This window comes from Pseudomonas sp. GW821-FHT09A09 (assembly GCF_059418405.1).
The window spans coordinates 2,349-58,955 of record NZ_JBWKPU010000021.1 but is presented as its reverse complement, the minus strand read 5'-3'; the positions used below and the strand labels follow the sequence as shown (position 1 = coordinate 58,955).

The 56,607-nt window shown below is 61.9% G+C and carries 54 protein-coding genes (1 of these 54 cut by a window edge); 31 read left to right on the top strand and 23 right to left on the bottom strand.

All coding sequences use genetic code 11. The features are described 5' to 3' along the window. A protein-coding gene (locus AC07OV_RS18795) for an IclR family transcriptional regulator (RefSeq protein ID WP_494997257.1) crosses the window boundary here: on the bottom strand, nt 1-257 show its beginning. It extends 523 nt beyond the left edge of the window; 257 of the gene's 780 nt are visible here — the first part of the coding sequence; its start codon is at nt 255-257; the stop codon falls past the left edge of the window. 120 nt (nt 258-377) lie between these two features. Here AC07OV_RS18795 and hmgA point away from each other — a divergent pair, with 120 nt between their 5' ends. From hmgA to AC07OV_RS18775, 4 genes are all read left to right on the top strand, one after another. After that, entirely contained in the window at nt 378-1,661 is a 1,284-nt protein-coding gene (gene hmgA, locus AC07OV_RS18790) for a homogentisate 1,2-dioxygenase (RefSeq protein ID WP_494997258.1), read from the top strand. A 3-nt stretch (nt 1,662-1,664) separates the two neighbouring features. Beyond that, nucleotides 1,665-2,951 carry a fumarylacetoacetase gene (fahA, locus tag AC07OV_RS18785; RefSeq protein WP_494997259.1) on the top strand — a complete coding sequence of 429 codons (1,287 nt, stop codon included), beginning with the start codon at nt 1,665-1,667 and terminating at the stop codon, nt 2,949-2,951. A gap of 12 nt (nt 2,952-2,963) precedes the next feature. After that, nucleotides 2,964-3,599, top strand: a complete 636-nt coding sequence (gene maiA, locus AC07OV_RS18780; RefSeq protein WP_176994960.1) for a maleylacetoacetate isomerase — start codon at nt 2,964-2,966, stop codon at nt 3,597-3,599. Between the two features lie 117 nt (nt 3,600-3,716). Then, on the top strand, nt 3,717-5,087 hold the full coding sequence (locus tag AC07OV_RS18775; RefSeq protein ID WP_495092754.1) for an MFS transporter: 1,371 nt from the start codon (nt 3,717-3,719) through the stop codon (nt 5,085-5,087). A 113-nt stretch (nt 5,088-5,200) separates the two neighbouring features. On the opposite strand, the gene AC07OV_RS18770 is transcribed toward AC07OV_RS18775, so the two are convergent. Beyond that, nucleotides 5,201-6,004, bottom strand: coding sequence for a SirB1 family protein (locus AC07OV_RS18770; protein WP_494997261.1), 804 nt, complete (start codon nt 6,002-6,004; stop codon nt 5,201-5,203). Nucleotides 6,005-6,192: 188 nt separating this feature from the next. On the opposite strand from AC07OV_RS18770, the gene AC07OV_RS18765 reads away from it, so the two are divergent. Continuing rightward, on the top strand, nt 6,193-7,212 hold the full coding sequence (locus tag AC07OV_RS18765) for a Glu/Leu/Phe/Val dehydrogenase family protein (RefSeq protein WP_494997262.1): 1,020 nt from the start codon (nt 6,193-6,195) through the stop codon (nt 7,210-7,212). A 55-nt stretch (nt 7,213-7,267) separates the two neighbouring features. Here AC07OV_RS18765 and AC07OV_RS18760 read toward each other — a convergent pair whose 3' ends face one another. Next, nucleotides 7,268-7,528, bottom strand: coding sequence for a YebG family protein (locus tag AC07OV_RS18760; protein WP_012722374.1), 261 nt, complete (start codon nt 7,526-7,528; stop codon nt 7,268-7,270). 248 nt (nt 7,529-7,776) lie between these two features. Here AC07OV_RS18760 and AC07OV_RS18755 point away from each other — a divergent pair, with 248 nt between their 5' ends. After that, the gene (locus tag AC07OV_RS18755; protein WP_176994956.1) at nt 7,777-8,265 is read left to right on the top strand and encodes a phosphate-starvation-inducible protein PsiE; all 489 of its coding nucleotides are present in this window, start codon (nt 7,777-7,779) and stop codon (nt 8,263-8,265) included. Here the strand turns inward: AC07OV_RS18755 and AC07OV_RS18750 are convergent. The 3 genes from AC07OV_RS18750 to AC07OV_RS18740 all read right to left on the bottom strand — a co-directional run bounded on the left by AC07OV_RS18750 (nt 8,262) and on the right by AC07OV_RS18740 (nt 11,602). Beyond that, a complete protein-coding gene (locus AC07OV_RS18750; protein WP_176994955.1) occupies nt 8,262-8,576 on the bottom strand; it encodes a DUF3509 domain-containing protein in 315 nt (104 codons plus the stop codon). The two genes, AC07OV_RS18755 and AC07OV_RS18750, sit on opposite strands and share 4 nt — an antisense overlap. Before the next feature lie 287 nt (nt 8,577-8,863). After that, nucleotides 8,864-10,165 (bottom strand): serine/threonine transporter, encoded by a 1,302-nt coding sequence (locus AC07OV_RS18745; protein WP_494997263.1) that lies wholly within the window; start codon nt 10,163-10,165, stop codon nt 8,864-8,866. 60 nt (nt 10,166-10,225) lie between these two features. After that, the gene (locus tag AC07OV_RS18740; RefSeq protein WP_494997264.1) at nt 10,226-11,602 is read right to left on the bottom strand and encodes an L-serine ammonia-lyase; all 1,377 of its coding nucleotides are present in this window, start codon (nt 11,600-11,602) and stop codon (nt 10,226-10,228) included. A gap of 137 nt (nt 11,603-11,739) precedes the next feature. On the opposite strand from AC07OV_RS18740, the gene AC07OV_RS18735 reads away from it, so the two are divergent. Both AC07OV_RS18735 and AC07OV_RS18730 read left to right on the top strand, forming a co-directional pair. Continuing rightward, entirely contained in the window at nt 11,740-12,687 is a 948-nt protein-coding gene (locus AC07OV_RS18735; protein ID WP_176994952.1) for a LysR substrate-binding domain-containing protein, read from the top strand. Nucleotides 12,688-12,899: 212 nt separating this feature from the next. After that, a complete protein-coding gene (locus tag AC07OV_RS18730; RefSeq protein WP_176994951.1) occupies nt 12,900-13,310 on the top strand; it encodes an HPF/RaiA family ribosome-associated protein in 411 nt (136 codons plus the stop codon). Nucleotides 13,311-13,544: 234 nt separating this feature from the next. On the opposite strand, the gene AC07OV_RS18725 is transcribed toward AC07OV_RS18730, so the two are convergent. Continuing rightward, the gene (locus AC07OV_RS18725) at nt 13,545-15,065 is read right to left on the bottom strand and encodes an MFS transporter (RefSeq protein WP_495092753.1); all 1,521 of its coding nucleotides are present in this window, start codon (nt 15,063-15,065) and stop codon (nt 13,545-13,547) included. 106 nt (nt 15,066-15,171) lie between these two features. On the opposite strand from AC07OV_RS18725, the gene AC07OV_RS18720 reads away from it, so the two are divergent. Continuing rightward, nucleotides 15,172-16,044, top strand: coding sequence for a LysR family transcriptional regulator (locus AC07OV_RS18720; RefSeq protein ID WP_494997266.1), 873 nt, complete (start codon nt 15,172-15,174; stop codon nt 16,042-16,044). A 246-nt stretch (nt 16,045-16,290) separates the two neighbouring features. On the opposite strand, the gene fecA is transcribed toward AC07OV_RS18720, so the two are convergent. The 3 genes from fecA to AC07OV_RS18705 all read right to left on the bottom strand — a co-directional run bounded on the left by fecA (nt 16,291) and on the right by AC07OV_RS18705 (nt 20,145). Next, a complete protein-coding gene (fecA, locus tag AC07OV_RS18715; RefSeq protein ID WP_494997267.1) occupies nt 16,291-18,627 on the bottom strand; it encodes a TonB-dependent Fe(3+) dicitrate receptor FecA in 2,337 nt (778 codons plus the stop codon). Between the two features lie 91 nt (nt 18,628-18,718). Next, nucleotides 18,719-19,660: a FecR domain-containing protein gene (locus AC07OV_RS18710; RefSeq protein ID WP_495092752.1), complete on the bottom strand. Its 942-nt coding sequence runs from the start codon at nt 19,658-19,660 to the stop codon at nt 18,719-18,721. Further along, nucleotides 19,657-20,145, bottom strand: a complete 489-nt coding sequence (locus tag AC07OV_RS18705; protein ID WP_176994946.1) for a sigma-70 family RNA polymerase sigma factor — start codon at nt 20,143-20,145, stop codon at nt 19,657-19,659. The genes AC07OV_RS18710 and AC07OV_RS18705 overlap by 4 nt, the downstream gene beginning before the upstream one ends. Nucleotides 20,146-20,315: 170 nt before the next feature. On the opposite strand from AC07OV_RS18705, the gene AC07OV_RS18700 reads away from it, so the two are divergent. Genes AC07OV_RS18700 through AC07OV_RS18680 form a run of 5 tightly spaced genes read left to right on the top strand, consistent with a single transcriptional unit; the run spans nt 20,316 to nt 24,076 of the window. Further along, nucleotides 20,316-20,618 carry a DUF3649 domain-containing protein gene (locus AC07OV_RS18700; RefSeq protein WP_176994945.1) on the top strand — a complete coding sequence of 101 codons (303 nt, stop codon included), beginning with the start codon at nt 20,316-20,318 and terminating at the stop codon, nt 20,616-20,618. Next, entirely contained in the window at nt 20,615-22,189 is a 1,575-nt protein-coding gene (locus AC07OV_RS18695) for a PepSY-associated TM helix domain-containing protein (protein WP_495092751.1), read from the top strand. The genes AC07OV_RS18700 and AC07OV_RS18695 overlap by 4 nt, the downstream gene beginning before the upstream one ends. Next, nucleotides 22,190-22,516 (top strand): DUF3325 domain-containing protein, encoded by a 327-nt coding sequence (locus tag AC07OV_RS18690; RefSeq protein WP_494997270.1) that lies wholly within the window; start codon nt 22,190-22,192, stop codon nt 22,514-22,516. Between the two features lie 7 nt (nt 22,517-22,523). After that, nucleotides 22,524-23,102 (top strand): RNA polymerase sigma factor, encoded by a 579-nt coding sequence (locus AC07OV_RS18685; RefSeq protein WP_494997271.1) that lies wholly within the window; start codon nt 22,524-22,526, stop codon nt 23,100-23,102. Then, nucleotides 23,099-24,076: a FecR family protein gene (locus tag AC07OV_RS18680; protein ID WP_494997272.1), complete on the top strand. Its 978-nt coding sequence runs from the start codon at nt 23,099-23,101 to the stop codon at nt 24,074-24,076. The genes AC07OV_RS18685 and AC07OV_RS18680 overlap by 4 nt, the downstream gene beginning before the upstream one ends. Nucleotides 24,077-24,241: 165 nt before the next feature. On the opposite strand, the gene AC07OV_RS18675 is transcribed toward AC07OV_RS18680, so the two are convergent. Together AC07OV_RS18675 and yejK are read right to left on the bottom strand one after the other, a co-directional pair. Next, a complete protein-coding gene (locus AC07OV_RS18675; RefSeq protein ID WP_495092750.1) occupies nt 24,242-24,592 on the bottom strand; it encodes a glutaredoxin family protein in 351 nt (116 codons plus the stop codon). Continuing rightward, nucleotides 24,592-25,596 (bottom strand): nucleoid-associated protein YejK, encoded by a 1,005-nt coding sequence (gene yejK / locus AC07OV_RS18670; protein WP_003171997.1) that lies wholly within the window; start codon nt 25,594-25,596, stop codon nt 24,592-24,594. The genes AC07OV_RS18675 and yejK overlap by 1 nt, the downstream gene beginning before the upstream one ends. 396 nt (nt 25,597-25,992) lie before the next feature. Between yejK and AC07OV_RS18665 the strand changes: the two genes are divergently transcribed. Further along, nucleotides 25,993-26,274: an HU family DNA-binding protein gene (locus tag AC07OV_RS18665; RefSeq protein ID WP_003188840.1), complete on the top strand. Its 282-nt coding sequence runs from the start codon at nt 25,993-25,995 to the stop codon at nt 26,272-26,274. A 66-nt stretch (nt 26,275-26,340) separates the two neighbouring features. On the opposite strand, the gene rlmF is transcribed toward AC07OV_RS18665, so the two are convergent. From rlmF to AC07OV_RS18640, 5 genes are all read right to left on the bottom strand, one after another. After that, entirely contained in the window at nt 26,341-27,357 is a 1,017-nt protein-coding gene (rlmF, locus tag AC07OV_RS18660; RefSeq protein WP_176994938.1) for a 23S rRNA (adenine(1618)-N(6))-methyltransferase RlmF, read from the bottom strand. Between the two features lie 239 nt (nt 27,358-27,596). Next, nucleotides 27,597-30,443, bottom strand: a complete 2,847-nt coding sequence (locus AC07OV_RS18655) for a valine--tRNA ligase (RefSeq protein WP_495092749.1) — start codon at nt 30,441-30,443, stop codon at nt 27,597-27,599. Nucleotides 30,444-30,654: 211 nt separating this feature from the next. Next, the gene (locus AC07OV_RS18650; protein WP_176994936.1) at nt 30,655-31,044 is read right to left on the bottom strand and encodes a DNA polymerase III subunit chi; all 390 of its coding nucleotides are present in this window, start codon (nt 31,042-31,044) and stop codon (nt 30,655-30,657) included. A 7-nt stretch (nt 31,045-31,051) separates the two neighbouring features. Beyond that, nucleotides 31,052-31,480, bottom strand: a complete 429-nt coding sequence (locus AC07OV_RS18645; protein WP_176994935.1) for a DNA polymerase III subunit chi — start codon at nt 31,478-31,480, stop codon at nt 31,052-31,054. Nucleotides 31,481-31,604: 124 nt separating this feature from the next. Continuing rightward, entirely contained in the window at nt 31,605-33,095 is a 1,491-nt protein-coding gene (locus tag AC07OV_RS18640) for a leucyl aminopeptidase (protein ID WP_495092748.1), read from the bottom strand. 282 nt (nt 33,096-33,377) lie between these two features. Between AC07OV_RS18640 and lptF the strand changes: the two genes are divergently transcribed. From lptF to tadA, 10 genes are all read left to right on the top strand, one after another. Continuing rightward, complete coding sequence (lptF, locus tag AC07OV_RS18635) at nt 33,378-34,496, top strand: LPS export ABC transporter permease LptF (protein WP_176994933.1); 1,119 nt, start codon at nt 33,378-33,380, stop codon at nt 34,494-34,496. Next, entirely contained in the window at nt 34,489-35,568 is a 1,080-nt protein-coding gene (gene lptG, locus AC07OV_RS18630) for an LPS export ABC transporter permease LptG (RefSeq protein ID WP_494997274.1), read from the top strand. Before lptF ends, lptG begins: the two co-directional genes overlap by 8 nt. A 151-nt stretch (nt 35,569-35,719) precedes the next feature. Next, entirely contained in the window at nt 35,720-37,519 is a 1,800-nt protein-coding gene (gene lepA, locus AC07OV_RS18625; RefSeq protein WP_176994931.1) for a translation elongation factor 4, read from the top strand. Nucleotides 37,520-37,524: 5 nt separating this feature from the next. Then, nucleotides 37,525-38,379, top strand: a complete 855-nt coding sequence (gene lepB / locus AC07OV_RS18620) for a signal peptidase I (protein ID WP_495092747.1) — start codon at nt 37,525-37,527, stop codon at nt 38,377-38,379. A 152-nt stretch (nt 38,380-38,531) separates the two neighbouring features. Further along, nucleotides 38,532-39,221 (top strand): ribonuclease III, encoded by a 690-nt coding sequence (rnc, locus tag AC07OV_RS18615; protein ID WP_033902449.1) that lies wholly within the window; start codon nt 38,532-38,534, stop codon nt 39,219-39,221. Continuing rightward, entirely contained in the window at nt 39,214-40,116 is a 903-nt protein-coding gene (era, locus tag AC07OV_RS18610) for a GTPase Era (protein ID WP_411985512.1), read from the top strand. Before rnc ends, era begins: the two co-directional genes overlap by 8 nt. A gap of 157 nt (nt 40,117-40,273) precedes the next feature. Next, nucleotides 40,274-40,963 (top strand): DNA repair protein RecO, encoded by a 690-nt coding sequence (recO, locus tag AC07OV_RS18605; protein ID WP_176994929.1) that lies wholly within the window; start codon nt 40,274-40,276, stop codon nt 40,961-40,963. Between the two features lie 51 nt (nt 40,964-41,014). Further along, a complete protein-coding gene (gene pdxJ / locus AC07OV_RS18600; RefSeq protein ID WP_176994928.1) occupies nt 41,015-41,761 on the top strand; it encodes a pyridoxine 5'-phosphate synthase in 747 nt (248 codons plus the stop codon). 223 nt (nt 41,762-41,984) lie between these two features. Further along, on the top strand, nt 41,985-43,367 hold the full coding sequence (locus tag AC07OV_RS18595; RefSeq protein WP_495092746.1) for a multicopper oxidase family protein: 1,383 nt from the start codon (nt 41,985-41,987) through the stop codon (nt 43,365-43,367). Then, complete coding sequence (gene tadA, locus AC07OV_RS18590) at nt 43,367-43,858, top strand: tRNA adenosine(34) deaminase TadA (protein ID WP_494997277.1); 492 nt, start codon at nt 43,367-43,369, stop codon at nt 43,856-43,858. The genes AC07OV_RS18595 and tadA overlap by 1 nt, the downstream gene beginning before the upstream one ends. Before the next feature lie 128 nt (nt 43,859-43,986). Here the strand turns inward: tadA and cmoB are convergent, their stop codons facing one another. The 6 genes from cmoB to AC07OV_RS18560 all read right to left on the bottom strand — a co-directional run bounded on the left by cmoB (nt 43,987) and on the right by AC07OV_RS18560 (nt 50,597). Next, nucleotides 43,987-44,943, bottom strand: coding sequence for a tRNA 5-methoxyuridine(34)/uridine 5-oxyacetic acid(34) synthase CmoB (gene cmoB / locus AC07OV_RS18585; protein WP_176994925.1), 957 nt, complete (start codon nt 44,941-44,943; stop codon nt 43,987-43,989). After that, nucleotides 44,940-45,683 carry a carboxy-S-adenosyl-L-methionine synthase CmoA gene (gene cmoA, locus AC07OV_RS18580; RefSeq protein ID WP_176994924.1) on the bottom strand — a complete coding sequence of 248 codons (744 nt, stop codon included), beginning with the start codon at nt 45,681-45,683 and terminating at the stop codon, nt 44,940-44,942. Before cmoA ends, cmoB begins: the two co-directional genes overlap by 4 nt. A gap of 35 nt (nt 45,684-45,718) precedes the next feature. After that, nucleotides 45,719-46,375 carry a lysoplasmalogenase gene (locus AC07OV_RS18575; protein WP_494997278.1) on the bottom strand — a complete coding sequence of 219 codons (657 nt, stop codon included), beginning with the start codon at nt 46,373-46,375 and terminating at the stop codon, nt 45,719-45,721. A 1-nt stretch (nt 46,376) separates the two neighbouring features. Continuing rightward, on the bottom strand, nt 46,377-46,766 hold the full coding sequence (locus AC07OV_RS18570) for a protease inhibitor I42 family protein (RefSeq protein ID WP_494997279.1): 390 nt from the start codon (nt 46,764-46,766) through the stop codon (nt 46,377-46,379). 200 nt (nt 46,767-46,966) lie between these two features. After that, complete coding sequence (lon, locus tag AC07OV_RS18565; RefSeq protein ID WP_178922947.1) at nt 46,967-49,387, bottom strand: endopeptidase La; 2,421 nt, start codon at nt 49,385-49,387, stop codon at nt 46,967-46,969. Between the two features lie 220 nt (nt 49,388-49,607). After that, the gene (locus AC07OV_RS18560; RefSeq protein ID WP_495092745.1) at nt 49,608-50,597 is read right to left on the bottom strand and encodes a GntR family transcriptional regulator; all 990 of its coding nucleotides are present in this window, start codon (nt 50,595-50,597) and stop codon (nt 49,608-49,610) included. Nucleotides 50,598-50,934: 337 nt separating this feature from the next. Between AC07OV_RS18560 and AC07OV_RS18555 the strand changes: the two genes are divergently transcribed. From AC07OV_RS18555 to AC07OV_RS18530, 6 genes are all read left to right on the top strand, one after another. Next, nucleotides 50,935-52,266 carry an amidase gene (locus AC07OV_RS18555; RefSeq protein ID WP_495092744.1) on the top strand — a complete coding sequence of 444 codons (1,332 nt, stop codon included), beginning with the start codon at nt 50,935-50,937 and terminating at the stop codon, nt 52,264-52,266. A gap of 11 nt (nt 52,267-52,277) precedes the next feature. Further along, the gene (locus AC07OV_RS18550) at nt 52,278-53,156 is read left to right on the top strand and encodes a polysaccharide deacetylase family protein (protein WP_010212857.1); all 879 of its coding nucleotides are present in this window, start codon (nt 52,278-52,280) and stop codon (nt 53,154-53,156) included. A gap of 146 nt (nt 53,157-53,302) precedes the next feature. Beyond that, nucleotides 53,303-54,643: an MFS transporter gene (locus AC07OV_RS18545; RefSeq protein ID WP_495092743.1), complete on the top strand. Its 1,341-nt coding sequence runs from the start codon at nt 53,303-53,305 to the stop codon at nt 54,641-54,643. 10 nt (nt 54,644-54,653) lie between these two features. Beyond that, the gene (locus AC07OV_RS18540) at nt 54,654-55,415 is read left to right on the top strand and encodes an SDR family NAD(P)-dependent oxidoreductase (protein ID WP_495092742.1); all 762 of its coding nucleotides are present in this window, start codon (nt 54,654-54,656) and stop codon (nt 55,413-55,415) included. A gap of 81 nt (nt 55,416-55,496) precedes the next feature. Then, nucleotides 55,497-56,246: an SDR family NAD(P)-dependent oxidoreductase gene (locus AC07OV_RS18535; protein WP_494997283.1), complete on the top strand. Its 750-nt coding sequence runs from the start codon at nt 55,497-55,499 to the stop codon at nt 56,244-56,246. Nucleotides 56,247-56,259: 13 nt separating this feature from the next. Further along, entirely contained in the window at nt 56,260-56,568 is a 309-nt protein-coding gene (locus tag AC07OV_RS18530) for a hypothetical protein (protein WP_494997284.1), read from the top strand. Nucleotides 56,569-56,607 lie beyond the last annotated feature (39 nt).

The window sequence follows — 56,607 nt, the reverse complement described above, 5'->3', positions numbered from 1 at the left end:
CTGCCCAGCGCGGCCAGGCCCACGCGCAACGCTTCGCGGCCCAGGCCGTAATGGTTGGTGGCGGTGTTCTGTTCGGCAAACCCCGAGGCGATCAGCGCCTGTAAATAGCGATGCACCTTGCTGGCGGGCATCTGCACGTGCTCGGCCAGGCGTGACAATGACGTGGCGGGGGACAGTTCGGCCAGGGCCTTGAGGATGTCGGTGCCCACTTCGGCCGAGCGGACTTTCTGTTTACCGGTGTCGCGGGGCTTTTCCATGGGGCAGCGGGAATCCGAGAGATGAATGGGCGTCTTTATAGCTTGACGGTCGATAGTGATCAAATTACGTTATGCGTAACTGGATTACGATAAAAACAACTTCCGCTCAGAGGACGATCCATGACCCTCGAATACCTGTCGGGCTTCGGCAATGAATTCGCCAGCGAAGCCCTGCCCGGCGCACTGCCCGTCGGCCAGAACTCCCCACAAAAAGCGCCCTACGGGCTGTACACCGAACTGTTCTCCGGCACCGCGTTCACCATGGCGCGCAGCGAAGCCCGTCGCACCTGGCTGTATCGCATCCAGCCGTCGGCCAATCACCCAGCGTTTATCAAGTTGGAACGGCAGTTGGCCGGTGGCCCGCTCGGCGCGGTGACGCCTAATCGCTTGCGTTGGAACCCACTGGATATTCCGGGCGAGCCGACGGACTTCATCGATGGGCTTGTCGGCATGGTTGCCAACGCCGGGTCGGAAAAACCGTCTGGCATCAGCATCTATCACTACCGCGCCAACCGCTCCATGGAGCGTGTGTTCTTCAACGCTGATGGCGAACTGTTGATCGTGCCCGAGCAGGGCCGCCTGCGCATCGCCACCGAACTGGGCATGCTGGAGGTGGAGCCGCTGGAAATCGTCGTGCTGCCGCGTGGCCTTAAATTCCGCATCGAGCTGCTGGACGCCCAGGCGCGTGGCTATGTCGCCGAGAACCATGGCGCACCGCTGCGTCTGCCAGACCTGGGGCCTATCGGCAGCAACGGCCTGGCCAACCCACGCGACTTCCTGACGCCGGTGGCCCATTACGAAGACCTCAAGCAACCGACCACCCTGGTGCAGAAATTCCTCGGTGAGCTGTGGGCCTGCGAGCTGGATCATTCGCCGCTCAACGTCGTCGCCTGGCACGGCAATAACGTGCCGTACAAATACGACCTGCGCCGCTTCAACACGATTGGCACGGTGAGTTTCGATCACCCGGACCCGTCGATCTTCACCGTGTTGACCTCGCCCACCAGCGTGCACGGCCTGGCCAACCTCGACTTCGTGATCTTCCCTCCGCGCTGGATGGTGGCCGAGAACACCTTCCGTCCGCCGTGGTTCCACCGCAACCTGATGAACGAATACATGGGCCTGATCCAGGGCGCCTACGACGCCAAGGCCGAAGGTTTCCTGCCGGGCGGTGCGTCGCTGCACAGCTGCATGAGCGCCCACGGCCCGGACGGCGAAACCTGCACCAAGGCCATCAACGTCGAGTTGGCGCCGCACAAGATCGATAACACCATGGCCTTCATGTTCGAGACCAGCCAAGTGCTGCGCCCTACACAGTTCGCCCTGGAATGCCTGCAACTACAAAACTCTTACGACGCGTGCTGGGCTTCGCTGCCCGCCACCTTCAACCCGAACCGGAGATAACCCATGACTCAGCCCACACTTACCCGCAGCTGGGTGGCCTCCGCCAACGGTCACACCGACTTCCCCCTGCAAAACCTGCCGTTGGGGGTGTTCAGCATCAACGGTTCGGCACCGCGCGCTGGCGTGGCGATTGGCGATTCGATCCTCGACTTGCAGGCAGCCATCGACGAATTCGAGGGTGATGCCCGTCGTGCCGTCGAGGCAACGGCCAGCGGCCAATTGAATGCGTTTTTCGAACTGGGCCGTGGCCCGCGCGTGGCCTTGCGCGAACGTCTACTGGAACTGCTCGCCGAAGGCAGCAAGCTGCAAACCCGCGAGGCCCAGGTGCTGCACCGCGCCGCCGACTGCCAGATGCACGTTCCGGCGCGCATCAACGACTACACCGACTTTTACGTCGGCATCGAACACGCGCAGAACGTCGGCAAACTGTTCCGTCCCGACAACCCCCTGCTGCCCAACTACAAATACGTTCCGATTGGCTACCACGGCCGTGCCTCGACCATCCGCCCCTCGGGTGTCGACGTGCGCCGTCCAAAAGGCCAGACCTTGCCGGCCGGTCAGGCCGAGCCGACCTTTGGCCCGTGCGCACGCCTGGACTACGAGTTGGAACTGGGCATCTGGATCGGCCAGGGCAACGACATGGGCGATTCGATTGCCATTGGCGACGCCGCCGAGCACATCGCCGGTTTCTGCCTGCTCAATGACTGGTCGGCGCGGGACATCCAGGCCTGGGAATACCAGCCGCTGGGGCCGTTCCTGTCGAAGAGCTTTATCACCACGATTTCCCCATGGGTCGTCACCGCCGAAGCCCTGGAACCGTTCCGCAAAGCACAACCGGCGCGCCCTGAAGGCGACCCACAACCACTGTCGTACTTGCTGGACAAACGTGACCAGGCCGCGGGTGCACTGGACATTGAACTTGAGGTGCTGCTGACCACCGCCGCGATGCGTGAGCAGAACCTGCCGGCGCATCGCCTGGCCCTGAGCAACAGCCTGCATATGTACTGGACCGTCGCGCAGTTGGTGGCCCACCACAGCGTCAACGGTTGCCAGTTGCAGGCCGGCGACCTGTTTGGTTCGGGTACTTTGTCCGGGCCGGAAGCGGGCCAGTTCGGCAGCTTGTTGGAGATGACCGAAGGCGGCAAGAAAGCCGTCGAGCTGCCGTCCGGCGAAGTGCGCAAGTTCCTTGAGGACGGCGACGAAATCATCCTGCGCGCCCGTTGCCGCCGCGAAGGGTTTGCCTCCATCGGCTTCGGCGAATGCCGGGGCACCGTGATCGCAGCGCGCTAAGAGGGCAGGGCGATGGAACTCTACACCTACTACCGTTCCACCTCGTCGTACCGGGTGCGCATCGCGCTGGCCCTCAAGGGCCTGGATTTCACCGCGATACCGGTCAACCTGCTGGTGCCACCGGGTGGCGCCAACCGCCAGCCGGAGTACCTGGCGATCAACCCCCAAGGCCGTGTGCCGGCCTTGCGCACCGATGAGGGCGAGTTGTTGATTCAGTCGCCCGCGATCATCGAATACCTGGACGAACGTTATCCACAGGCGCCGCTGCTGTCAGAGGACCTGGCGACCCGCGCCCATGAGCGTGCGGTGGCGTCGATCATCGGCTGTGATATCCACCCGCTGCACAACTCCAGCACCCAGAACCTGCTACGCCAGTGGGGGCATGACGAAGCGCAGTTGCTGGAATGGATCGGCCATTGGATCAGCCAGGGGCTGGGCGCGGTGGAGCAATTGATTGGCGACCGAGGCTTTTGCTTCGGGGAACAGCCGGGGATGGCTGACGCGTTTCTGATTCCCCAGCTGTACGCGGCTGAACGCTTCAAGGTGCCGTTGACGGCGTACCCACGCATCGGTCGCGTGGCGGCGTTGGCGGCGCAGCATCCGGCCTTTATCCAGGCGCACCCCGCCAACCAGCCTGATACCCCCTGACCCTGTGGGACTCGGTTGGCTGGCGATGGCGGTGTGTCAGGTCGACCGCTATCGCCGGCGAGCCGGCTCCTACAAGGTTGCGCGTGGCCATAAAAATAAAATAATAGGTACCTTGCGATGCACTCTCAGATTGCCAGCTTTCGTGCGGCACTCGACGCCCGTCCGGTGTCGCGCTACCAGTGGTTGATTCTCTTGTTGCTGGCCTTGCTGCTGGTGACCGATGGCTACGATGCCCAGGTGCTGGGTTACGTGGTGCCGGCCCTGGCCAAGGATTGGGGCCTGGAAAAGGCCGCGTTCGGCCCGGTGTTCAGCGCCAACCTGTTGGGGCTCACCTTGGGCTCATTGCTGGTGACGCCCCTGGCCGATCGGTTTGGCGTGCGGCGCATCCTGCTGGGCTGCGTGCTGATCTACGCGACCCTCACGGTGTTGATGGTGTTCGCCAACTCACTGACCACCCTGATGGTGGCGCGGTTTATCTGCGGCATTGGCATGGGCGGCGCGATGCCCAGTGCCATGGCCTTGATGTCGGAGTATTCGCCACCGCGCCTGCGCACCCTGATGGTGACGTTGGCGGCGTGCGGCTTTTCGTTTGGTGGCGCGGCGGGTGGGTTCGTGGCGGCCGGGTTTATCGAAGGCTACGGGTGGCAGGCGGTGTTCCTGGCGGGTGGCGTGACGCCGTTGTTGCTGTTCCCTTTCCTGGTGTGGCTGTTGCCCGAGTCCTTGCCACGTTTGCTGCGTGACGCGCCGCCTTATGCGCGCCTGCAAAAGGTCACGGCGCGCCTGTTGCCGGGCTGGCAGCCGCCGTTGGCGAGTGCTGCAGACAACCTGCGAGAACAAGGCAGCACGCTGACGGTCGTGGAGCTGTTTCGCCACGGTTATGCGCGCCCGACCGTGCTGATCTGGGCGACGTTTTTTGTCAGCCTGATCCTGCTGTATTTCATGATCAGTTGGCTGCCGTCGCTGTTGCTGGAAAGCGGTTTGGCGTTGAAGGAAGCCAATTTGGTGACGTCGATGTTCCTGTTTGCCGGCACCTTGGGCGCCATCGGCATGGCCTGGTTCGCCGACCGCTTGAAAAGCAAGGTGCGCCTGCTGTCCGGTGTTTTGGCGGCAGCCGCGGTGTGCACGGTTTTGCTGGGCCTTAACCACGATAACCCACGCTACCTGGTGGCCTGCGTGTTCGCCGCCGGGTTCTGCATCATCGGCGGTCAGCTGACCCTCAACGCCTTTGCCAGTAACTTCTACCCCGCACACGTACGCGCAACGGGCACGGGCTGGGCGCTGGGGGTAGGGCGATTTGGCTCGATCCTCGGGCCGCTGTTTGGCAGCTTGTTGTTGGCGATGCACATTCCGGTGGAGCAGATATTTTTCTTCTGCGCTATTCCTGCGGTCATTGCGGCGCTGTTGATCATCCAGGTGCGTTCGCCTGGCATGGATGTGCCGAAAAGCCCATTGCCCGGCGATATTCTAAAAGCGCCGGGCAATCACTGATTCACCCAGCCCAAATGTAGGAACCGGCTTGCCGGCGATAGCGGAGTGTCATTGACGGTTTTTCCGACTGTCCCACCGCCATCGCCGGCAAGGCAGCTCCTACAGGCCGGGTGCTAATGCACTATGGCATTAGGTGGCAAATGCCCCAGCCGTTCGGTCAGGCGCAGGCGCTGGATCGGGTCTTCGCTGAGCAGCAACGCATGCTCCAGGTCAAAGCGCTCGGCACTCGGGCAATCCAGGCGCTGGTACAGGCTGGCGCGTGCCAGGTAGTCGGCGGCGCTGGCGTTGCCCAGTTCCAGCACGCGTTCGGCGTCGATCAGGGCGTCCAGCGGCGCATCATTGGAAAGGTGCAACTGGCGCAGGTTACGTGACAGCCGTTGCAGGATCGAACGGGGTTCGGCGGTGTGCAGGTGCTCGGACTGCAACTTGAGGTTCGGCCCGTACTGGCGGTGCAGCAGCTCGCGGCAATCGTTGGGGTACAAGCGCCGGCCGCCACACGGGTCCAGCAAGTGGTCGGCGCCCGGCACCCGCAGCAGGAAGTGGCCGGGAAAATTCACCCCGACCATCGGAATGTTCAGGCGTCGCGCCAATTCCATCGCGATCAACCCCATGGCCAGCGGCTGCCCGCGTTTGCGCTGCAGCACCTTGTCCAGTAAGGCGGCGGCGGGGCGCAGGGGGGTAAAGTCGTCCTGGGCAAACCCCAGGTCATTCAAGCGCCGCAGCAGGGGCTGGCCCAGTTCGTCGGCGGGCAACATGGGCATGCCGATGCTGACCTGTTGTTGCAGCAGGGTGAGTTCTTGCAGGATCACTTGCGGCTGCACCGCCGGATCGTGCTCGGCCGCAATCCACAGCGCAGCTTCGAACAGCGCAGGGGGTGAACGTTCCAGACAGGCAAAAAAGGCTGTGCGGGGATTCATTGCGTTCTCCGGCAGATGCCCCCGTTTTAGCCTTGCTGAGAATTTTCGTCCAGCACATTGGGGAAATATCCCACGGTCTTATGTCGCAAGGCCTGCAAAACCGGGCGGCTTATTCCAGCGCGCTTCGGCAGTTTTTTACCGTAAGCCTATACTTGGGCCTCTACCAGAAGTGATTCGGGAGCTCATTGATGTTTGCGCTCATGCACAGCACCCGCCTTGAATCGCTGCACCTGAGTGTCGACCCGGCCACCGGGCTGAAGGCGGTCATAGCCATCCACAACAGCCGCCTGGGCCCTGCTTTGGGCGGTTGTCGCTACCTCGCTTACCCCGACGATCAAAGTGCCGTGGCCGATGCTGCGCGCCTGGCCCAAGGCATGAGCTACAAAGCCGCCCTGGCCGGTTTGCCGGTGGGCGGTGGCACGGCGGTGATCATCCGCCCCGTGCATGTGGAGAGCCGCGCTGCCTTGTTCGAAGCCTTCGGCCGCTGCATCGAAAAACTCGACGGCCGCTTCATCACGGCCATCGACAGCGGCACCTCGGTGGCCGACATGGACTGCATCGCCCAGCACACCCGCTTCGTCACCAGCACCACCGCCGCCGGCGACCCGTCGCCCCATGCCGCCATGGGCGTTTTCACCGGCATCCGCACCACGGCCATGGCCCGCCTGGGCAGCGACAACCTGGAAGGCTTGCGCGTGGCGGTCCAGGGCCTGGGCAATGTCGGGTTTGCCCTGGCCGAACAGCTGCACGCGGCCGGCGCTGAACTGCTGGTGAGTGACATCGACCACGGCAAGGTGCAACTGGCCATGGAACAGCTCGGCGCCCACCCCATCGCCAACGATGCCTTGCTGAGTACGCCCTGCGACATCCTTGCGCCCTGCGGCGTTGGTGCGGTGTTCAATCGCCACAGCGTCGGCCAGTTGCGTTGCGCCGCCGTGGCCGGTTCCGCCAGCGCCCAGCTGACCAACCTCGACATCGCCGACCAGTTGGAAGGGCGCGGCATCCTCTACGCCCCCGACTATGTGATCAACTCGGGTGGGCTGATCTACGTCGCGCTCAAGCACGGTGGCGCAGAGCTGGCGGACATCACCGCACACCTCTCGAACATCGGCGCACGCCTGACCGAGATCTTTGCCCACGCCCAAGCCGAAAAACGCTCCCCCGCACGGGTGGCGGACGAATTGGCCGAGCGCCTGCTGTACAAATAAGCCAGGCATTAAAAAGGCCCTGAGTCAGTGACTCAGGGCCTGTTCAATTCTGGCTTTATTCTGCCGGTGCGTTCAGCAACTCGGACAACGCGTCCGGCTGGCTCTTGAACGCCTTGGCAAATACATCGCGGTTCTTCGCCATGTAGATCCCGGCTTCTTCCACCTGCTGCTCGCTCAGGGACGGCACGGCTTTTTGCAACACTTCTGCCAGCAACTCGGCGAGTTCAAGCATCTTGTCATGACGGTCAGCTTCGGCTTTATCCATGAACAAACGCTCCAGATCTCGGCTGCTGCGGTATACCACTTCGACGGCCATTCACCACCTCACATGCCTTCACGATAGTTGTCTTTTGCGACTACTGTATTCATATACAGTGAAAAGGGTAAGCCAAACCGTGGGGTTTGGGTAGCAGTTTTTTAATGTAGCCCGTAAATACAGGTTTGCCGTGCCTCATGTCACCCCGCCATCATCTTATATCGGCCTCTGGCCTTTTTTCTGCATGCAGAACAACCGTCACGTCCAACCCGCATTATCCGGTCGAGTCGACCTAAGGAAGCATCATCGTGAAAATCAACTGGGCCGAAAAGCTGCGCCAGAACGTGCATGAACTGGCCGAGTCCCTGGGCAACCTGTTTGTCGAGTCGTTCCACTACCTGGCGCTGTTCGCCATTGGTGCGGTGACGGCCTGGGCGGCGGTGATGGAGTTTTTGGGGATGCTGGAGAACGGGCACATCAAGATCGATGACATCTTGTTGCTGTTCATCTACCTGGAACTGGGCGCAATGGTCGGGATTTACTTCAAGACCAACCACATGCCGGTGCGCTTCCTGATCTACGTGGCGATCACCGCGCTGACGCGCCTGCTGATCTCCAACGTGTCCCACCACAACCCGCCAGACATTGGCATCATCTACCTGTGCGGCGGGATTCTGCTGTTGGCGTTTTCGATCCTGGTGGTGCGCTACGCTTCGTCGGCGTTCCCGTCGGTGAAGGTCGAAGGCCCGCGCCGCAAGGGCGAGGCGAGCCTGGAAACCGAGAAGGGCGAGCTTTAAAGCCCGACGCTGAAGGGCAGGGTGTTCGTAGGCGGTCGCTGCAAGCGCTGGTGATCGCCGTCAGTCATCACCGCCAGGATCTCCATGGCGCTGTGACCCTGCTCGATGGCGATGCCGAACTGGATGCTTTGCACCAGGCGTTTGAGCCGTTGCGGGTCGTTGCGTTGTTCGGCGCTGATCATGCGCTTGGCCACCACGCCCGACTCGTTCGAGAGGGTGAGCATGATGCTGCCATCCAGCCGTTGGATACTCAGGTTGACACGGTAGTTGGGGGTGAAGGTGTCTGTGATGATCTGAAAAGGATTGTCCATGGTGCGTTACCGCCTGATAAGAACATGCAGTCATTGACGACCGGTGTCGGGATTAGTTCGCGTTTCCTGACCACTGGCCACTCCGTCGCTGAGGTTTCCACAAGGTCCGTTGTCCTCAAGAGCTGTACAGCAAAGGCCGTGCCGTACAGCACCCTGTCAGGCAATGAATACCCCTTGTGGGAGCGGGCTTGCCCGCGATGGCGGCGAATCAGTCAACAATTGTTTCGATGAACGATCGCTATCGCTGGCAAGCCAGCTCCTACATGGGAGCTGCGTTGTGGGCTATTTCAGGGCAGTACCGAGAAAACGATCGCAGACAGCGCAATCAAGCCGATCACCACCACAAACACATTCGACACCTGGCCCGAGTACTGGCGCAGAGATGGCACGCGACGGATCGCGTACATCGGCATCAGGAACAGCAGGCACGCAATGATCGGCCCACCCATGGTTTCGATCATGCCCAGGATGCTCGGGTTGAAAGTCGCCACAGCCCAGCAGGTCAGCACCATGAACAGGGCGGTGCTGCGTTCCAGCCATTTGGCCGACAGCGAACGGTTACGGCTGCGCAGGGATTTGACGATCAAGCCCTGGAAGCCTTCGCTGGCGCCGATGTAGTGGCCGAGGAAGGATTTGGTAATTGCCACCAGCGCGATCAGCGGCGCGGCGTAGGCGATCACCGGGGTCTGGAAGTGGTTGGCCAGGTACGACAGGATCGAAATGTTCTGGGCCTTGGCCGCTGCCAGGTCGGCGGGCGACAGCGCCAGCACGCAGCTGAAGCAGAAGAACATCACCGTCAGCACCATCATGCCGTGGGCCGTGGCCAGGATGCCGCTGCTCTTGCGTTCGGCCTGCGCGCCGTACACGCGTTTTTGATCGACGGCGAACGCCGAAATGATCGGCGAGTGGTTGAAGGAAAACACCATCACCGGGATCGCCAGCCACAGGGTCTTGAGGAACAGCGGCATCGGCATGCCGTCACCGGCGGAGGCGAAGAACGCGCCGTTCCAGTTGGGGATCAGGCTGAATGCCAACAACAGCAGGGCGGCGACGAACGGGTACACCAGCACGCTCATGGCCTTGACGATCACGCCCTGGCCGCAACGCACGATGGCCATCAGGCCGAGGATCAGCACCAGCGACAGGATCGCCCGTGGCGGCGGAGCCATGTGCAGTTGGTGTTCCATGAAGCTGCCGAGGGTGTTGGTCAGCGCGACGCTGTACACCAGCAGGATCGGGAAAATCGCGAAGAAATACAGCAGGGTGATCAACTTGCCTGCGCCCACGCCGAAATGTTCCTCGACCACTTCGGTGATGTCGCCGGATTTGCCCGACAACACAAAGCGCGTCAGCCCACGGTGGGCGAAGAAGGTCATCGGGAAGGCCAGCAGTGCCAGCACGATCAGCGGCCAGAAGCCACCGACGCCGGCATTGATCGGCAGGAACAAGGTGCCCGCGCCGATGGCGGTGCCATACAGGCCGAGCATCCAGGTGGTGTCGTGTTTGGTCCAGCCGGTGGTCACGGTGTTTTCTAGAGCGGGACTTGCTTCTGAAGGTGTAGCGCCAGCAGGTGTACGTACATCGGTCATCGTTATTGCCTCGTTATTATTTTTGCGCGGGCTCACGTTGGGGCGGTCAGGAAATGCTCCTCAGCATTCCACCCAGTTCACAGCCAGGCCGCCCCGTGAAGTTTCTTTGTATTTGTCGTGCATATCGGCGCCGGTATCGCGCATGGTGCGGATCACCCGGTCGAGGGAAATGAAGTGTTTGCCATCACCGCGCAGGGCCATTTGCGTGGCGTTGATCGCCTTGACGGCGGCGATGGCATTGCGCTCGATGCACGGCACTTGCACCAGGCCACCGACCGGGTCGCAGGTCAGGCCGAGGTTGTGTTCCAGGCCGATTTCGGCGGCGTTTTCCAGTTGCTCGGGTGTCGCACCGAGCACATCGGCCAGGCCAGCAGCGGCCATGGCGCAGGCGGAACCGACTTCACCCTGACAGCCAACTTCGGCGCCGGAGATCGAGGCGTTTTTCTTGCAAAGAATGCCGACGGCGGCAGCGGCCAGGAAGAAATTGACCACGTCGTCGTCGCAGGCTTCGGGGTTGAACTTCATGTAGTAATGCAGCACTGCGGGAATGATGCCCGCCGCGCCGTTGGTCGGTGCCGTGACCATGCGCCCACCCGCCGCGTTTTCTTCGTTGACGGCCAGGGCAAACAGGTTGACCCACTCCATCGCCGACAAGGTCGACGTGATGACATTCGGCTTGCCGATTTCCAACAGGTTGCGATGCAATTTTGCGGCGCGACGGGGCACATCCAGGCCGCCCGGCAAGATGCCTTCATCGCGCAACCCCTGTTCCACGCATTCGCGCATCACCGACCAGATATGCAGCAGGCCACTGCGGATTTCCTCGTCGCTGCGCCAGGCACGTTCGTTGGCCATCATCAGCTCGGAAACCCGCAGGCCGTGCGTGTTGCACAAGGCCAGCAGTTCGACGGCGCTGGAGAAGTCGTAGGGCAATTCCACTTCGCTGGTCGGCGCAATACCCGACTCTGCCTCAGCGGCTTCGATGATGAAACCACCGCCCACCGAGTAGTAGGTTTGTTCGCTCAACACGCCGTTGTCGCCATAGGCGTGCAGGGACATGGCGTTGGGGTGGTAAGGCAGGCTTTCGTCGAGCAACAGGAGGTCGTGTTGCCAGTTGAAGGCAATGTCCTGGGTGCCGGCGAGTCGCAGGCGACCGGACTCGCGCAGTTGCTGGATGCGCGCGTTGATGGAAGTTGGGTCAACCGTGTCTGGCCATTCGCCCATCAGCCCCATCACGCAGGCGCGGTCGGTAGCGTGGCCGACACCGGTGGCCGACAACGAGCCGTACAGGCGTACTTCGACACGCCGCGTGTCGCTCAGCAAGTGTTGGTCTTTCAGGGCTTGAGCAAAGGTCGCGGCCGCCCGCATGGGGCCGACGGTATGGGAGCTGGACGGGCCGATGCCCACCTTGAATAGATCGAAAACACTGATAGCCATGCTAAAGCCTTACAAGCAATGGAGTAGAAATCGCTGCCATGTTTTGTAGGACGAGCGGAATTGGCGCGATACTGAGCCTCTGGATCGGCACTGACCAACGAATTATCCTAAGACACCCTTTAGCAGGACTAAACCCTATGACTCGCCCCCTACATGGCCAGACCTACGTCTGGTTGCACGTGTTTTCCTGCGCTGCGCGGCATTTGTCGTTCACCCGTTGCGCCGAAGAACTGCACATCACGCCGGGGGCGGTGAGCCAACAAATTCGCCAGTTGGAGGAGCGCCTGGGGTTTCGTCTGTTTCATCGGCGGGCGCGTGGTGTGGAGCTGAGCGCCGAGGGGCAGCGGCTCGCGACGACGGTGGGGGAGGCTTACGGCAGCATCGATGCAGAGTTGCAGCGGCTGGACGCGGGGATGATCAGCGGTACCTTGCGCTTGCGCTCGATTCCGTCGTTTCTCGGTAAATGGCTGACCCCGCGTCTGCCACGGCTTCAGCAGCGTTTCCCGGACATCCAACTGCGCATGGTCGCGGAAGACAGCAGCATCGCCCTGCACGAAGGTGACTTCGATTTGGCGATTGACTTGAACGACGGCAGCTACCCCGGCCTGTTATCCACAGCCCTGTTGGACGAGCAGATTTTTCCGGTGTGCGCCCCGAGCCTGTTGCGTGGACGTCCGCCGTTGCACGGCCCGGCTGATCTGGTGCATTTCCCGTTGTTGCACGACATCACCGCTTGGCGTGGGAGTTATGAGTACGCGGAGTGGGAGTTTTACCTGAATGCCATCGGCTATCACGAAGCCGATGTTCGACGCGGGCATACCTTCAACCGCAACCACCTGACGATCGAGGCTGCCATCGCCGGCATGGGCGTCGCCATTGCGCGGCGTACCTTGCTCAATGATGAGCTGGAGCGTGGCACCTTGATCGTGCCCTTCGGATTGGCGGTGCCCAATCACAAACGTTATGTACTGCTGTATGCGCCAGGCGCACTAAGCCACCCGGGCGTACGGGCGGTGCATGATTGGCTGGTGGAAGAAGCGGGGATTTTTCGCGGATTGCACCCCTTGGGTGAGGGGCAATTGTGAGGTTGTTCAGGCGTAAGAAGATGTAACCAACTCCCCACCCTAACAGCGTTTTTGCTCGTCGTCAGACTTAATTTGTAATGTGGGATTTATCTTTGCAAAGGGGTTGAATTAGTTCTCTGACTGCTCAATTGTGTAATCAAGAGGTCATGGTTACACCACACCGGTGTTGCAGTTGTGACCTCCCGCGAGCTAGCTGAAATAAGGGAAGAACTATGCAAATCCAAGTCAATAGCGATAACCATATTGAAAGCAGCATCCGACTGGAGGAGTGGGTACGTACTACCATTGAGAGCACGCTCGAACGTTATGAAGAACACCTGACCCGCGTTGAGGTTTACCTGCGCGATGAGAACGGCGACAAGCCAGGCCCCCATGATTTGAGTTGCCGACTGGAAGCACGGCCAAAGGGCCATCAACCGGTCTCGGTCTGCGACAAGGCCGACACGCTGGAACAGGCCATCGACGGTGCCGCCATCAAACTGGAGCATGCGTTGGAACATCTGTTCGGCAAACTGCAAGGCAAGCCACGCGCTGCCGGGAAAAGCCAGCCGACCACCAAAGTGAATGAAGACGAGCTTGAACAGGAGTTTCTGGAAAAAGAACGTGCCGTGTTCAACGGCTGATCACTGACAGTTCCTTCATCGCCACTAAAGACGGGCCTGCATTTGCAGGCCCGTTTTCGTTTTGAGAGCCTAGCGAAGCTGCGAAAGCGGCGGCACAGGCGACATATCAATCGACTGTGCCGCCGCCATCGCTGGCAAGCCAGCTCCTACAGGGGATCTTCGTCGCTGCACGCATCCCCTGTGGGAGTTGTCGAGCTTTAGCGAGGCTGCGAAGGCGGCGGCACGGGCGACATCTCAATAAGGCTGTGCGCGGCTACGGAAAAAATAGCGGCTCAACAGCGCCAGCACGCCCGCGCCAATGCCCGCAAAGAGCATGGCCCAACCGGTGCCGTGGCGCAGGGCGGCCTGCGCATCCGCCGTCGTCAGCCCCGGCACGTCCAGTTTGCCAGCGGCGATGTGCTGGCTGATGGCGGGCCAGTCCAGGGCCGTGGTTGCGGGCAGCAAACTGGCCAGTTGATGGCTGATCCCGAGCAGCAACACCAGGCCCATCAATGCGATGTTCAGTGCCAGCGTGATCAGCCGCGCACTGAGGTCGATGCCCGACGCCATGCCCGCACGGTCAGCCGAAACCGAGCCGGTGGTGGTGTTGGTGGTCGGTGAGTTGGTCAGCGCCAAACCGATGCCGGCGAGTACGCAACTGCACAGCACCCCTGCGGTACTCGGCTGCTCTGCACGGTTGATCACGGCCATGGCGATAAACCCCGCGCCCATCAGGCCAAGGCCCAGCGGGATGATACGTTCGGCGCCATGGCGCAAGGCCAGGCGTTCGGCCAGCGGCGGCACCAACAAGGTCGGCAGGGTGTAGGCGAGCAGGGCGCCGCCAGTGGTCATGGTGTCGTAGCCCAGGCCGGCCTGGAAGTAGAGCGGCAGGTAGATCATGAACGGCCAGAAACTGAAGTTCATGCCGATCGAGCCCATCAGTGCGCCGTTGAAACGCTGGATACGAAACACCGAAAAATCGAACATCGGGTGCGCGCTGCGTCGTTCAATGATGATGAACAGCAACAGTCCGACCAACGACAGGCTGGCCCAGCCGAGCATGGTCGGGGTGGCAAAGCCGTGTTCGGTGCCTTGGGTGATGAAGTACACCAGCGCGAACACCGACAACGTCAAGGTGAGCATGCCGGCGATGTCGAGGCGATGGCCGGCCGGGTCGCGGGATTCCTGCACGCTGATGCGCAGCAGCACCAGGGTGAGCAAGGTCAGTGGCACATGCACCAGGAACACCCAGCGCCAGTCGGCCACGGCCAGGATCAACGCCCCCACCATCGGCCCGAAACCCAGGCCGATGCCTGCGATCACGCCCCATATCGCGAAGGCCCGGGCTCGCGCCGCAGGCTCGCGGAACAGGTGCGAAAGAATCGCGAACTGGCAGATCATCATCGCGCCAGCCCCTACGCCCTGCACGAAACGCGCAGTAATCAACGTGGGGGCGCTGTCGGCCAGGCCACAGGCCAACGAGGCCAGACCAAACACCCACAAGCACAGCACCAGCATGCGCCGGCGGCCAAAGCGGTCGGCCAGGGTGCCGGCGGCCATCAGTACGCTGGTACAGGCCAACGTGTAGGCGTTCATGATCCATTGGGCGTCCTGAAAACCTGTGCCCAGTTGCTGTTCCAGGGTGGGCAGGATGACGGGCACGCTGGAAATTTCCAGGCCGAACATCAGGGCGACAAGGCAAACGGCGGTGAGGGCGAGCGCGTTCCTGGCCGCATGGGGTGTGCTGACGGCCGATAACGTGGCGGCGGGTGGCATGGGGATTCTCCTGAAGATGGGGGACCCGGTTATTTTCAGGGGAATCTGGTTCTTTATTCGTGATAAGTTTTCTGTTGATAAGGGATCTTAAGGCGACAATTGCACCATGACCACTCCGCGTTTCGACGGCGTCGAACTCTTTTTGCAGATCGTGGAAAGCGGCAACCTGACGCAAGCCGCCGAACGCCTGAACCTCACGCGCTCTGCGGTGGGCAAGGGCCTGGCGCGGCTGGAGGCACGCTTGGGCACCTGTCTGTTGCAACGCTCGACACGGCGCCAACGTCTGACAGAAGACGGGCAGGCGTACTACGAACATTGTTTGCGCGCACTGGCTGAGCTGGAGGCGGCCGAGTCGGTGTTGGAGAGTGGTCGGCAGCAGCCACGCGGGCGCTTGCGGGCGAGTGTGCCGCTGGCCTTCGGTCATCACTATGCGGCGCCGGCGCTGTGGGGGTTGATGGATCGATACCCGGAGCTGGAGGTCGAGATTTGCTTCTCGGACCGCATGATCGATCTGGCGCAGGAAGGCTTCGACATCGCCGTGCGCATCGGCCCATTGCCGGATACGGATCGGCTGAGCGCTCGCCGCCTGGGCGAACAGGCTGTGGGCCTGGCGGCGTCACCGGCGTATCTGCAGCGCAAGGGACGTATTGAAGGGATTGATGACCTCGCAGGCCATCGGGGTATCGCTTACCGCAGCAATACGGCGTATCGCTCGCGTGTGGCGTCCCCCTTGGTGTTGGACGACCTCCAGGCCGTGGCCGATGCCGCGATTGCGGGCGTTGGTCTGGCCTGGTTGCCGAGTTGGCTGATTGCGCATTACGTCTTGCGCGGGCAGTTGGAGCCGGTCTTGCCGGGCTACCGGGAGCAGCCTTCACCGATCCATGTGATCTGGCCGACGGCACCGCACATGCCGGCCAAGACGCGCTGCGCAATCGATGCGCTGGTGACGGGCACGCCAAGCTGCCTGGCGGGCAGTTAAACCCTTTCCGACAACAGGAGCTGGCTTGTCGAATCGTCGCACCGCAGCGATGTCGGTGAGCCAGTTGATACAGCGGCTGCTGATACACCGCTATCGCAGGCAAGCCAGCTCCTACAGTGGATTTTCGTCGCTGCACGAGCCCCTGTGGGAGCTGGCTTGCCTGCGATAGCGGTATGTCAGCCAACAAATCTATCGATTGATGCGCCGCCATCGCTGGCAAGCCAGCTCCTACAGGGGGTGTCGTGGTTAAAACGCGATGGAGGTTTGCACGTACACCGTGCGCGGTTCGCCCACGTATTTGCCTTTGTTGTTATCGTCGAACGAGCGGGTGTAGTACTGCTTGTTGAAGATGTTTTTCACGCCGACCGCCACGTTCAAATCCGACAGCTGCGGGCCAAAGTCATAGGCTGCGCGGCTGCTGAACAGCATGTAGCCCGGGATGCGTCCGGTACTGCCGTCAGCACTTTCGGCCACGGTGTTGGCGTTGTCGGCGAACTGGCTGCTCTGGTAACTGCTGTCCAGGTTGAGCTTCCAGCGGCCTTCGGTGTAGCCCACGCCGAGGGTGCCTTTGTGCTTGGACGAGAAGGGCACGCGGTTGCCTTTGTTCGGGCCGTCTTCGCGGATGGTCGCATCGACATAGGCGTAGGTGGCATACACATCAAAACCTGCCAGCGCCGGGCTCAACCCGTCGAGGGCGTAGTTGACGCTCGACTCGATGCCCTGGTGGCGGGTTTCGCCGCGGGCAATCACCGAATCGTTGGTCTGATTGCTGTCGTACTGGTTGTCGAAGTTGATCAGGAACGCGCCGATTTCTGCACGCAGGGTGCCGTTGTCATAGCGCGTGCCGAGTTCCCAGGTGCGGGCTTTTTCCGGCTTCACTTCGCCGCTGGTCACGCGGTTGGGCATCTGGCTGTACTGCACGCTGCCGAACGAGCCTTCGGTGTTGGCGTAGAGGTTCCAGTCGTCGGTGAGGTGGTAGAGCACGTTCAGCGCCGGCAGTGCGGTGTTGTAGTCGCCCTTGTATTTGACGTTTGTCAGGTTGTTGGTCTGCTGGGACTCGATCATCTCGTAGCGTACGCCCGGGGTGATGGTCCACTTGCCGATGTCGATGCGGTCATCGACGAAGAACGCGTTGGCTTCGGTGGCGCCACGGGTGTCGCGGTCGTTGCGGCTGTTGGTGTTGGGCAGTTGCTGGTTGGCGCTGATCGGCGTGCGGTAGCGCAATTCATGGCCGGCTTCGTTGATGTAGCGGTAGCCCACGCCCACTTCATGGCTGCTGGGGCCTAGGTCGAAGCCTTGGGCAAAGCGGGTTTCAAGGCCGCGTACCCAGTACTCGCGAGGCGAAAGCGACAGGAAGGTGCCCTGGTCCAGGTAGCCATTGCGCAGTGTGGTGGTGAAGAAGGTGTTGGCGGTGAATTCGCGACGGTCTTCCTGGTAGCGGTAGCCGGCGTTGAACATGGTGCGACGGCCCCAGAATTTGTCGTAGGGGCGGGTGGACTGATACGGATCGGCCTTGTAGTCCTTGACGTTCAAACCGCCGGGCATATCGGCCTGGCCTTCGTAGTACTGTGCCATGGCGTTGAAGCTGTTGGCGTCGTCGAGCTGGTATTTGCCCTTGAGGATCAGGTCATCGATGCGCGTGTTGCTGTTTTCACGCCAGTCGCCGCCACGGGTGCCCGAGTACAGGATCGCGCCACCCAGGCCGTTATCAGCAGTGCCGCCGGCGAGCAGGTTGCCAGTGGTCTTGAAGCCGTCGTGGCTGGACGACGGGCTGGTCTCAGTCTGCAAACCACCTTTGACGGTCGGCGCATCGGGAATGGCGCGGGTCACGAAGTTGACGATGCCCCCAACGTTCTGCGGGCCGTAGCGCACGGCACCGCCGCCGCGTACGACGTCGACCGCGTCCATGTTGCCCATGCTGATCGGCGCGAACGACAGCTGCGGCTGACCGTACGGCGCGAAAGGCACCGGGATACCGTCCATCAATACCGTGGAACGCGACGCCAGGCGTGGGTTGAGGCCGCGAATGCCGAAGTTCAGCGCCATGTCGTGGCTGCCAGTGCCGTTGTTTTCCGGGGCATTGACGCCGGGAATACGGTTGAGTACATCGCGGGCCTGGGTGGCGCCCTGGCGTTCGAACTCTTCGCGGCGGATCACGTCACGGGCACCGGGGTGTTCAAATACGTTGGTCTGCTGCGCGTCGCCGAGCCAGTCGCCCACCACGTTGGAGGTTTGCAGTTCCAGCGTGGCGGGGGCACTGGCCGGTTGCAGGCTGTAGGCGTTGTCGCCCTCGGCGCGGGCTTGCAGGCCGGTGCCTTCCAGCAGTTTCTGCAGGCCTTCGGCGGCGCTGTAATTGCCGGACAGCCCGCGGCTTTGCAGGCCGGCCGTCACGTCGGAGCCGAACGAAATCAGCACGCCCGCCTCACGCCCGAATTGATTGAGTGCCGCTTCCAACGACGCCGGCGCAATGTGATAGGGCTTGGCCTCTGCCGCCATCAGCTGAGGAATCACTGTGAGACTGAGGCTGGCGCCCAGTAGGAGTTGGCGCAAGGTGCGGGCGAGAAGCGTCGGCTGCTGGGGCATGAAGTGCGGTCCTGAGAAGGAAGAATCAAGGTGGCTTTCCTTCTCTGTCACGCGAGGTGTGGAAAACGGCTCACGGTGCTGCACAATAATTTCAGGCCCGTGCCTGCACCGTCACCCAGTAGCGGGTGAAGCGCCGCACTTTGACGGGCAGGCTGACTTCCAGCAGGTCGAGGATGCGTTCACTGTCGTCCAGCGGGTAGCTGCCGGACAGCAGCAAGTTGGCCACCTGCGGGTCACAGTTGAGCTGGCCACGGCGATAGCGACCCAGTTCGGTGAGGAAGTCTTCAAGGCGCATATGGGCGGCCATCAACATGCCGTCGGCCCAGGCGCCGCTGTTGGCGTCGGTGGGGCGTGGGGTGTCCCAACCCTTGCGGGTGAAGTTGACCTGGCGCGACGCCTCGACCGTCAGCGGCAGGCCGCTGTAGCTATTGGGCATCACGTCGACATGACCGTCGAGCACGGCCAGTTGGGTGTGGTCGTTGAACTGGCGTACGTTCCAGCGTGCGGCCTGGCTGCTGAGCAAACCCTGGCCGGTCAACACGCGCAGCGGCGTATTGCCGGCGTTGGCGGTCAACAGGATTTCGCCTTCCAGCAGGCGGATCAAGCGTTGCTGGCCATCGAAATGCACATCCACGGCGCTGCCGGTATTGAGTTGCAATTGGCTGCCATCCGCCAGTTGCACTTTGCGCCGCTGGCCGACGGGGCTGCGGTAGTCGGCGGTGAGCGGCGGCAGGATATGTTGCTGGCGCAGGCTCCAGGCCGCAGCCGAACCGGCGCCGAGGATCAACAGCAACTTCAGGGCCTGGCGTCGGCTGCTGGATTTCGGTGCGTTCAAGGCGGCGTGGGCTAGGGGCGAGGGCATGCCGCGCAGGCGTTGGTTGACGCGCTGGATGTGGTCCCAGGCGCGCTGGTGTTCGCTGTGGGCGTCCAGCCATTGTTGCCAGGCGGCCTGCTGGCGCGGGTTGAGCGTGCCCTGCTGCATTTCCATCAGCCAGTGCACGGCTTGCTCGGCGACTTGGGTCGAGAAATTCATAGGGCAAAGTAGCAGCGCATGGCCGCTTTATTCAGGTGGCGTTTGACCGTGGCAATGGAAATACCCAGTTCCGCGCCGATTTGTGCGTAGGTCAGGCCGTCGAGCTGGGCCAGCAGGAACGCGCGTTTGACCTGCACGGGCAGGCCATCGAGCAGTTGGTCCAGTTCCAGCAATGTTTGCAGGATGATCGCGCGGTCTTCTTCTGAAGGGGCGACCTGTTCGGGCATCTGCGCCAGGGCGTCGAGGTAGGCGCGCTCCAGGTCCTGGCGGCGATAGAAGTTGAACAGCACGCGCTTGGCGACGGTGGTGAGGAAGGCACGCGGTTCGATCAGTGTCGGCGTTTCCCGTGCGGTGAGCACGCGGATGAAGGTGTCCTGGGCCAGGTCGGCCGCGCTTTCCGGGCAGCCGAGCTTGCGTCGCAACCAGCCGGTGAGCCAGTGGTGATGGTCGTGGTACAGGACTTCGACGGTGTTGGACGGCTGCAACGCAATCACTCCACAAGCATCGGCATGCTTTAGAGAACAAGAATTGTTCGCATTGTAGGGCGCGCGATACGGTTCGGCAATCCGTGGCGACGGGTGATTCATCCGTTCTGTTTTGCTTATGAGAATATTTATCATTAATATTGCGCGCTGATGAATCTGGCGCTTCCCGCATGAAAAGCAAAACCTCATTGCCCGCTACCTATCGCCTCGCCGTCACCTCGCGCGTGTTGGCGGCTGTGGTGGGCGGCTACCTGATGGCATCCCTGGCCAGCATCTGCCTGGCGCTCTGGCTGCCAACGTCCCGCGCCGACGCGGTGATCACCGGGATGATGAGTTCATTTGTGTTCTACCTGCTGGCCGTGCTCTGGTGTTTCGCCTGCCGTACCGCGTGGCGTGCATGGGCGGGGGTGATGGTGCCGAGTGCGTTGTTCGCGACCCTGGCCGGCGTGGGGTTCTGGATGGCACGCACATGAAAGAGGGCTTTCGCCAGGCAATGGCCTGGTTGCACACCTGGGCCGGCTTGATCTTCGGCTGGCTGCTGTTCGCGATTTTCCTGACCGGCACCCTGTCCTATTTCAAGGACGAGATCAGCCACTGGATGCAGCCCGAAGTGCAGGCCCACCCGCTGGACGATGCGCGCAGCCTCGCCGCCGCCCAAGCCTACCTGCAACAACAGGCACCGAATGCCGCACGCTGGTTCATCACCTTGCCAGACAGCCGTGACCCCGGCCTGTCGGTGATGTGGCAAGACAAGATCGACCCAGGCAAACGCGGCAACTTCATCCAGAAAACCCTCGACCCCGTCACCGGCCAGGCAGTCCAGGCCCGCGAAAGCATGGGCGGCGAGTTCTTCTACCGTTTCCACTTCCAACTGCAGATGCCCCACCCCTGGGGCCGCTGGCTGTCGACCATCGCGGCGATGGTGATGTTTGTCGCACTGATCACCGGGATCATCACCCACAAGAAAATCTTCAAGGACTTCTTCACCTTCCGCCCCCGCAAAGGCCAGCGTTCCTGGCTCGACGGGCATAACGCGGTGGGCGTGCTGGTGCTGCCTTTTCATTTGATGATCACCTACAGCAGCCTGGTGATTTTCATGAGCCTGGTGATGCCGGCGCCCATCGCCGCCTCCTATGGCAACGACACCCGCGCTTTTTTCAATGATGTATTCCCGGCCACCAACAACGCACCGGCACTCGGCCAGCCGGGCAAATTGCTGCCCTTGGGGCCGATGTACGAACAGGCCCGGACGCAGTGGGCGGGCGGGCATGTGGGCCGTTTGACGATCAACAACCCGAGCGACGTAAACGCCTCGGTGAATGTGTTCCGCGCTGGCTCCGACCGTGTGGTGCATGACTTCGGCAGCACCGTGTCGTTCAACGGCACCACCGGCGAGCTGTTGCGGGTCAGTGGCGAGCAGTCGCTGCCGGCCGCGATCAGCGGCAGTTTCTACGGCCTGCACATGGGCCATTTCGCCGGTCCGGTGTTGCGCTGGTTGTACTTTATCTGTGGCCTGGCGGGCACGGCGATGATCGGCACCGGGCTGGTAATCTGGCTCGGAAAACGTCAGCTCAAGCACGTCAAGACCGGTGTGATGCCATTCGAGTTGCGGTTGGTGGAAATCCTGAACATCGCCAGCATGTCGGGGCTGATGATCGCCATCGCGGCGTTTTTCTGGGCCAATCGATTGCTGCCGGTCGGCCTCTCCGAACGCTCCGATTGGGAAGTGCAGGCCTTTTTCATCGCGTGGGGTTTGAGCCTGCTGCACGCCGTGTTGCGCCGAGGTCGCCAGGGTTGGGTTGAGCAATTGAGCGTCGGTGCGTTGTTGTTCGTGTCGATTCCGCTGCTCAACGCACTGACCACCTCGCAACACCTGGGCGTGTCATTGGCCAAGGGCGACTGGGCCATGGCCGGGTTCGACCTGACGTGCCTGGCCAGCGGGCTTTTCCTTACCTGGGCGGCCTGGAAGATGCAGCACCGCACGGCGCCGCAGCTCAAGGCGGTGCGTGCAGCGTCTTTGACGCTCAAGCAGGAGGCGAACTGAATGCTGCTCGCCCTCCTGCTGTGCTACGCCGGGTTTACCGCGCTATGCCTGGCCACCGACCGCCACCATGGCGAACTGCTGCACAGCAAACCGTCCCCTCGCCGACGCTTGGTTTTGCGTGGGGCGGGGTGGTTGTTGTTAATCGTGGCCATCTGGCCGGCCGTTGCCGCCACCGGCTGGAGCCAGGGCCTGGTGGAGTGGTGCGCGGTGTTGATGCTCAGCGCACTGTTGTTGGTGTTGCTGTTGCCGTATCGGCCAAGGCTGGCCTTGATCCTGGCGGGTGTTGGCTTGTTGGCCAGCCCGGTCGCGGCCTTCGCCATACTCTGAGCCTTCCATGATGATCAGCACACCACCGGAACCCAAAGACAGCTCGCACACGGATGCGGCCGGTGGACGTGCGCATTTTTTGCAGGTGTTTTTGTCCCAGCGTTCACAGATGGAAGCGCTGGTGAGCCGACGTGTGGGTTGCCGCGCCACCGCGGCTGACTTGGTGCAGGACTTGTTCCTGCGCTTCTGGCGCCGGCCGCTGGTGCAGGTCGAAGAACTCAGCACTTATTTGCTGCGCTGCGCGGGCAACATCGCCATCGACCACTTGCGTAGCGAAGGCGCCCGCGTACGCAGCAGCGAAGGTTGGCTCCCGGAACAACAGGACAACCAAGGCTCGGAGCCCCAGGCCGCCCTCGAAGCCGGCAATGACTTGCGCCATGTCGAGGCCGCCCTGCGCAGCTTGCCCGAGCGCACCCGGCAGATCTTCCTGCTCAACCGTATTCACGGGCGCAAATACGCCGAAATCGCCAAGGCCATGGGGGTGTCCCAAAGTGCCGTGGAAAAACATATGATGCGTGCCCTCGAAGCCTGCAAAGCCAGCCTTCGCGAACCATCGCCCCCACGCACGCCAGGGAAAGCACCGTGAACGTCACCCCCACGCCCGCCCAGGAACAAGCCGCACTGGCTTGGCTGAGCCTGCTGCATGACCAGCCCAGCAGCGGCGACCAGGCCACGTTCAGTCGCTGGCTGCGTGCCGACCCTGCGCATGTGCAGGCGTATTCCCAGGCGCAGGTGTTGTGGGAGTTGAGTGAAGTGCCGGCGCGTGCGCTTGCCGATGAGGATGCGCTGGCGTTGCAGGGTTACCTCAATGCGATGAACACCTCGAAGCGCTCGCGGGCGATACGTTGGTCCGGCGCTTTGGCGATGGCCGCCTGCCTCCTGTTGATGGTGTCCATGGGCGCCGGCTGGCAGCCGTCGCGCTGGGTCGATGGCTTCGGCGCGGACTACGTAACGGCGCCGGGCGAAATCAAAACCGTCACCCTGGCCGACCAATCCCAGGTGACCCTTGATGCTGACAGTGCCATTGCCGTGGATTTCAGCCATGGCGAGCGGCATATCCAGCTGCGTCGCGGCGCGGGCTTTTTCAGTGTGACCCATACCGGCCAGTCATTTGTGGTGGGGGCGGACAGTGGCGAAGCGCGGGTGTTGGGCACACAGTTCGAAGTGCGCCTGCAGCCGGCAGGGGCCGAGGTGACGGTATTGTCCGGACGGGTGGGAGTGACGCCATCCAAGACGGGTCAGCAGCAAATCCTCACGGCCGGCCAGCAAGTGACCTACGCCGATGGCATTGCCGAACCCCTGCACGGGGTCGACAGCGAATCACGCCTGGCCTGGCGCGACGGTTGGCTCAACTACTACAAGGCGCCGCTGGCGGATGTGGTCAAGGACTTGGGCCGTTATTACCCGGGCCGCATCCTGTTGCTGAACGACGACATGGGCGCCAAGCGCGTCAGCGGCAGCTTCCCCAGCAAAGACCCACAGGCGGTGTTGAATGCCTTGCAGGCAGTGCTCGGTTTTGAACAACACCATGTGTTGGGGCGGATGATCGTGTTGCGTTAGAGGCATGTAGGAGCTGGCTTGCCGGCGATAGCGTCACCGTGGTGTGCCTGACAGACCGTGGTGTCTGCATCGCAGGCAAGCCAGCTCCCACAAAAGCCAGCTCCCACACAAGCCAGATTCCAGGCAAACCAGCATTCACACAAGCCAGCTCCCATAAGGTGTGGGTTACTTCAGGGCTGCCATGATCGCGTCAGGGTTGTAGTCGCGAATCAGCGTGCCATTCACATTCACAAACGGAATCCCGCCGCCGCCCAGCGCCTCATACGCCTGGCGCGCCTGGGCGTCTTTCTCGATATCGAACGCTTGGTAAGGGATGCCTTTCTGGTCCAGAAAGCGGCGGATCTGCTTGCAGTAGCCACACCACTCGGTGGCATAGAGTGTCACGCGCGCCGAAGCGCGCACCTGCTCTGAAACCACCTGCGACGGGTTGAACACCCGCTGGATCTTGCCCCAGTTTTCGAACACCACCACTACCAGCAATATCAGCAGGACTTTCTTGAAGACCCCGCCCAGCATCAGTTACGGCGCTTGAGCTGGTCGGTCAGCTGGGTCGGCAGGCCCTTGATGATCAAGGTGCCAGCGGCTTCGTCGTACTCGATCTTGTCGCCCAGCAGGTGTGCTTCAAAACTGATGGACAGCCCCTCGGCGCGGCCGGTAAAGCGGCGGAACTGGTTGAGGGTGCGCTTATCGGCCGGGATTTCCGGCGACAGGCCGTAGTCCTTGTTACGGATATGGTCATAGAACGCCTTAGGTCGATCTTCATCGATCAAGCCCGAAAGTTCTTCAAGACCCATGGGTTCGCCGAGCTTGGCCTGGCTGCTGGCGTAGTCCACCAGGGTCTTGGTTTTTTCGCGGGCGGATTCGTCCGGCAGGTCCTCGCTTTCAACGAAGTCGCTGAAGGCCTTGAGCAAGGTACGGGTCTCGCCCGGACCGTCGACGCCTTCCTGGCAGCCGATGAAATCGCGGAAGTACTCCGAGACTTTCTTGCCGTTCTTGCCCTTGATGAACGAGATGTACTGCTTGGACTGCTTGTTGTTCTGCCACTCGGACACGTTGATGCGTGCCGCCAGGTGCAGTTGGCCCAGGTCCAGGTGGCGCGACGGGGTCACGTCCAGTTCATCGGTCACCGCCACGCCTTCGCTGTGGTGCAGCAGGGCGATGGCCAGGTAGTCGGTCATGCCTTGCTGGTAGTGGGCGAACAATACGTGGCCGCCGGTGGAGAGGTTGGACTCCTCCATCAGCTTTTGCAGGTGCTCGACGGCCGTGCGGCTGAAGGTGGTGAAATCCTGGCCGCCGTCGAAATACTCCTTCAACCAGCCGCTGAACGGGTGCGCGCCGGACTCGGCATGGAAAAAGCCCCAGGCCTTGCCTTGTTTGGCGTTGTAGCTCTCGTTGAGGTCGGCAAGCATGTTCTCGATGGCGGCAGACTCAGACAGCTCTGAGTCGCGGGCATGGAGAACTGCGGGTGTGCCGTCGGGTTTTTTGTCGATCAGGTGGACGATGCAATGACGGATCGGCATAGGCTTCTCGGCTGGTTGAAGGGGAGCGGGTGGCCTCCCCGAAAAGTCGCCCAGTGTACCGCACCCATTGGTCAAGACACGCGTTGAAGGACGTTTTGGCCGCTCTCCGACGGGGCATATTCCTTTTTTTCACGGTTTAGAGCGATAAAGCTGACCAAATGGGTAGGTAGAAGCGGATATTTCCCCGTCTCTGTGCTAGTTTTGCCCCGTCTTACGCCAAGTCTCGGCGTTAAGCGTGCATTCAGCATCTGTCAGGTCGAACCAATCCCCGTTTCAAGCATCTATAACCCCGATCTCCGTGGTTATAGCCGGGGGTGCCAGGCCACCACGGCCAGGCTCGACGGCTGACACTGCACTCTGCAATCCATATGAATTTGATAGGGAAGGAACACCACAATGGCTATTACTAAAGACCAACTGATCGCTGACCTGGCTGAAGCAGTAGACGCACCGAAAACTACCGTGCGTGCTCTGCTGGACCAACTGAGCCAAGTTGTTGCTGATCAGCTGGAAAACGGCGGCGAAATCACTCTGCCAGGCGTTGGCAAACTGAAAGTGACCGAGCGTCCTGCCCGTACTGGCCGTAACCCTTCGACTGGCGCTGCCATCGAAATCGCTGCCAAGAAAGTTATCAAGCTGGTTGTGGCCAAAGGCCTGACCGACGCTGTTAACAAGTAAGACGCAGCAAAAAAAACCGTGCTCCGGAGCGATCCGGGCACGGTTTTTTGTTGCCTGCGATTTGGTTTATCGCACCCAGCGCTGGCGCCAGATCAGTTGTTCGTTCTTGGTCTGGAAGGTCCAGGCGACGAAACGGCTTTGTTTCTGGCCCTGGGACATTTCCACCACCTGGCTTTCCAGTGCACCGGCCTTTTTCAGCGCGGTTTCAATGGCGGGCAGGTTGGAGGCTTTCGAGACCAGTGTGCTGAACCACAGTACCCGATGGGCGACTTTGGCGCTTTCAGCGATCAACTGGGTCACAAACCGCGCTTCGCCGCCTTCACACCACAGCTCGGCCGATTGGCCACCAAAGTTCAGCACCGGCAATTTACGCTTGGGATCGGCCTTGCCCAGGGCGCGCCATTTACGCTCGCTGCCCTTGGTGGCCTCTTCCATGGACGCATGGAAGGGCGGGTTGCACATGGTCAGGTCAAACGCCTCGCCCGTTTCCAGCAAACCCAGCAGGATCTGCTTGGGATTGGTCTGCTGACGCAACTGGATGACCTTGCTCAGGTCGTTGGACTGCACGATGGCTTTGGCGGCGGCCACTGCGATAGGGTCGACCTCCGAGCCGAGGAAGTTCCAGCGGTACTCCATGTAGCCAATCAGCGGGTAGACACAGTTGGCGCCCATGCCGATGTCCAGCACCTTGACGATAGAGCCACGCGGGATCTTGCCGTCGTTGTTGCTGGCCAACAGGTCGGCAAGGAAATGCACGTAGTCCGCACGCCCCGGCACCGGTGGGCACAGGTAGTCGGCCGGGATGTCCCAGTGCTGGATCCCGTAGAAGGACTTGAGCAGCGCCCGGTTGAACACGCGCACTGCATCGGGGCTGGCGAAGTCGATGCTTTCCTTGCCGTACGGGTTGATGATCACGAATTTCGCCAGTTCCGGCGTGGTCTTGATCAGCGCCGGGAAGTCGTAACGGCCCGTGTGGCGGTTACGCGGGTGCAGGGTGGCCTCTTTGCGTGGCGCGACGGGCTTGGCCGTGGCGGCGGTTTTAGGCTTCTTGCGTGGAGGCTTGGGCGTGCTGGGGGCGGTCATGATGATTCTGGTGTTGGCTCAAAGTGGCGGGCATTGTCACACATCCTGAGCCTAACCCGTTCAACTGTAGGAGCCGGCTTGCCGGCGATGCAGGCGACTCGGTTAATCAACCTGACCGCGTCGATGCCTTCGCAGGCAAGCCAGCTCCCACATTGGTCGGGGGTGTTCAGATGGAGAGGGGTGTTCTCAAGGCATAAAAAAAGAGACCCGAAGGTCTCTTTTTTTACACAGGTTTCAGCTTACAGGCTGGAAATCCGCGCATGTTGCTCCGCCAGCTTGCCCAGGGCCTGTTCAGCCTCAGCCAACTTCGCACGCTCCTTCTCAATCACTTCAGCCGGTGCCTTGTCGACAAACGCTGCGTTGGATAGCTTGCCACCCACCCGCTGCACTTCACCTTGCAGGCGGGCAATTTCCTTGTCGAGACGGGCCAGTTCCGCGCCCTTGTCGATCAGGCCGGCCATCGGCACCAGCACTTCCATCTCGCCAACCAGTGCGGTGGCAGACAACGGAGCTTCGGCATCGGCCGCCAATACAGTGATCGACTCCAGCTTTGCCAGCTTCTTGAGCAGTGCATCGTTCTCGGTGAGACGGCGCTGATCTTCGGCACTGGCGTTCTTCACGAACACCGCCAATGGCTTGCCCGGGCCGATGTTCATCTCGGCGCGGATGTTGCGCGTACCCATCATCAGGGTCTTGAGCCATTCGATATCGCTTTCGGCCGCCGCATCAATGCGCGCTTCATTGGCCACTGGCCAAGGTTGCAGCATGATGGTCTTGCCTTCGATACCGGCCAGCGGCGCCAGGCGCTGCCAGATTTCTTCGGTGATGAACGGCATGAACGGGTGCGCCAGGCGCAGCGCCACTTCCAATACGCGTACCAAGGTGCGGCGAGTGCCGCGCTGGCGTTCGATCGGTGCGTTCTCGTCCCACAACACAGGCTTGGACAGTTCCAGGTACCAGTCGCAATACTGGTTCCAGATGAACTCGTACAGGGCCTGTGCAGCCAGGTCGAAACGGAACTGGTCGAGTTGGCGGGTCACTTCGGCTTCGGTGCGTTGCAGCTGCGAAATGATCCAGCGGTCGGCCAGACTCAGTTCGACGGCTTCGCCGTTCTGGCCGCAGTCTTCGCCTTTGTCCAGCACGTAGCGCGCCGCGTTCCAGATCTTGTTGCAGAAGTTGCGATAGCCTTCGACGCGGCCCATGTCGAACTTGATGTCGCGACCGGTGGACGCCAGCGAGCAGAAGGTGAAGCGCAGGGCGTCGGTGCCGTAGCTGGCGATGCCGTCGGCGAACTCGTCGCGGGTCTGCTTCTCGATCTTCTTGGCCAGCTTCGGCTGCATCAGGCCCGAGGTGCGTTTTTGCACCAGGGTTTCCAGGTCGATGCCATCGATGATGTCCAGCGGGTCCAGCACGTTGCCCTTGGACTTGGACATCTTCTGGCCCTGGCCATCCCGCACCAGACCGTGCACGTACACGGTCTTGAACGGAACCTGCGGGGTGCCATCCTCGTTCTTCACCAGGTGCATGGTCAGCATGATCATCCGGGCAACCCAGAAGAAAATGATGTCGAAGCCGGTGACCAGCACGTCGGTGGAGTGGAATTTCTTGAGGAATTCGGTCTGCTGCGGCCAGCCCAGGGTGGAGAAGGTCCACAGGCCCGAGCTGAACCAGGTGTCCAGTACGTCATTGTCCTGCTGCAGCGCTACGTCGGCACCGAGGTTGTGCTTGGCACGCACTTCGGCTTCGTCGCGGCCGACATAGACCTTGCCCGACTCGTCGTACCAGGCCGGAATACGGTGGCCCCACCACAGTTGACGGCTGATGCACCAATCCTGGATGTCACGCATCCACGAGAAGTACATGTTTTCGTACTGCTTGGGCACGAATTGGATACGGCCGTCTTCCACGGCGGCGATGGCAGGTTCTGCCAACGGCTTGGTGGACACGTACCACTGGTCGGTCAGCCACGGCTCGATCACGGTGCCGGAACGGTCGCCCTTCGGCACTTTCAGGCCGTGGTCGTCAACGCTCACCAGCAGGCCGGCAGCGTCGAAGGCGGCGACGATCTGCTTGCGCGCTTCGAAGCGGTCGAGGCCGGCGTATTCGGACGGGATCTTGCCGTCGATGCTTTCGTTCAGCGTGCCGTCCAGGTTGAACACCTGGCCGGCCGGCAATACGGCGGCGTTTTTATCGAAGATGTTCAGCAGTGGCAGGTTGTGGCGCTTGCCGACTTCGTAGTCGTTGAAATCGTGGGCCGGGGTGATTTTCACGCAGCCGGTGCCGAACTCAGGGTCGCAGTAGTCGTCCGCGATGATCGGGATGCGACGGCCAACCAAGGGCAGTTCGACGAACTTGCCGATCAGCGCCTGGTAGCGCTCGTCGTTCGGGTTAACCGCGACGGCGGCGTCGCCGAGCATGGTTTCCGGACGGGTGGTGGCGACGATCAGGTAGTCGTTGCCTTCAGCGGTCTTGGCGCCGTCGGCCAGCGGGTACTTGAGGTTCCACAGGAAGCCCTTCTCGTCGTGGTTTTCCACTTCGAGGTCGGAGATTGCCGTGTGCAGCTTGGTGTCCCAGTTGACCAGGCGCTTGCCACGGTAGATCAGGCCGTCTTCGTGCAGGCGCACAAAGGCTTCTTTAACGGCTTCCGACAGGCCGTCGTCCATGGTGAAGCGCTCGCGGCTCCAGTCGACGGACGAACCCAGGCGACGGATCTGACGGCTGATGTTGCCGCCGGACTGGTCTTTCCATTCCCAGACTTTTTCCAGGAATTTCTCGCGGCCCAGGTCGTGGCGGTTCTGGCCAGTGGCTTCGAGTTGGCGTTCCACCAGCATCTGGGTGGCGATACCGGCGTGGTCGGTGCCCGGCTGCCACAGGGTGTTGCGGCCCTGCATGCGGCGGAAACGGATCAACGCATCCATGATCGCATTGTTGAAGCCATGGCCCATGTGCAGGCTGCCAGTGACGTTCGGTGGCGGAATCATGATGGTGTAGGAATCGCCCGCGCCTTGCGGGGCGAAATAATTCTCGGATTCCCAGGTGTTGTACCAGGAAGTTTCGATGGCGTGCGGCTGGTAGGTCTTATCCATGCGCGGCGGGACCCTAGTTGGCATTTATTCAGGAAAGCCGGCAAGTATAACGGGGCAGGGCGTGGAGGGCGAGTTGAAGACGGCCTAAAGGTCGATGCAAACCAATGTGGGAGCTGGCTTGCCTGCGATAGCTATCTGTCAGTCAACTCATCAGTGACTGATACACCGCTATCGCAGGCAAGCCAGCTCCCACAGGAGATATATGTCCATCTCAGGACTGGTATTGGCTGAGCAGCCGCTCCATCCGCGCATCCATCCGACGTTTGATCTCCGCCTCGATATGCGGGGCAAAGTCGTCGATCACGTCTTGCATGATCAATTGGGCGGCGGCGCGCAGTTCGTTGTCCAAGTGCAGCAGCAAGGCGTCCGGCGCTTTTTCAGCCGCGGCAGGCGCAGGTTCGGCAGCGGGAGCCTCAGCAACCGGCTCGGGTGTCACGGGCTTGCCGCCGACCATGTCGAACAGCAGCGGAATCTGTACCTCGCCCTCGACCGATTCGGTCAACAGCGGCGGTTGCAAGTCATCATCACCGAGCAACTGGCGGATCGACTCCAGGTCGTCCAGCAGGTGGTCGTCTTTTTTTATAGGGTTGGGAGTGTCCATCGTTTACTCAAAGTCGTTGTAGCCGGTGATCTTGAAGAGGATAGCCCTGTTCACGGTAGAAACGGAAACTCTCCCGCGCGGCCTGACGAATAGCCGGGTCTTCCACCACCACTTCCGCCACACGGGCAAAAGCCTTGGCAAAAGGCGGCACTTTCAGGTCCAGGTTGACCAGCAGGTCATGGTGATCGCCGCAACTGTCCCCCAAACCCAGGACAACCAGGCCGTCGGGTTCGGACTCGGCGGGGCCGTGGGGCACGAAACTTTCGCCCTTGAAACGCCACAGGCGGGCGTCCAGTTCGTCGCGCTGGGTGGCATCGCTGCAATGCAGGTAGATGCGGTGGCCCATGCGCCAGGCTTTTTCGGTGAGTTTGCAGGCAAAGTCCAGGCGCGCGAGCGGGTCGGCGCTGGGCAATATATAGAAGTCGACTTGGGTCATTACATTTCCTGGCTTACGCATAACCCCCTGTAGGAGCCGGCTTGCCGGCGATGGCGTCCTTCAGAACGCCGCAAGGCTCTAAGGCCTCATCGCCGGCAAGCCGGCTCCTACAAAGGTGTTGCGGTTAGGCCTTGGCGCGATCCAGCAGGTACTGGGTCAGCAGAGGAACCGGACGGCCAGTGGCGCCCTTGTCCTTGCCGCCGCTGGTCCAGGCCGTGCCGGCGATGTCCAGGTGCGCCCAGTTGAAGTTCTTGGCAAAGCGCGACAGGAAGCAGGCCGCGGTGATGGTGCCGGCTTTCGGGCCGCCGATGTTGGCGATGTCAGCGAACGGACTGTCCAGCTGTTCCTGGTACTCATCGAACAGCGGCAGCTGCCAGGCGCGGTCGTCGGCGGCTTTACCGGCGCTGAGCAGTTGCTCGATCAGCTCGTCGCTGTTACCCAGCAGGCCCGAAGTGTGAGAGCCCAGGGCCACGATGCAGGCACCGGTCAGGGTGGCGATGTCGATCACGGCCTGCGGCTTGAAGCGCTCGGCGTAGGTCAGGGCGTCGCACAGCACCAAACGGCCTTCGGCGTCGGTGTTGAGGATTTCGACGGTCTGGCCGCTCAGGGTGGTGACGATGTCGCCCGGACGGGTCGCGCCGCCGCTCGGCATGTTCTCGGCACAGGCCAGGATGCACACCAGGTTGATCGGCAGCTTGAGTTCCAGCACGGCACGCAGGGTGCCGAATACGCTGGCGGCGCCGCCCATGTCGTACTTCATTTCGTCCATGCCCAGGCCCGGCTTGAGGCTGATGCCGCCGGTGTCGAAGGTGATGCCTTTGCCGACCAGGGCGTAAGGCTTCTCGGACTTCTTGCCGCCGTTGTATTGCATCACGATCAGGCGTGGCGGCTGGTCGCTGCCCTGGCCCACGGCGTAGAACGAGCCCATGCCCAGTTCCTTGATCTTCTTCTCGTCCAGCACTTCGACCTTCAGGCCCTTGAACTCTTTGCCCAGTGCCTTGGCTTGTTCGCCGAGGAAGGTGGGGTGGCAGATGTTCGGCGGCAGGTTGCCCAGGTCCCGGGTGAACGACATGCCCTTGGCAATGGCGGTAGCGTGGGTCACGGCGCGCTCGACTTCAGCCTGGGCAGCCTTGATGGTCAGCAGGGTGATTTTCTTCAGGGCGCGGGGTTCGGCCTTGGTGCTCTTGAATTGGTCGAAGATATAGCCGCCGTCCACCAGGCTCTCGGCCAACAGGCGGGTCTTGCCGTAGCTGTCACGGCCTTTGACCACCACTTCATCCAGCGCCAGGGTTGCATCGGTGCCGCCGAGGCCTTTGAGGGTGTTGAGAATGCCGCTGACGATTTTGCGGAAAGGGCGGTCGCCCAGCTCTGAATCTTTGCCCACGCCCACCAGCAATACGCGGTCGGCCTTGAGATTGGGCAGGCTTTGCAGCAGCAGGCTCTGGCCCACTTTGCCGGCCAGGTCGCCGCGCTTGAGGACCGCGCTGATGGCGCCGCCGCTCAGTTCATCCAGTTGCTTGGCGGCGACGCCGAGTTTGCGGCCTTCGCCGACAGCGACCACGAGGGTGGCGGTTTTCAACGTTTCGGGGCTAACGCTTTTTACAACCAATTCCATTTTCGGGTCCCTTATAAAGGTCTGAGAGCCTGGCGTTTGTACGCAGGCTTTAAAGCATGGCAGCTGTGTAAACCGCCAGCGACAAAGGCCGCAGTTTGAACCTCGCCAGCGGAGCCTGACAACCCTTGCCGGCAGCTTTGTGTACGTGCATGAGGTTGCGCAGTGACAGGCGCGGCCAATCACAGGATAATGCGCCATCTTTTTAGCCGGCCCGTGTGAATGGGCTGACTGGTATGCTTGCTTGTTTGGCCGCCTTAGCCTGACAACCCTGGAGTGTCTGGTTTGATCGTCTTCCGTTATCTGTCCCGCGAAGTCCTGTTGACCCTGAGTGCCGTGAGTGCGGTATTGCTGGTCATCACCATGAGTGGTCGTTTCGTCAAGTTCCTTGCCCAGGCCGCCTCGGGCGCCCTGGATCCGGGCTCGTTGTTCCTGATCATGGGCTTCCGCCTGCCGGGCTTCCTGCAGCTTATCCTGCCACTTGGCCTGTTCCTCGGCATCTTGCTGGCTTACGGCCGGTTGTACCTTGAGAGCGAGATGACCGTGCTGTCTGCCACGGGGATGAGCCAGCAGCGTTTGCTGGCCATGACCATGGTGCCGGCCGCCGGCGTTGCGCTGGTGGTGGCCTGGTTGAGCATGAGCCTGGCGCCACAAGGGGCCATGCAGTTCCAGTTGCTGCTGAACAAGCAGGACGCCATGACCGAGTTCGACACCCTCGAACCAGGGCGTTTCCAGGCGCTCAATGACGGCACGCGGGTGACCTACACCGAAACCATGACGGAAGACCGCGCCAACCTCGGCGGCGTGTTCATCTCCCAGAAGAACCAGGGGCAGAACCAGAAAGACCGCGGCATTTCCATTCTGGTGGCCGACACCGGCCGCCAGGAAGTGCGTCCTGACGGCAGCCGTTACCTGATCCTCGAAAATGGCTACCGCTACGACGGCAGCCCTGGCCTGGCGGACTATCGTGCAATCAAGTACGACACCTATGGCGTGATGCTTGCCAAACCCGACGTCAGTGACGAAGTAACCGACCGCGATGCCTTGCCGACTTCGTCGCTGTTCGGCAGCCAGGAACTGCGCTCCATCGCCGAACTGCAATGGCGTATTTCCCTGCCGTTGCTGGTGTTCATCGTCACGCTGATGGCCGTGCCGCTGTCGCGTGTCAATCCGCGCCAGGGCCGGTTCCTCAAGCTGTTGCCGGCGATCCTGCTGTACATGGCCTACCTCACCATCCTGATTTCCGCCCGTGGTTCCCTGGAGAAAGGCAAGTTGTCGCCGGTCCTGGGCCTGTGGTGGGTGCACGGGATTTTCCTGGCGATCGGCCTGGGGTTGCTCTACTGGGAACCTATTCGTTTGAAAATGAAGAGCCGTCGTGGCCTGAAGGAGCTGGCTCGTGGCTAAGCTAGATCGCTACATTGGTAGCAGCGTACTGATCGCCATCCTGGCGGTACTGGGTATCATCCTCGGCCTGGCTTCGTTGTTCGCCTTCATTGATGAAGTCGGCAACGTCACCAATACCTATACGGTCATGGACGTGCTGGGCTTCGTGGCGCTCACCGCGCCGCGTCGCCTCTACGACATGATGCCGATGGCCGCGTTGATCGGTTGCCTGATCGGCCTGGGCAGCCTGGCCAGCAGCAGCGAACTGACCATCATGCGCGCAGCCGGTGTTTCCATCGGCCGCATCGTCTGGGCGGTGATGAAGCCCATGCTGCTGCTGATGGCGTGCAGCGTGCTGATCGGCGAATACGTGGCACCGCCTTCCGAAGCAGCAGCCCAGGCCAACCGCGCCCTGGCCCAGGGTTCGGGCGATGCGCAAAGCTCCAAGCACGGCCTGTGGCACCGCCAGGGCGATGAATTCATCCACATCAACGCCGTGCAACCGGGCGGCCTGTTGATCGGTGTGACGCGCTACACGTTCGATAAAGAGCGTCACATGCTGTCGTCCAGCTTTGCCAAACGTGCGCAGTACAGTGATCAGAAGTGGGAACTGACCGACGTCACCACCACTTATTTCCGCAATATCGGTCAAGGCACCAAGGCCAGCACTGAGGTCATCAACGTGCCGAGCGAGGCGTGGGATATTGCGCTCAAGCCCGAACTTCTGAATACGGTGGTGATGATCCCCGAAAGCCTGCCGATCTCCGGGCTTTGGGGTTATATCCACTACCTGAAGGACCAGGGCCTGAACAACGGCCGCTACTGGCTGGCATTCTGGGTCAAAGTGTTGCAGCCGGTGGTGACCGCCGCGCTGGTGTTGATGGCTATCTCCTTCATCTTCGGGCCGTTGCGCTCCGTGACCCTGGGTCAGCGTGTGTTCACCGGCGTGCTGGTGGGCTTCACCTTCCGCATTGCCCAGGACCTGCTCGGCCCCTCGAGCCTGGTGTTTGGTTTCTCGCCGCTGTTTGCGGTGCTGGTGCCCACCACCATTTGCGCCCTGGCCGGGTTCTGGCTGTTGCGCCGGGCCGGTTGATACCGCGCTTATGTTCAAAAAATGCCCCGTTCGCGAGATCGGGGCATTTTTGTTCTGGTCAGCAAAGATGACGTCTGGCCAGAGCATCAGGTACAATTCCCGGCTATTTTTCAGCGGGCAATCTGCCTGCAGCCTTTTTGAGTGTTGATCCGTGAGTGATTTGAGTCATATCCGCAATTTCTCCATCATCGCCCACATTGACCATGGCAAGTCGACGCTGGCCGATCGATTTATCCAGATGTGCGGCGGCCTTGCCGAGCGTGAAATGGAAGCCCAGGTACTGGATTCCATGGACCTCGAACGCGAGCGCGGGATCACCATCAAGGCCCACAGCGTTACGCTGTACTACAAAGCCAAAGACGGCATCACCTACCAGCTGAACTTCATTGACACCCCGGGCCACGTCGACTTTACCTACGAAGTCAGCCGTTCCCTGGCGGCCTGTGAAGGTGCCTTGCTGGTGGTTGACGCCGGCCAGGGCGTTGAAGCGCAATCGGTTGCCAACTGCTACACCGCGATCGAGCAGGGCCTGGAAGTCATGCCCGTGCTGAACAAGATCGACCTGCCACAGGCCGAGCCTGAGCGTGTCAAGGAAGAGATCGAGAAGATCATCGGCATCGACGCCACCGACGCCGTCACCTGCAGCGCCAAGACCGGCCTGGGTGTCGACGAAGTGCTCGAACGCCTGGTCCAGACTATCCCGGCACCGACCGGCAACTACGACGATCCGCTGCAAGCGTTGATCATCGACTCCTGGTTCGACAACTACCTGGGCGTTGTCTCCCTGGTACGCGTGCGCCACGGCCGTGTGAAGAAGGGTGACAAGATCCTGGTCAAATCCACCGGCAAGATCCACCTGGTGGACAGCGTCGGTGTGTTCAACCCCAAGCACACCGCTACCGTTGATCTGAAAGCCGGTGAAGTAGGCTTCATCATCGCCGGCATCAAGGACATTCACGGTGCGCCGGTGGGTGACACCCTGACCTTGAGCTCCACGCCCGACGTCGACGTGCTGCCAGGCTTCAAGCGCATCCAGCCACAGGTCTACGCCGGCTTGTTCCCGGTCAGCTCCGATGACTTCGAAGACTTCCGCGAAGCCCTGCAAAAGCTGACCCTCAACGACTCGTCGTTGCAGTACACCCCGGAAAGCTCCGACGCCCTGGGCTTCGGCTTCCGCTGCGGCTTCCTGGGCATGCTGCACATGGAAATCATCCAGGAGCGCCTCGAGCGCGAATACGACCTGGACCTGATCACCACCGCGCCAACGGTTATTTTTGAGCTGTTGCTGAAAACCGGTGAAACGATTTACGTCGACAACCCGTCCAAGCTCCCGGATCTCTCGGCCATCGAAGACATGCGCGAGCCTATCGTGCGGGCCAATATCCTGGTTCCGCAGGAGCACCTGGGCAACGTCATCACCCTGTGTATCGAAAAGCGTGGCGTACAACGCGACATGCTGTTCCTCGGTACCCAGGTGCAAGTGACCTACGACATGCCGATGAACGAAGTGGTCCTGGACTTCTTCGACCGCCTCAAGTCCACCAGCCGCGGCTATGCTTCGCTGGATTACCATTTCGACCGTTACCAATCGGCTAATCTGGTGAAGCTGGACGTGCTGATCAACGGCGACAAGGTCGATGCCCTGGCGCTGATCGTGCACAAGGACAACGCGCACTACAAAGGTCGCCAGTTGACCGAGAAGATGAAAGAACTGATTCCGCGCCAGATGTTCGACGTCGCGATCCAGGCCGCCATTGGCGGGCAGATCATTGCGCGGACCTCCGTCAAGGCACTCAGAAAGAACGTACTGGCCAAATGCTACGGCGGTGACGTAAGCCGTAAGCGCAAGCTGCTTGAGAAGCAAAAGGCCGGTAAAAAACGCATGAAGCAAGTAGGCAACGTGGAAGTTCCACAAGAAGCCTTCCTTGCGGTGCTCAGGTTGGATAGTTAGGTCCTATGTCACTAAATTTCCCGCTGTTGCTGGTCATCGCCGTTGCCGTTTGCGGTCTCCTGGCGTTGCTCGATCTGGTGTTCTTCGCCCCGCGTCGGCGGGCGGCTATCGCGTCCTATCAGGGCAGCGTCGGCCAGCCCGATGCCGTGGTGATCGAAAAACTGAACAAAGAGCCCCTGCTGGTTGAATACGGCAAGTCGTTCTTCCCGGTGCTGTTCATCGTGCTGGTGTTGCGTTCGTTCCTGGTGGAGCCGTTCCAGATCCCGTCGGGGTCGATGAAACCGACCCTGGACGTGGGCGACTTCATCCTGGTGAACAAGTTCTCCTACGGGATTCGCCTGCCGGTGATCGACAAGAAGGTCATCCAGGTGGGTGACCCGCAGCGTGGCGATGTGATGGTGTTCCGCTACCCAAGCGACCCGAACGTCAACTACATCAAGCGTGTGGTGGGCCTGCCGGGTGACGTGATCCGCTACACCAGCGACAAGCGTTTGTTCATCAATGGTGAGTCGGTTGCCGAGAAACTGATCGGCGCCGAGCCGAACACCCTGGGCAGCGCCGAGCTGTACCTGGAAAAACTCGGTGCGGTGGAGCACGAAATCCGCAAGGAAATGAGCCGCTACCGCGCGATGCCCGATGGCGAGTGGAAAGTGCCAGCCGGGCACTACTTCATGATGGGCGACAACCGCGACAACTCCAACGACAGCCGGTACTGGGATGACCCCAACATTCCCAAGGACCTGCTGGGCATGGTCCCCGACGAGAACATCGTCGGCAAGGCCTTTGCAGTCTGGATGAGCTGGCCGGAACCCAAGCTCAGCCACCTGCCGAACTTCTCGCGGGTCGGGCTGATCAAGTAATACAAGCGGCGCTGTGAACACAGCGCCGAATGCTTTTCTGGGGCCGGGACAATGTTGTTGCCGGCCCCAAGCAGCACCAACCAGGATTTGAATTTGAACACTGCGTCAATCGTCGATGGCCGCCGGTGCCACCAACTAGATATGGATAAACCGTGACCGTTTCTCTAAGTCGTCTCGAGCGCCAGCTCGGCTACACCTTCAAGGACCAGGAATTGATGGTCCTTGCCCTCACACACCGCAGTTTTGCCGGGCGTAACAACGAGCGCCTGGAATTCCTCGGTGATGCCATCCTCAATTTCGTCGCCGGTGAAGCGCTGTTCGAGCGTTTCCCCCAAGCCCGTGAAGGCCAGCTGTCGCGCCTGCGTGCGCGCCTGGTGAAGGGCGAGACCCTGGCCGTGCTGGCCCGTGGTTTCGGCCTGGGCGAGTACCTGCGCCTGGGCTCCGGCGAGCTTAAGAGCGGCGGTTTCCGTCGCGAGTCGATCCTGGCCGACGCCCTCGAAGCGCTGATCGGTGCGATCTACCTGGACGCAGGCATGGAAGCGGCCAAGGAGCGCGTCACCGCCTGGCTGACCTCCGAGATCGAAAGCCTCACGCTGGTCGACACCAACAAAGACCCCAAGACCCGCCTGCAGGAATTCCTGCAGTCCCGCGGTTGCGAACTGCCACGCTACGAAGTGGTGGATATCCAGGGTGAACCTCATTGCCGCGTGTTCTTCGTGGAATGTGAAATCACCTTACTGAACGAAAAAAGCCGAGGTCAGGGTGTGAGCCGTCGTATTGCCGAACAGGTAGCGGCCGCAGCAGCACTGATTGCCCTGGGCGTGGAGAATGGCCATGACTGATTCAACCGCAACACGCTGTGGCTATGTTGCCATCGTCGGCCGCCCGAACGTGGGCAAGTCCACATTGCTCAACCACATCCTCGGCCAGAAGCTCGCGATCACTTCGCGCAAGCCGCAGACCACCCGCCACAACATGCTGGGCATCAAGACCGAAGGCAATGTGCAAGCGGTCTACGTCGACACCCCGGGCATGCACAAAGGCGGCGAGAAAGCCCTCAACCGCTACATGAACAAGACCGCTTCGGCGGCGTTGAAAGACGTCGACGTGGTGATCTTCGTGGTTGACCGCACCAAGTGGACCGACGAAGACCAGATGGTTCTGGAGCGCGTGCAGTACGTCACCGGCCCGTTGATCGTCGCGCTGAACAAGACCGACCGCATCGAAGACAAAGCCGAGCTGATGCCGCACCTGAGCTGGCTGCAGGAGCAACTGCCGAACGCCCAGATCATCCCGATCTCGGCCCAGCACGGCCACAACCTCGATGCCCTGGAGCGCGTGATCGCCGAGCACCTGCCGGAGAACGAGCACTTCTTCCCGGAAGACCAGATCACCGACCGCAGCAGCCGTTTCCTCGCCGCCGAACTGGTGCGCGAGAAAATCATGCGCCAGATGGGCGCCGAGCTGCCGTACCAGATCACCGTCGAGATCGAAGAGTTCAAGCAGCAGGGCAAAATCTTGCACATCCATGCGCTGATCCTCGTCGAACGTGACGGCCAGAAGAAAATCATCATTGGTGACAAGGGCGAGCGCATCAAGCGCATCGGCACCGAAGCGCGCAAGGACATGGAGCTGCTGTTCGACTCCAAGATCATGCTCAACCTGTGGGTGAAGGTGAAAGGCGGCTGGTCCGACGACGAACGCGCACTGCGCTCCCTGGGCTACGGCGACCTCTAACACACCGTCCCCCCTGTAGGAGCCGGCTTGTGTGGGAGCTGGCTTGCCTGCGATAGCATCAGCACGGTGTAACTGAACAACCGGGTTGCCTGCATCGCGGGCAAGCCCGCTCCCACATTGGTTTATCGCTGTTCTTAAGTTCCGCGAAGAGACTGCCATGTCCCAATCCCCACCCCCCAGCCAGCCCGCCTACGTCCTGCACAGCCGCGCCTACCGCGAGACCAGCGCCCTGGTGGATTTCCTCACGCCCCAAGGCCGCCTGCGTGCCGTCTTGCGCAGCGCACGGGGCAAGGCGGGCACCCTGGCACGACCTTTCGTGGCGCTGGACGTGGAGTTTCGTGGCAAGGGCGAGTTGAAAAACGTCGGCCGCATGGAGAGCGTCGGCACCTCCGCCTGGCTCAATGGTGAGGCGCTGTTCAGCGGCCTGTACCTCAACGAACTGCTGATTCGCCTGCTGCCAGCCGAAGACCCGCACCCCGCCGTGTTCGATCACTACGCCGCCACCCTGCTGGCCCTGGCCGAAGGCCGCCCATTGGAGCCGCTGCTGCGCGCTTTCGAATGGCGCCTGCTCGACGACCTGGGCTACGGCTTTGAACTGGCCAACGACCTGCACGGTGAGCCCATCGCCGCCGACGGCATGTACCGCCTGCAAGTCGACGCGGGCCTGGAGCGCGTATACCTGCTGCAACCCGGCCTGTTCCAGGGCACCGAGTTGCTGGCCATGAGCGAAGCCGACTGGACCGCCCCCGGAGCCTTGTCCGCCGCCAAGCGCCTGATGCGCCAGGCCCTGGCCGTGCACTTGGGCGGGCGGCCGCTGGTCAGTCGCGAGTTGTTTCGAAAGCCCTGACAACCCCGTGTATGCTGTGCGGCGTTTCTTTCCCTTTTCAGGAGCGCTTCCGTGACCACCAGCAATCGCATTCTTCTTGGCGTCAACATCGACCACGTCGCCACCCTGCGCCAGGCCCGGGGCACCCGTTACCCCGACCCGGTCAAGGCCGCGCTGGACGCCGAAGAAGCGGGCGCCGACGGCATCACCGTGCACCTGCGCGAAGACCGCCGCCACATCCAGGAGCGCGATGTGCTGGTGCTCAAGGATGTGTTGCAAACCCGCATGAATTTCGAGATGGGCGTCACCGAAGAGATGATGCAGTTCGCCGAACGCATCCGCCCGGCGCACATCTGCCTGGTACCGGAAACCCGCCAGGAACTGACCACCGAAGGTGGCCTCGACGTGGCCGGCCAAGAGGCGCGGATCAAGGCGGCTGTAGAGCGCCTGTCGAAACTTGGTAGCGAGGTCTCGCTGTTCATCGACGCCGACGAGCGCCAGATCGAAGCCTCCCGCCGTGTCGGCGCGCCGGCCATCGAACTGCACACCGGCCGTTACGCCGATGCCACCACGCCCACCGAAGTGGCGGACGAGCTGCAACGCATCATCGACGGTGTGAGCTGCGGCCTCAAGGAAGGCCTGATCGTCAACGCCGGCCACGGCCTGCATTACCACAACGTTGAAGCCGTGGCGGCGATCAAGGGCATCAACGAACTGAACATTGGCCACGCCCTGGTGGCACACGCCCTGTTCGTCGGTTTCAAAGGTGCCGTGGCCGAGATGAAAGCCCTGATCCTGGGCGCCGCTGCCAAGCACTAAATAACACCGCAATCCCCTGTAGGAGCTGGCTTGCCAGCGATAGCGGAGTGTCAGTCAACACCCCATTGACTGACCCTGCGCCATCGCCGGCAAGCCGGCTCCTACAGGGGAGGATCGTTGGTTTTGGCCGTGCGGCAATGCGAAGCCTTACTGTTTAGCCGATGCAGGTGTATCGTATCTGCCCTTTGCAGGCTCTGGCCTGCGGCAGATACGTGAGGTTGTTGTGTCCCGATCCTTTTCCCGTCGACAAATCCTGGGTGGCCTTGCAGGCCTCGCCGTCGTGGGCGTCGGTGCCGGTGGCGCCTACCGCTACTGGCTGGGGAAAGTCGCAGAGTCTGAGGCGGGCCACGATTACGAACTGATCGCCGCGCCCCTGGACGTGGAACTGGTGCCGGGGCACAAGACCCAGGCCTGGGCGTTCGGCCCTTCGGCGCCGGGCACCGAGTTGCGTGTGCGCCAGGGCGAATGGCTGCGGGTGCGTTTCATCAACCACCTGCCGGTTGCCACCACTATCCACTGGCACGGCATCCGCCTGCCGCTGGAAATGGACGGCGTGCCCTACGTCTCCCAATTGCCGGTATTGCCCGGCGAATATTTCGACTACAAATTCCGTGTGCCCGATGCGGGCAGCTACTGGTATCACCCCCATGTGAACAGCAGCGAAGAACTCGGCCGTGGCCTGGTCGGCCCGCTGATCATCGAAGAGCGCGAACCCACCGGTTTCAAGCACGAACGTACCCTGAGCCTGAAAAGCTGGCACGTGGACGAGGAGGGCGCTTTTGTCGCGTTCAGCGTGCCCCGTGAGGCGGCACGCGGCGGCACGGCCGGGCGCCTGTCGACCATCAACGGGGTGTCCCAGGCGGTCATCGACCTGCCGGCCGGGCAAATCACCCGCGTGCGCCTGCTCAACCTCGACAACACCCTGACCTATCGCATCAATATTCCCGACGCCGAAGCACAGATCTACGCGCTGGACGGCAACCCCGTGGAGCCGCGCCCGCTCGGCAAAGAATACTGGCTAGGCCCTGGCATGCGTATCTGCCTGGCGATCAAGGCGCCAGCGGCCGGCGAAGAACTGTCGATGCGCAATGGCCCGGTCCGCCTTGGCACCTTCCGCTCGGTGGCCAATGCTGATGCGCCTACCGAATGGCCACCCGCGTTGCCTGCCAATCCGATTGCCGAGCCCGACCTGGCCAATGCCGAGAAACTCAACTTCAATTTCGAATGGGTGGGCTCGGTGTCGGTCGACACCGACAACGGCAAGCCGCCCAGCTTGTGGCAAATCAACGGCAAGGCTTGGGACATCACCGACAAGACCTGCGCCGATCGCCCGATTGCCAAGCTGGAGAAGGGCAAGAGCTACATTTTCGAATTGAAGAACATGACCCAGTACCAGCACCCGATCCACCTGCACGGCATGAGCTTCAAGGTGATCGCCTCGAACCGCCACAAGGTGATCCCGTACTTCACTGACACCTACCTGCTGGGCAAGAACGAGCGTGCCCGCGTGGCGTTGGTGGCGGATAACCCGGGGGTGTGGATGTTCCACTGCCACGTGATCGACCACATGGAAACCGGCCTGATGGCCGCCATCGAGGTGGCGTGATGCGCCAGTTTCGCCCCGCCGCCATCATCGACCGCAGCCGCGACCAGGACTTCATGCGCGAAGCCCTGGCCCTCGCCGCCCAAGGCGCCGCGCTGGGCGAAGTGCCCGTGGGTGCGGTGCTGGTGCAGGACGGTGAAATCATCGGCCGGGGCTTCAATTGCCCCATCAGCGGCAACGACCCCAGCGCCCATGCCGAGATGGTCGCCATCCGCGCCGCCGCGCAGGCGATCAGCAATTACCGGCTGGTGGGCAGCACGCTGTATGTGACGCTGGAACCGTGCAGCATGTGCGCCGGCCTGATTGTGCATTCGCGGATTGCGCGAGTGGTGTACGGCGCGCTGGAGCCCAAGGCGGGGATTGTGCAGAGCCAGGGGCAGTTTTTTACCCAGGGCTTTCTCAACCATAAGGTGTTGTTTGAAGGTGGCGTGCTGGCCGAAGAGTGCGGGACCGTGCTGAGCGAGTTCTTCAAGGCTCGCCGCACAAAAGGCTGACACGTCCCCTGTAGGAGCCCGGCTTGCCGGCGATGCAGGCACCTCGGTATGTCAGGCAAACCCAGGTGATGCCATCGCAGGCAAGCCAGCTCCCACAGGTGATCTCCATTTATTCAGATGGAGTGGGGTTATTTCCTGGCGATGACCACCGCCCGCATCGGCGCCGGCAGCCCTTCGATCGTCTTGCTGTGATCTTCCGGATCGAGGAAGTCACTCAGCGACTGGTACTTCATCCACTCCGTCCCGCGTTGTTCCTCGACGGTGGTGACGCTCACATCCACGCAACGCACATCACTGAAGCCCGCACGGCGCAGCCACAGCATCAGCGCCGGCACCGACGGCAGGAACCACACGTTGCGCATCTGCGCATAACGGTCTTCCGGCACCAGCACCTGCTGCTGATCGCCTTCCACCACCAGGGTTTCCAGCACCAGTTCGCCGCCCTTGACCAGGGTGTCCTTCAGCGCCAGCAAATGCTCGATGGGCGAACGGCGGTGGTAGAACACGCCCATGGAAAATACCGTGTCGAAGCCTTCCAGGTTGGCTGGCAAGTCTTCAAACGGGAACGGCAGGTGCCAGGCCTTGGGTTGCGACAGGTAACGCTGCACCGCCTGGAACTGGCAGAAGAACAGCCAGTTCGGATCAACGCCAATCACGCTGTCGGCGCCGGCGCCGAGCATGCGCCACATGTAGTAACCGTTGCCGCAGCCCACATCGAGGATGCGCTTGCCCTTGAGGTTCAAGTGCGGCGCCACCCGCGACCACTTCCAGTCCGAGCGCCATTCGGTGTCCACGTGCACGCCGAACAGGTTGAACGGGCCCTTGCGCCACGGGCTCAGGCCCATCAATGCGGTGCGCATTTGTGCACGGGTATCGTCGTCGCAGTCGGTGTCGAGGGTCAGGCCACCCAGCAAATCCACCTCGCTGGGCTGGATGTTCGGCAACGCATCCAGCGCACTCTGCCAGCGCTCCAGGTCGCCATGACCCTTCTCCATCTTGCTATCGAGTTGCGCTTGCAGGCCCTGGGCCCACACGGCCAGGGGAGTGCCGACCAAATGGCGGGCGAGGGGGGACAGATCAATCATGGCAAGGCAATCAACGAGGCAAAGTTAAGACACTGGAACCACGGCACGACTTTCGAGAACCCGGCCGCCAGCAGGCGTTCGCGGTGTTCTTCGAGGCTGTCGGGCTTCATGACATTTTCGATGGCGCTGCGCTTCTGGGCGATTTCCAGTTCGCTGTAGCCGTTGGCGCGTTTGAACGCGATATGCAGGTCGGTGAGCAAGGCGTGCTCATCGGCGTCGTTGAAGCGCAGCTTCTCCGACAGAATCAGCGCACCGCCCGGCAACAGCGACTGACGAATGCGCGAGAGCAACGCCAGGCGCGCATCGGGGGCAATGAATTGCAGGGTGAAGTTCAGCGCCACCACCGAGGCTGGTTGGAACTGCAGCGCGAGGATATCGCCCTCGATCACCTCGACCGGCAACAGCTCCTGGAACATCGAGTCCTGGCCATTGAGGTATTCGCGGCAGCGCTCGACCATCGCCGCCGAGTTATCCACCGCGATTACCCGGCAGCCGTCTGTGCGCACATGACGGCGCAGCGCCTGGGTTACCGCGCCCAAGGACGAACCCAAGTCGTACAGCACGCTGTTGGGTTGGGCAAATTGCGCCGCGAGTACACCCAGGTTTTCGACGATGGTCGGGTAACCCGGCACCGAGCGCTTGATCATGTCCGGGAACACCCGCACCACGTCCTCGTTAAAGGCGAAGTCCGGCACCTGGGGCAGGGGCTGGGCGAATAGGCGATCGGGTTCTTTGCTCACGGTTGTTCCGGCATTGATGGGGAAAGGCCGGCATTTTAGCCAACTTGGCCCTCGTGTGCGCGGGTTGTCTGATGGAAAGCAGAGGCCGTGATACCCCACTGGCCGAGCCAGTAAGTGATGATCAGCAAATACGGCGCCGCCTCGAACGCCACCACAAACCGGTTGATCCCAATCAGCGTGTCCGAAAACACAAACGACGCCGCACCTGCCGCCGCCAAGGCTGCCGAGCGCTTCGGTACGCCGCTGCCCAACCGAGCCAACGCACGCCAGAGCATGGCGGTGATCACGGTGGCATAAACCACCACCGGTATCAGCAAATCGCCCAGGCCATGGGAGACCAGAATGCTCAACAGCACCGCCCCCACAGCCAGCGCCAACATCAGTGGCAACAACGCCAGGCGGCGGCAGTCACTGAAATAGGCCTTGAGGTACGCCAGGTGTGCGAACAGGAAGGCGCCGAGGCCAAAGATAAACAGGTCGCCCGGCCAGGCGAGCAATACATCGCCCACCAGGGAAAAAATCAGCCCGAGGCTGATCCAGCGTCGATAGTCGGTGGGCGGTGCGTCGTGCAGCCAACCGAGCAGTGCCAGTACCGGCAGCGGTTTGACCAGCAGGCACAGCAAGGTCGCATGGGTGGTCAGGCCGTAGATAAACGTACCGGCGCCCATCAACGCAAGAATCAACCAAGGCATATCAGTTCACCGTGATGGCGCAGTCAAAGGTTTCGGCGGGTTCTGCTTCCGGCTCCCAAGGTTGTTGGGAGGTCAGGCGCAAACGGCCCTGGCCGGTGGCAAACGCCTGAAAGCGCCAGGTGGATTGCCCGCCGCCACCGACCACGCCGGATTCCGAGCTGCTGTAGACCTCGGGGCTCAAGGCGCGCAGCACGCCGCCGGCGGAGTCCTGGATGGCCCAGCGGTAGCCGGTGGTGGGGTTGCTGGGCAGGGTGAGGATCAGGTTTTGCCCGTTTTTAAGCTGCAAGGGGCAGGCGCTCTGGCCTTCCACTGTGACGTTTTGTTTCGGCGCACTGGCGCACGCAGCCAGCAGGGCAAGGCTCAGAGGGAGAAGCAGGCGGGCAGCGGTCATGGGGGCTCCGTTCATTCACGACGAACGGCGAGCATAACCGAAGATGAGACAAGGTGTGACAAGAGGGATTTGTGTTGTGGCGACGAACGCCATCGCGGGCAAGCCCGCTCCCACATTTGACCGATTTGTCATCAACAACACCGATCTCTGTGGGAGCCGGGCTTGCCCGCGATGAGGCCAGACCAGGCATTACATAACGATCAGAACAGCACCTTCGCCACATCCGCAAACCGCTTGGCAAAGTGCACCGTCATGCCTTCCTTCAGGTACTCCGGCAACTCTTCAAAGCTGCCACGGTTCGGCTCCGGCAAGATCAGCTCATGAATCTTCTGACGCCGCGCCGCAATCACCTTCTCACGCACCCCGCCAATCGGCAGCACATGCCCGGTCAATGTCAGCTCACCGGTCATGGCCACGCCTTTTTTCGGCGGCTGGTTGCGCGCCAGCGACAGCAGCGCACTGGCCATGGTCACGCCCGCGCTCGGGCCGTCTTTGGGCGTGGCGCCTTCCGGCACGTGCAGGTGCACAAAGGCTTCGTCGAAGAACTTCGGATCACCGCCAAACGACTTCAGGTTCGAGCTGATGTAGCTGTAGGCAATCTCGGCGGACTCCTTCATCACTTCACCCAATTGCCCGGTGAGCTTGAAGCCCCGGTTGAGTGTGTGAATGCGCGTGGCCTCGATCGGCAGGGTGGCGCCGCCCATGCTGGTCCAGGCCAGCCCGGTGATCACGCCGGTGCCAGACAAGACCTGCTCATTGCGGAACACCGGCATGCCCAGTGAGCTTTCCAGGTCCTTGTTACCGATCTTGATCACCGAGTCCGGCTCATCCAGCAGCTTGACTACCGCCTTGCGCACCAGCTTGCCCAGCTGTTTCTCCAGCTGCCGCACCCCGGCTTCCCGTGCATAACCGTCGATCAATGCGCGCAGGGCGCCATCGCTGATGGTCAGGCTGTTCTTCGCCACACCGGCTTTTTCCAGCTGTTTTGGCCACAGGTGACGCTTGGCGATGGCGACTTTTTCTTCAGTGATATAGCCCGACAGGCGAATCACTTCCATACGGTCCAGCAACGGGCCGGGGATGGAATCCAGGGTGTTGGCAGTGCACACGAACAGCACCTTGGACAGGTCCAGGCGCAGGTCCAGGTAGTGGTCGAGGAATTCGACGTTCTGCTCCGGGTCCAGGGTTTCCAGCAGCGCCGACGCCGGGTCGCCCTGGAAGCTCTGGCCCATCTTGTCGATCTCGTCGAGCATGATCACCGGGTTCATCACTTCCACATCTTTCAGCGCCTGCACCAGCTTGCCCGGCAGGGCGCCGATGTAGGTGCGGCGATGGCCCTTGATCTCGGCCTCGTCGCGCATGCCTCCGACACTGAAGCGATAAAACGGCCGCCCCAGGGATTCGGCGATGGACTTGCCCACGCTGGTTTTGCCCACACCGGGCGGGCCGACCAGCAGCACGATGGAACCGGCAACCTCGCCTTTGTAGGCGCCCACCGCGAGGAATTCGAGGATGCGACTCTTGATGTCGTCCAGGCCCGCGTGGTGTTTATCCAGCACCTTGCGCGCGTGTTTCAGGTCGAGCTTGTCCTCGCCATACACGCCCCACGGCACCGAGGTGGCCCAGTCCAGGTAGTTGCGCGTCACGGCGTATTCCGGCGAACCCGTCTCCAGGATCGACAGCTTGTTCATCTCTTCGCTGATGCGCTTTTGCGCCTGGGTCGGCAGGACTTTGCCCACCAGGCGCTGCTCGAACTGCTCGACGTCTGCGCTGCGGTCGTCCTTGGTCAGGCCCAGCTCCTGCTGGATGACCTTGAGCTGTTCCTTGAGGAAGAACTCGCGCTGGTGTTCGCCGATCTTGCGGTTCACCTCGGCGGAGATTTCCTTTTGCAGGCGCGCAACCTCGACTTCCTTGCGCAGCATCGGCAGCACTTTTTCCATGCGCTTGAGCATGGGCACGCAGTCCAGCACTTCCTGCAACTCGTTACCGGTGGCCGAGGTCAGCGCGGCGGCGAAGTCGGTGAGCGGCGACGGGTCGTTGGGGCTGAAGCGGTTGAGGTAGTTCTTCAACTCTTCGCTGTACAGCGGGTTGAGGGGCAGCAGTTCCTTGATCGCATTGATCAACGCCATGCCGTAGGCCTTGACCTCATCGGTCGGCTCGGAGGGCTGGTGCGGGTATTCGACTTCCACCAGGTACGGCGGGCGGTGGTGCTTGAGCCAGGTCTTGATGCGCACCCGGGTCAGGCCCTGGGCGACGAATTGCAGCTTGCCGTTCTCGCGGCTGGCGTGATGCACCTTCACCAGGGTGCCGTACAACGGCAGGGCGGAGGTGTCGAAATGGCGCGGGTCTTCTGGCGGCGTCTCCATGAAGAACAGGGCCAGGGAGTGGTGGTCGGACTTGCTCACCAGCTCCAGGGTTTCGGCCCACGGCTCTTCATTGACGATCACCGGCAGCACTTGCGCGGGGAAGAACGGGCGATTGTGGATCGGGATGATGTAGACCTTGTCGGGCAGGTTCTGCCCAGGCAGCGCCAGGCCGGTGTTCGACGAAGGGGTTTCAGCGTTTTCGGGGTCGGCGTAGTCGTTCAGGTCGTAATCAGGGAAGGCTTGCTGGTCGCTCATGGGGCACCTGCATAAGGAAGTATGGAGGTTAGATGGGGCGGCGCAGCGGTGGTTTCAATGGCGTTGAACAGTTAGCAACAAATTGCATGATATTGACCAACGCACCGCGGCCCCTGTGGGAGCTGGCTTGCCTGCGATTGCGTTGTGTCAGTTGCTGAGGATGTAACGGGTGAACCGCTATCGCAGGCAAGCCAGCTCCCACATTGGCAACGGTGTGGGGTCAGCTGATTTTGTGCAGGTAGCTGGGGAGCGGCTGTTCGGGCAACACTGACAACACCTTCAACCGCTGCAACATCCGCTGCCTGGCCCGCTGCAAATGCTCACGCAGGTTCAATGCCGCCGCGTCAAACGCCCCATGCAGCAATAACTCAATAATCAAGCGATGTTCGGCCAACATCGCCGGATCGGCGCCGATCCCCAGCAAACGGTAAAAAATCCGGCTGATGATCATCGGGCTCTGGCCCTGGCGGATCAGCGCGGCAATCTTGCGGTTTTGCAGGCCGGCCAGGCAGCGTTGGTGCAGGTCTTCTTCGATCTGCTCGATGGCTTCCAGGCTGCAGTGGGGGCTGTCCTGGGCGTCGAGCACGCGCTGCAACATGGCTTCGAGCAGTTCGCGCTCGAGGTTTGGGGCGCTCTGGCGCAGCGCTTCGGGTTCCAGACAGGCGCGCAGTTCGTAGTCTTCGGTGACTTCCCGCGCGGTCAACGGCCCGGCCAGCCATTGGGAGTAGGGCTCTTTTTCCACCAGGCCGCGGTCGCGCAAACGCATCAACGCCTCGCGCACCACGGCGCGGCTGACTCCGTAATGATCGGCGGCGGCTTGCTCATCCAGTCGGTAATGCCCGAAGGCGATGCAGGTGGACAGCGCCGCGCCGATTTCCTCGACGATGCGCTCGCCCAGCGGTCGTGTGTCCACCAAGTCCTGCTCGCCATCCAGGCCCAGGTGGGCATGGCTCAACGGCAGGCGCAGCGGCTCCATGGCCAGGCCTTCTGGGTTGATCAGGTAACCCCGGCCATTGAAACGGCAGATCAGGCCTTCGTCATGCAGCAAATCCAGGGCCCTGCGCACCGGCACGCGGCTGGTGCCGAACAGCTCGGCCAGGGGCGCTTCCAGCAATACCAGGCCGTGACGGGCAGTGCCATTGACGATCGCGTCACGCAGAACCTGGTGAATCATCGCGTAACGGGAGGCCGAGGTGGACACTGCTTTCATCGGTTTCTCTGGGGCATGTAGGACGGTGGCCGGGGATTCTCTCATAAGTCGTGCCTGTCACTCTGCGCCACGTCAGTGGCACCTATTTGGGGCCTTGCCGAGGGGGATGTTACTTTTCTGCACCAAAATGTACTTATTAATAAAAGATACATTATTTCATTGAGAGCGCTTCGCGGCGTTTAGGCAAGATTTTTTTGTCAGGCCTGAAGCCTTCTATCCCGTAGCTATGGGTGAAAAACCAGCGCTGCGCAAAAACTACTCAACAGAGGCTGGCACGAAAGCTGCCTTTGTAAAATGTACATTTTATTAATATGTACGTTTTGTGAGGATCATCTTGATGTCAGACGCCACTTCCATGGCCGAGGCTTTTGCCAGCGGTCGCAGCGACCCGGTGCAGGCCCTCGAACAGGCGCTCGATCAAGCGAGCCGCTGCCCAGGCGTGTTTATTTCCCTGACCGCCGAGCGCGCCCGCCGTGAAGCCGAGGCCGCCGCCGCCCGCTGGCGTGCCGGCCAGCCGTTAAGTGTGCTCGACGGTGTGCCGCTGGCCTGGAAAGATTTGTTCGACATGGCCGGCAGCGTCACCACGGCCGGCGCCGCCTACCGTCGGCATGCGCCCCAGGCCTTGCTGGATGCGCCCATGGTGGGCCTGTTGTGCCGCGCCGGGATGGTCAGCGTGGGCAAGACCAACCTCAGTGAACTGGCGTATTCCGGCCTGGGCCTGAACCCGCATTTCGGCACGCCCTACAACCCCCACGGGAACGACCAACCGCGTATTCCCGGTGGCTCTTCCTCGGGATCGGCGGTTGCCGTGGCGGCCGGGATCGTACCGATCGCCATGGGCACCGACACGGCAGGCTCGATCCGCATTCCCGCCGCGCTCAATGGCCTGGTCGGCTATCGCAGCAGCAGTCGACGCTACAGCCGCGACGGCGTGTTTCCCCTTGCCCACACCCTCGACAGCCTCGGCCCGCTGACCCGTAGCGTGCGCGATGCCTTGGCCATCGACGAGCTGCTTCACGGCCGTGCCCATACCCACAGCGCACACAGCCTCAAGGGCCAGGGTTTTGTGCTTGAACAAGGCGCCTTGGAGGACATCGAGCCAGCCGTGCGCAACAACCTGCTGCGTGCCGTCGACCAATTGCGAGCCCACGGCGCCCTGGTAGAAGTGCGCCCATCGGCCACCTTCCAGGCCACCCTGGCGTTGATCAAAAGCCAAGGCTGGCTGGGTTCCTTCGAAGCCTTTGCCCTGCATGAAGCCTTGCTCGACAGCGCCGACGCCGAGCAGCTTGACCCTCGCGTGCGCCGTCGCCTCGAAGCGGCGCGCGCGCTGCCCGCCAGCCAACTGCTGCACCTGATGGACGCACGCCAGCGCCTGCAGCAACAACTGGTCGATGACCTCGACGGCGCCGTGCTCATCACCCCAACCGTCGCCCACGTGGCGCCGCCCCTGGCGCCGCTGGAAGCCGATGACGACCTCTTTGTCACCACCAACCTCGCCACCCTGCGCCTGACCATGCCGGGCAGTTTGCTCGACATGCCCGGCGTGACCCTGCCCAGCGGCCGTGATGCCGGGGGCCTGCCCACCGGGCTGCTGCTCAGTGCCCCGACGGGGGAGGACGCTCGCCTGTTGCGCGCTGCGTTGTCCGTCGAATCCGTACTCAACGTTTAAGGAGACACACCATGGCTAAAGACATTCTCTGTGCATTCGGCGTCGACGTTGACGCCGTCGCCGGCTGGCTCGGTTCCTACGGCGGCGAAGACTCGCCGGACGACATCTCCCGCGGCCTGTTCGCCGGTGAAGTCGGCGCGCCACGCCTGCTCAAATTGTTCGAACGCTACGGCCTGCGCACCACCTGGTTTATCCCCGGCCACTCGATGGAAACCTTCCCCGAGCAGATGAAGGCCGTGGCCGACGCCGGCCACGAAATTGGTGTGCATGGCTACAGCCACGAAAACCCCATCGCCATGACGGCCGAACAGGAAGAGATCGTCCTGGATAAATCCATCGAGCTGATCACCCAGGTCACCGGTAAACGCCCCACCGGTTACGTGGCGCCGTGGTGGGAGTTCAGCAAGGTCACCAACGAGCTGCTGCTGAAAAAAGGCATCAAGTACGACCACAGCCTGATGCACAACGACTTCCACCCCTACTACGTGCGCAAGGGCGACAGCTGGACCAAGATCGACTACAGCCAGCACCCCGACACCTGGATGAAACCCCTGGTGCGTGGCGAAGAAACCGACCTGGTGGAGATTCCGGCCAACTGGTACCTCGACGACCTGCCGCCAATGATGTTCATCAAGAAAGCCCCCAACAGTCACGGCTTCGTCAACCCGCGTCACCTCGAAGAAATGTGGCGCGACCAGTTCGACTGGGTCTACCGCGAACACGAACACGCGGTGTTCACCATGACCATTCACCCGGACGTGTCCGGCCGCCCGCAAGTGCTGCTGATGCTCGAGCGCCTGATCGAACACATCCAGAGCCATGCCGGCGTGCGCTTCGTCACCTTCGACGAAATCGCCGACGACTTTATCCGCCGCCAACCCCGTACCTGATGTCGCCCACCTTGTAGGAGCCGGCTTGCCGGCGATGAGGCCCTTGAGACCTGCGTGAATTTCAAGGGCGCCATCGCCGGCAAGCCGGCTCCTACGGGTGGGCTGCGTAAATGACCCCCAATGCTCCCACCCCTGAGGCGCAACCCATGTCCATCTACAACAAGCTTGACCTGACCGGCTGGAAACCCCGGCAACTGACGTCCCAGGAAGTGCGCTTCGCCACCTGGATCGCGTTCTTCGCCTGGGTGTTTGCGGTGTATGACTTCATCCTGTTTGGCACCCTGCTGCCGGAGATCGGCCGCCACTTTGGCTGGGGTGAAGTGGAACAGGCTGAAATCGCAACCTGGGTCGCCGTGGGCACGGCGGTGGTCGCCTTTGCCATTGGCCCGGTCGTGGATAAATTGGGCCGGCGCAAAGGCATCATCTTCACCGTGGCCGGTTCCGCGCTGTGTTCGGCGTTGACGGCAATTGGCGGCGCGTGGGGCAAGTCACCGCTGATTCTGATCCGTTCGTTGGGTGGCCTGGGTTATGCCGAGGAAACCGTCAACGCCACGTATTTGAGTGAGTTGTATGGCGCCTCGGAAGACCCGCGCCTGACCAAGCGCCGTGGCTTTATCTACAGCCTGGTGCAGGGCGGCTGGCCGGTAGGGGCGTTGATCGCTGCCGGTTTGACTGCGTTGTTGCTGCCGATCATCGGTTGGCAAGGCTGCTTCATCTTCGCTGCAATCCCGGCCATCGTGATTGCGATCATGGCGCGCAAGCTCAAGGAGAGCCCGCAGTTCCAGATCCACCAGCGCATCAGCGAGCTGCGTAAAAACGGCGCGGTAAAAGAGGCGCAAAACGTTGCCGTGACCTACGGCGTCGACTACGACGAACACAGCAAGGCCGGCCTCAAGGCGGCGTTCCGTGGCCCGGCCCGTCGCGCCACGCTGGTGATCGGCGCAGCGCTGCTGCTCAACTGGGCTGCGATCCAGGTGTTCAGCGTGCTGGGCACGTCGGTGATCGTCAGCGTGCACCACATCTCGTTCGAGAACTCACTGATCATCCTCGTGCTGTCGAACCTGGTGGGTTACTGCGGTTACCTCAGCCACGGCTGGATGGGCGACAAGATCGGCCGTCGCAACGTGATCGGCCTGGGCTGGATGCTCGGCGGGCTGTCGTTCGCCGGCATGCTGTTCGGCCCCAGCAACATGGCGATGGTGGTCGGGCTGTATAGCCTGGGCCTGTTCTTCCTGATCGGCCCGTACTCGGCGGCGCTGTTCTTCATCAGTGAAAGTTTCCCCACCAGCATCCGCGCCACCGGTGGCGCGATCATCCATGCCATGGGCCCGATCGGCGCGGTGGTCGCAGGCTTTGGCGCCACCCAGGTGCTGTCGGCCGGCAGCGACTGGCAGACCGCCGCGCTGTGGTTCGGTGCGCTGCCGTGCTTCCTGTCCGGCGCCTTGATGTTTGCCGCCCGCCATGTGCGTCCGGAAACCGTTCAGTAAGGAGTGAATGATGAGCCGTAAAGTTGCCTTGATTACCGGTGCCGCCAGCGGCATTGGCCAAGCCCTCGCCGTTGCCTATGCGCAAAAGGGCGTAGCGGTGGTCGGCGGGTATTACCCGGCCGACTCTCACGACCCGCACACCACCGTGGGTCTGGTGGAAGAGGCGGGCGGCGAGTGCCTGATGCTGCCGCTGGACGTGGGCAACAGCGACTCGGTGGATGCGCTGGCCGAGCAGGCCGTGCAGCATTTCGGCCGCCTGGATTACGCGGTGGCCAACGCCGGCCTGCTGCGCCGCGCGCCGCTGCTGGAAATGAGCGACGCGCTGTGGGACGAGATGCTCAATGTCGACCTGACGGGGGTGATGCGCACCTTCCGCGCGGCGACACGGCATATGCGTGAAGGCGGCGCGCTGGTGGCGATCTCGTCGATTGCCGGTGGCGTGTATGGCTGGCAGGAGCACAGCCACTACGCGGCGGCCAAAGCCGGTGTGCCGGGGTTGTGCCGTTCGCTGGCGGTGGAGTTGGCGCCGCTGGGGATTCGCTGCAACGCGGTGATTCCCGGGTTGATCGAGACGCCGCAGTCGCTGGATGCGCAGAACTCGCTGGGGCCGGAAGGGCTGGCCAAGGCTGCGCGGGCGATTCCCCTGGGCCGGGTCGGGCGGGCGGATGAAGTGGCGTCGCTGGTGCAGTTCTTGACCAGTGAAGCGTCGAGCTACCTCACGGGCCAAAGCATCATCATCGACGGCGGCCTTACCGTGCGCTGGCCGGACTAACGGATGTACATAGATCCAAATGTGGGAGCAGGCAAGCCAGCTCCCACAATGGATCGGTGTTTTGTCTGAGGAGATTTTTGTATGAACCAACTGATTAACCGCCGCGCGGTGATCACCGGCGCCGGCAGCGGCATCGGTGCCGCCATCGCCCGTGCCTACGCCGCCGAAGGCGCACGCCTGCTGCTGGCCGACCGCAATGCCGCGAGCCTCGCCGAAACCGCGATCACCTGCCGTAACCTCGGCGCCGAGGTGGTCGAGTGCCTGGCGGACGTCGGCACCGTCGAAGGCGCCCAGGCCAGTGTGGACCGCTGCGTCGAACACTTCGGTGGCATCGACATCCTGGTCAACAACGCCGGCATGCTCACCCAGGCGCGCTGTGTCGACCTGACCATCGAGATGTGGAACGACATGCTGCGCGTCGACCTCACCAGCGTGTTCGTCGCCAGCCAGCGCGCCTTGCCGCACATGCTGGCGCAGCGCTGGGGACGCATCATCAACGTGGCGTCGCAACTGGGCATCAAGGGCGGTGCCGAACTTACCCATTACGCGGCGGCCAAGGCGGGCGTGATTGGCTTCACCAAATCCCTGGCCCTGGAAGTGGCCAAGGACAACGTGCTGGTCAATGCCATCGCCCCTGGCCCGATTGAAACGCCGCTGGTGGGCGGGATCAGCGACGACTGGAAAGGCGCCAAGGCCAAGGAACTGCCCCTGGGCCGCTTCGGTCTGGCGGATGAAGTGGCGCCCACCGCCGTGCTGCTCGCCAGTGAACCGGGCGGCAACCTGTTCGTCGGCCAGACCCTGGGCCCGAACTCCGGCGATGTCATGCCATGAACGAGGTGTAGCCATGTGCGGACTCTGCGGATTGCTCGGCGAAGACCTGCACTGGAGCGACCCCCTGGGCGATGAACTGCCAAGGCGCCGCGAGCGCCTGCGCCGGATCGCGGCGATCAACCAAGTGCTGGCGGTGTTCCGGCTCAAGGTCGAGGACTTCCAGGGCGCCTCCTACCTGTTGTTGGGTGCCACCGGCAAACAGGCATTGGCCAGCGGTTTGGATCAACTCTGGCAGGCCGCCGAGACCATGCTTGGCCGGCCGCTGGATCCCCTTGATCCCAAATTGCTCGATCATCTAAACGTGCTTGCTGAAACACCCTGACCTGTAGGAGTCCGGCTTGCCGGCGATGGCGCCTTCAAG

Excerpts from the sequence above, each read along its gene's own strand:
- AC07OV_RS18730 (WP_176994951.1), top strand. The coding sequence starts at position 12,900 with ATGCAAATCCAAGTCAATAGCGATAACCATATTGAAAGCAGCATCCGA.
- AC07OV_RS18750 (WP_176994955.1), bottom strand. The coding sequence starts at position 8,576 with ATGGACAATCCTTTTCAGATCATCACAGACACCTTCACCCCCAACTAC.
- maiA (WP_176994960.1), top strand. The coding sequence starts at position 2,964 with ATGGAACTCTACACCTACTACCGTTCCACCTCGTCGTACCGGGTGCGC.
- hmgA (WP_494997258.1), top strand. The coding sequence starts at position 378 with ATGACCCTCGAATACCTGTCGGGCTTCGGCAATGAATTCGCCAGCGAA.
- AC07OV_RS18640 (WP_495092748.1), bottom strand. The coding sequence starts at position 33,095 with ATGGAATTGGTTGTAAAAAGCGTTAGCCCCGAAACGTTGAAAACCGCC.
- AC07OV_RS18570 (WP_494997279.1), bottom strand. The coding sequence starts at position 46,766 with ATGACCGCTGCCCGCCTGCTTCTCCCTCTGAGCCTTGCCCTGCTGGCT.
- AC07OV_RS18720 (WP_494997266.1), top strand. The coding sequence starts at position 15,172 with ATGACCACTCCGCGTTTCGACGGCGTCGAACTCTTTTTGCAGATCGTG.
- AC07OV_RS18535 (WP_494997283.1), top strand. The coding sequence starts at position 55,497 with ATGAACCAACTGATTAACCGCCGCGCGGTGATCACCGGCGCCGGCAGC.
- AC07OV_RS18775 (WP_495092754.1), top strand. The coding sequence starts at position 3,717 with ATGCACTCTCAGATTGCCAGCTTTCGTGCGGCACTCGACGCCCGTCCG.
- fecA (WP_494997267.1), bottom strand. The coding sequence starts at position 18,627 with ATGCCCCAGCAGCCGACGCTTCTCGCCCGCACCTTGCGCCAACTCCTA.
- AC07OV_RS18675 (WP_495092750.1), bottom strand. The coding sequence starts at position 24,592 with ATGCTGGGCGGGGTCTTCAAGAAAGTCCTGCTGATATTGCTGGTAGTG.
- AC07OV_RS18540 (WP_495092742.1), top strand. The coding sequence starts at position 54,654 with ATGAGCCGTAAAGTTGCCTTGATTACCGGTGCCGCCAGCGGCATTGGC.
- cmoB (WP_176994925.1), bottom strand. The coding sequence starts at position 44,943 with ATGATTGATCTGTCCCCCCTCGCCCGCCATTTGGTCGGCACTCCCCTG.
- AC07OV_RS18645 (WP_176994935.1), bottom strand. The coding sequence starts at position 31,480 with ATGACCCAAGTCGACTTCTATATATTGCCCAGCGCCGACCCGCTCGCG.
- AC07OV_RS18685 (WP_494997271.1), top strand. The coding sequence starts at position 22,524 with ATGATGATCAGCACACCACCGGAACCCAAAGACAGCTCGCACACGGAT.
- AC07OV_RS18655 (WP_495092749.1), bottom strand. The coding sequence starts at position 30,443 with ATGGATAAGACCTACCAGCCGCACGCCATCGAAACTTCCTGGTACAAC.
- tadA (WP_494997277.1), top strand. The coding sequence starts at position 43,367 with ATGCGCCAGTTTCGCCCCGCCGCCATCATCGACCGCAGCCGCGACCAG.
- AC07OV_RS18530 (WP_494997284.1), top strand. The coding sequence starts at position 56,260 with ATGTGCGGACTCTGCGGATTGCTCGGCGAAGACCTGCACTGGAGCGAC.
- AC07OV_RS18575 (WP_494997278.1), bottom strand. The coding sequence starts at position 46,375 with ATGCCTTGGTTGATTCTTGCGTTGATGGGCGCCGGTACGTTTATCTAC.
- AC07OV_RS18555 (WP_495092744.1), top strand. The coding sequence starts at position 50,935 with ATGTCAGACGCCACTTCCATGGCCGAGGCTTTTGCCAGCGGTCGCAGC.
- era (WP_411985512.1), top strand. The coding sequence starts at position 39,214 with ATGACTGATTCAACCGCAACACGCTGTGGCTATGTTGCCATCGTCGGC.
- AC07OV_RS18560 (WP_495092745.1), bottom strand. The coding sequence starts at position 50,597 with ATGAAAGCAGTGTCCACCTCGGCCTCCCGTTACGCGATGATTCACCAG.
- rlmF (WP_176994938.1), bottom strand. The coding sequence starts at position 27,357 with ATGACCGCCCCCAGCACGCCCAAGCCTCCACGCAAGAAGCCTAAAACC.
- AC07OV_RS18735 (WP_176994952.1), top strand. The coding sequence starts at position 11,740 with ATGACTCGCCCCCTACATGGCCAGACCTACGTCTGGTTGCACGTGTTT.
- AC07OV_RS18740 (WP_494997264.1), bottom strand. The coding sequence starts at position 11,602 with ATGGCTATCAGTGTTTTCGATCTATTCAAGGTGGGCATCGGCCCGTCC.
- AC07OV_RS18550 (WP_010212857.1), top strand. The coding sequence starts at position 52,278 with ATGGCTAAAGACATTCTCTGTGCATTCGGCGTCGACGTTGACGCCGTC.
- AC07OV_RS18690 (WP_494997270.1), top strand. The coding sequence starts at position 22,190 with ATGCTGCTCGCCCTCCTGCTGTGCTACGCCGGGTTTACCGCGCTATGC.
- AC07OV_RS18765 (WP_494997262.1), top strand. The coding sequence starts at position 6,193 with ATGTTTGCGCTCATGCACAGCACCCGCCTTGAATCGCTGCACCTGAGT.
- AC07OV_RS18665 (WP_003188840.1), top strand. The coding sequence starts at position 25,993 with ATGGCTATTACTAAAGACCAACTGATCGCTGACCTGGCTGAAGCAGTA.
- AC07OV_RS18745 (WP_494997263.1), bottom strand. The coding sequence starts at position 10,165 with ATGACCGATGTACGTACACCTGCTGGCGCTACACCTTCAGAAGCAAGT.
- AC07OV_RS18700 (WP_176994945.1), top strand. The coding sequence starts at position 20,316 with ATGAAAAGCAAAACCTCATTGCCCGCTACCTATCGCCTCGCCGTCACC.
- fahA (WP_494997259.1), top strand. The coding sequence starts at position 1,665 with ATGACTCAGCCCACACTTACCCGCAGCTGGGTGGCCTCCGCCAACGGT.
- AC07OV_RS18725 (WP_495092753.1), bottom strand. The coding sequence starts at position 15,065 with ATGCCACCCGCCGCCACGTTATCGGCCGTCAGCACACCCCATGCGGCC.
- yejK (WP_003171997.1), bottom strand. The coding sequence starts at position 25,596 with ATGCCGATCCGTCATTGCATCGTCCACCTGATCGACAAAAAACCCGAC.
- AC07OV_RS18650 (WP_176994936.1), bottom strand. The coding sequence starts at position 31,044 with ATGGACACTCCCAACCCTATAAAAAAAGACGACCACCTGCTGGACGAC.
- AC07OV_RS18760 (WP_012722374.1), bottom strand. The coding sequence starts at position 7,528 with ATGGCCGTCGAAGTGGTATACCGCAGCAGCCGAGATCTGGAGCGTTTG.
- AC07OV_RS18695 (WP_495092751.1), top strand. The coding sequence starts at position 20,615 with ATGAAAGAGGGCTTTCGCCAGGCAATGGCCTGGTTGCACACCTGGGCC.
- AC07OV_RS18770 (WP_494997261.1), bottom strand. The coding sequence starts at position 6,004 with ATGAATCCCCGCACAGCCTTTTTTGCCTGTCTGGAACGTTCACCCCCT.
- AC07OV_RS18710 (WP_495092752.1), bottom strand. The coding sequence starts at position 19,660 with ATGAATTTCTCGACCCAAGTCGCCGAGCAAGCCGTGCACTGGCTGATG.
- recO (WP_176994929.1), top strand. The coding sequence starts at position 40,274 with ATGTCCCAATCCCCACCCCCCAGCCAGCCCGCCTACGTCCTGCACAGC.
- lon (WP_178922947.1), bottom strand. The coding sequence starts at position 49,387 with ATGAGCGACCAGCAAGCCTTCCCTGATTACGACCTGAACGACTACGCC.
- lepB (WP_495092747.1), top strand. The coding sequence starts at position 37,525 with ATGTCACTAAATTTCCCGCTGTTGCTGGTCATCGCCGTTGCCGTTTGC.
- AC07OV_RS18545 (WP_495092743.1), top strand. The coding sequence starts at position 53,303 with ATGTCCATCTACAACAAGCTTGACCTGACCGGCTGGAAACCCCGGCAA.